This is a genomic window from Flavobacterium sp. 123, from assembly GCF_003634825.1.
Lineage (GTDB): Bacteria > Bacteroidota > Bacteroidia > Flavobacteriales > Flavobacteriaceae > Flavobacterium.
In genome coordinates, this window is sequence record NZ_RBXD01000001.1 from 2639360 (window position 1) to 2697030 (window position 57671).

The 57671-nt window shown below is 31.6% G+C and carries 55 protein-coding genes and 1 tRNA gene (2 of these 56 running past the window's edge); 32 read left to right on the plus strand and 24 right to left on the minus strand.

From position 1 onward, the window contains the following. On the minus strand, window positions 1-682 hold the 5' portion of the coding sequence (locus C8C88_RS11610; protein WP_121338282.1) for an adenosine deaminase. It extends 737 nt beyond the left edge of the window; the window shows 682 of its 1419 coding nt (coding positions 1-682); it begins with the start codon at window positions 680-682; its stop codon lies beyond the left edge, outside the window. A 306-nt stretch (window positions 683-988) separates the two neighbouring features. Here C8C88_RS11610 and C8C88_RS11615 point away from each other — a divergent pair, with 306 nt between their 5' ends. Further along, the gene (locus C8C88_RS11615) at window positions 989-2227 is read left to right on the plus strand and encodes an ammonium transporter (RefSeq protein ID WP_199711409.1); all 1239 of its coding nucleotides are present in this window, start codon (window positions 989-991) and stop codon (window positions 2225-2227) included. 102 nt (window positions 2228-2329) lie between these two features. Here C8C88_RS11615 and mgtA read toward each other — a convergent pair whose 3' ends face one another. Both mgtA and C8C88_RS11630 read right to left on the minus strand, forming a co-directional pair. Beyond that, a complete protein-coding gene (gene mgtA, locus C8C88_RS11625) occupies window positions 2330-4852 on the minus strand; it encodes a magnesium-translocating P-type ATPase (protein ID WP_121338284.1) in 2523 nt (840 codons plus the stop codon). Between the two features lie 263 nt (window positions 4853-5115). Then, complete coding sequence (locus C8C88_RS11630; RefSeq protein WP_121338285.1) at window positions 5116-6912, minus strand: glycoside hydrolase family 13 protein; 1797 nt, start codon at window positions 6910-6912, stop codon at window positions 5116-5118. Between the two features lie 229 nt (window positions 6913-7141). On the opposite strand from C8C88_RS11630, the gene nadC reads away from it, so the two are divergent. The 4 genes from nadC (at window position 7142) to priA (ending at window position 11942) form a co-directional block, all read left to right on the plus strand. Then, window positions 7142-7999: a carboxylating nicotinate-nucleotide diphosphorylase gene (gene nadC, locus C8C88_RS11635; protein WP_121338286.1), complete on the plus strand. Its 858-nt coding sequence runs from the start codon at window positions 7142-7144 to the stop codon at window positions 7997-7999. A gap of 2 nt (window positions 8000-8001) precedes the next feature. After that, window positions 8002-8931 (plus strand): YihY/virulence factor BrkB family protein, encoded by a 930-nt coding sequence (locus C8C88_RS11640; RefSeq protein ID WP_121338287.1) that lies wholly within the window; start codon window positions 8002-8004, stop codon window positions 8929-8931. Between the two features lie 89 nt (window positions 8932-9020). Further along, window positions 9021-9446 carry a DUF2147 domain-containing protein gene (locus C8C88_RS11645; protein ID WP_121338288.1) on the plus strand — a complete coding sequence of 142 codons (426 nt, stop codon included), beginning with the start codon at window positions 9021-9023 and terminating at the stop codon, window positions 9444-9446. Between the two features lie 45 nt (window positions 9447-9491). Continuing rightward, window positions 9492-11942 (plus strand): primosomal protein N', encoded by a 2451-nt coding sequence (gene priA / locus C8C88_RS11650; protein ID WP_121338289.1) that lies wholly within the window; start codon window positions 9492-9494, stop codon window positions 11940-11942. Window positions 11943-11960: 18 nt separating this feature from the next. Here priA and C8C88_RS11655 read toward each other — a convergent pair whose 3' ends face one another. Further along, window positions 11961-12656, minus strand: a complete 696-nt coding sequence (locus C8C88_RS11655; protein WP_121338290.1) for a LytTR family DNA-binding domain-containing protein — start codon at window positions 12654-12656, stop codon at window positions 11961-11963. Window positions 12657-12821: 165 nt separating this feature from the next. Here C8C88_RS11655 and rpsF point away from each other — a divergent pair, with 165 nt between their 5' ends. The 7 genes from rpsF (at window position 12822) to C8C88_RS11690 (ending at window position 20555) form a co-directional block, all read left to right on the plus strand. Then, the gene (rpsF, locus tag C8C88_RS11660) at window positions 12822-13163 is read left to right on the plus strand and encodes a 30S ribosomal protein S6 (protein ID WP_103806287.1); all 342 of its coding nucleotides are present in this window, start codon (window positions 12822-12824) and stop codon (window positions 13161-13163) included. 5 nt (window positions 13164-13168) lie between these two features. Next, complete coding sequence (gene rpsR, locus C8C88_RS11665) at window positions 13169-13465, plus strand: 30S ribosomal protein S18 (RefSeq protein WP_007138295.1); 297 nt, start codon at window positions 13169-13171, stop codon at window positions 13463-13465. Window positions 13466-13530: 65 nt separating this feature from the next. Continuing rightward, entirely contained in the window at window positions 13531-13971 is a 441-nt protein-coding gene (rplI, locus tag C8C88_RS11670) for a 50S ribosomal protein L9 (RefSeq protein ID WP_121338291.1), read from the plus strand. 96 nt (window positions 13972-14067) lie between these two features. Then, window positions 14068-17223: a carboxypeptidase regulatory-like domain-containing protein gene (locus C8C88_RS11675; RefSeq protein WP_121338292.1), complete on the plus strand. Its 3156-nt coding sequence runs from the start codon at window positions 14068-14070 to the stop codon at window positions 17221-17223. Window positions 17224-17330: 107 nt separating this feature from the next. Then, a complete protein-coding gene (locus tag C8C88_RS11680) occupies window positions 17331-17804 on the plus strand; it encodes a DUF6495 family protein (protein WP_121338293.1) in 474 nt (157 codons plus the stop codon). Window positions 17805-17878: 74 nt separating this feature from the next. Beyond that, a complete protein-coding gene (gene ligA / locus C8C88_RS11685) occupies window positions 17879-19882 on the plus strand; it encodes an NAD-dependent DNA ligase LigA (protein ID WP_121338294.1) in 2004 nt (667 codons plus the stop codon). Beyond that, on the plus strand, window positions 19872-20555 hold the full coding sequence (locus C8C88_RS11690) for a hypothetical protein (RefSeq protein ID WP_121338295.1): 684 nt from the start codon (window positions 19872-19874) through the stop codon (window positions 20553-20555). Before ligA ends, C8C88_RS11690 begins: the two co-directional genes overlap by 11 nt. On the opposite strand, the gene C8C88_RS11695 is transcribed toward C8C88_RS11690, so the two are convergent. Further along, complete coding sequence (locus C8C88_RS11695) at window positions 20548-21459, minus strand: bifunctional UDP-sugar hydrolase/5'-nucleotidase (RefSeq protein ID WP_121338296.1); 912 nt, start codon at window positions 21457-21459, stop codon at window positions 20548-20550. The two genes, C8C88_RS11690 and C8C88_RS11695, sit on opposite strands and share 8 nt — an antisense overlap. A 170-nt stretch (window positions 21460-21629) precedes the next feature. Next, window positions 21630-22424 (minus strand): 5'-nucleotidase C-terminal domain-containing protein, encoded by a 795-nt coding sequence (locus tag C8C88_RS11700; protein WP_121338297.1) that lies wholly within the window; start codon window positions 22422-22424, stop codon window positions 21630-21632. A gap of 101 nt (window positions 22425-22525) precedes the next feature. Here C8C88_RS11700 and C8C88_RS11705 point away from each other — a divergent pair, with 101 nt between their 5' ends. The 12 genes from C8C88_RS11705 (at window position 22526) to C8C88_RS11760 (ending at window position 34319) form a co-directional block, all read left to right on the plus strand. Further along, entirely contained in the window at window positions 22526-22990 is a 465-nt protein-coding gene (locus C8C88_RS11705; RefSeq protein ID WP_370453799.1) for a hypothetical protein, read from the plus strand. Window positions 22991-22998: 8 nt separating this feature from the next. After that, on the plus strand, window positions 22999-23880 hold the full coding sequence (gene dapA, locus C8C88_RS11710; protein ID WP_121338299.1) for a 4-hydroxy-tetrahydrodipicolinate synthase: 882 nt from the start codon (window positions 22999-23001) through the stop codon (window positions 23878-23880). A gap of 133 nt (window positions 23881-24013) precedes the next feature. Further along, window positions 24014-24808: an outer membrane protein assembly factor BamD gene (locus tag C8C88_RS11715; RefSeq protein WP_121338300.1), complete on the plus strand. Its 795-nt coding sequence runs from the start codon at window positions 24014-24016 to the stop codon at window positions 24806-24808. Window positions 24809-24816: 8 nt separating this feature from the next. Continuing rightward, window positions 24817-25134, plus strand: coding sequence for a DNA-directed RNA polymerase subunit omega (locus tag C8C88_RS11720; RefSeq protein WP_026709525.1), 318 nt, complete (start codon window positions 24817-24819; stop codon window positions 25132-25134). Between the two features lie 9 nt (window positions 25135-25143). Next, entirely contained in the window at window positions 25144-26355 is a 1212-nt protein-coding gene (gene coaBC, locus C8C88_RS11725) for a bifunctional phosphopantothenoylcysteine decarboxylase/phosphopantothenate--cysteine ligase CoaBC (RefSeq protein WP_121338301.1), read from the plus strand. Continuing rightward, the gene (locus C8C88_RS11730) at window positions 26348-27232 is read left to right on the plus strand and encodes a DUF4835 family protein (RefSeq protein ID WP_121338302.1); all 885 of its coding nucleotides are present in this window, start codon (window positions 26348-26350) and stop codon (window positions 27230-27232) included. Before coaBC ends, C8C88_RS11730 begins: the two co-directional genes overlap by 8 nt. Before the next feature lie 53 nt (window positions 27233-27285). Then, entirely contained in the window at window positions 27286-28938 is a 1653-nt protein-coding gene (recN, locus tag C8C88_RS11735) for a DNA repair protein RecN (RefSeq protein WP_121338303.1), read from the plus strand. A 110-nt stretch (window positions 28939-29048) separates the two neighbouring features. Next, entirely contained in the window at window positions 29049-30239 is a 1191-nt protein-coding gene (gene fabV / locus C8C88_RS11740; RefSeq protein ID WP_121338304.1) for an enoyl-ACP reductase FabV, read from the plus strand. A gap of 123 nt (window positions 30240-30362) precedes the next feature. Then, window positions 30363-31361, plus strand: coding sequence for a glycosyltransferase family 2 protein (locus tag C8C88_RS11745; protein ID WP_121338305.1), 999 nt, complete (start codon window positions 30363-30365; stop codon window positions 31359-31361). A gap of 1 nt (window position 31362) precedes the next feature. Next, window positions 31363-31959, plus strand: a complete 597-nt coding sequence (gene coaE, locus C8C88_RS11750; protein ID WP_121338306.1) for a dephospho-CoA kinase — start codon at window positions 31363-31365, stop codon at window positions 31957-31959. 59 nt (window positions 31960-32018) lie between these two features. Beyond that, on the plus strand, window positions 32019-33602 hold the full coding sequence (locus tag C8C88_RS11755) for a sensor histidine kinase KdpD (RefSeq protein WP_121338307.1): 1584 nt from the start codon (window positions 32019-32021) through the stop codon (window positions 33600-33602). Window positions 33603-33605: 3 nt separating this feature from the next. Further along, the gene (locus C8C88_RS11760) at window positions 33606-34319 is read left to right on the plus strand and encodes a response regulator transcription factor (protein WP_121338308.1); all 714 of its coding nucleotides are present in this window, start codon (window positions 33606-33608) and stop codon (window positions 34317-34319) included. 54 nt (window positions 34320-34373) lie between these two features. Here the strand turns inward: C8C88_RS11760 and argH are convergent, their stop codons facing one another. The 12 genes from argH to fahA all read right to left on the minus strand — a co-directional run bounded on the left by argH (window position 34374) and on the right by fahA (window position 47656). After that, window positions 34374-35654 carry an argininosuccinate lyase gene (argH, locus tag C8C88_RS11765; RefSeq protein ID WP_121338309.1) on the minus strand — a complete coding sequence of 427 codons (1281 nt, stop codon included), beginning with the start codon at window positions 35652-35654 and terminating at the stop codon, window positions 34374-34376. Between the two features lie 10 nt (window positions 35655-35664). After that, the gene (locus tag C8C88_RS11770) at window positions 35665-36735 is read right to left on the minus strand and encodes a M20 family metallo-hydrolase (RefSeq protein WP_121338310.1); all 1071 of its coding nucleotides are present in this window, start codon (window positions 36733-36735) and stop codon (window positions 35665-35667) included. Beyond that, window positions 36732-37517: an acetylglutamate kinase gene (gene argB, locus C8C88_RS11775; RefSeq protein ID WP_121338311.1), complete on the minus strand. Its 786-nt coding sequence runs from the start codon at window positions 37515-37517 to the stop codon at window positions 36732-36734. Before argB ends, C8C88_RS11770 begins: the two co-directional genes overlap by 4 nt. Then, the gene (locus C8C88_RS11780; RefSeq protein ID WP_121338312.1) at window positions 37507-38454 is read right to left on the minus strand and encodes an N-acetylornithine carbamoyltransferase; all 948 of its coding nucleotides are present in this window, start codon (window positions 38452-38454) and stop codon (window positions 37507-37509) included. The genes argB and C8C88_RS11780 overlap by 11 nt, the downstream gene beginning before the upstream one ends. A 68-nt stretch (window positions 38455-38522) precedes the next feature. Next, the gene (proB, locus tag C8C88_RS11785; RefSeq protein WP_121338313.1) at window positions 38523-39293 is read right to left on the minus strand and encodes a glutamate 5-kinase; all 771 of its coding nucleotides are present in this window, start codon (window positions 39291-39293) and stop codon (window positions 38523-38525) included. Next, the gene (locus C8C88_RS11790; protein ID WP_121338314.1) at window positions 39277-40473 is read right to left on the minus strand and encodes a glutamate-5-semialdehyde dehydrogenase; all 1197 of its coding nucleotides are present in this window, start codon (window positions 40471-40473) and stop codon (window positions 39277-39279) included. Before C8C88_RS11790 ends, proB begins: the two co-directional genes overlap by 17 nt. A 2-nt stretch (window positions 40474-40475) precedes the next feature. After that, window positions 40476-41615 (minus strand): aspartate aminotransferase family protein, encoded by a 1140-nt coding sequence (locus C8C88_RS11795; protein WP_121338315.1) that lies wholly within the window; start codon window positions 41613-41615, stop codon window positions 40476-40478. Window positions 41616-41695: 80 nt separating this feature from the next. Beyond that, window positions 41696-42673: an N-acetyl-gamma-glutamyl-phosphate reductase gene (argC, locus tag C8C88_RS11800; RefSeq protein ID WP_121338316.1), complete on the minus strand. Its 978-nt coding sequence runs from the start codon at window positions 42671-42673 to the stop codon at window positions 41696-41698. After that, window positions 42666-43859 (minus strand): argininosuccinate synthase, encoded by a 1194-nt coding sequence (locus C8C88_RS11805; RefSeq protein ID WP_121338317.1) that lies wholly within the window; start codon window positions 43857-43859, stop codon window positions 42666-42668. The genes argC and C8C88_RS11805 overlap by 8 nt, the downstream gene beginning before the upstream one ends. Before the next feature lie 141 nt (window positions 43860-44000). After that, window positions 44001-44618: a GNAT family N-acetyltransferase gene (locus tag C8C88_RS11810; protein WP_121338657.1), complete on the minus strand. Its 618-nt coding sequence runs from the start codon at window positions 44616-44618 to the stop codon at window positions 44001-44003. Window positions 44619-45084: 466 nt separating this feature from the next. After that, window positions 45085-46269 carry a hypothetical protein gene (locus C8C88_RS11815; protein WP_121338658.1) on the minus strand — a complete coding sequence of 395 codons (1185 nt, stop codon included), beginning with the start codon at window positions 46267-46269 and terminating at the stop codon, window positions 45085-45087. 103 nt (window positions 46270-46372) lie between these two features. Continuing rightward, window positions 46373-47656 (minus strand): fumarylacetoacetase, encoded by a 1284-nt coding sequence (gene fahA / locus C8C88_RS11820; RefSeq protein ID WP_121338318.1) that lies wholly within the window; start codon window positions 47654-47656, stop codon window positions 46373-46375. Window positions 47657-47765: 109 nt separating this feature from the next. On the opposite strand from fahA, the gene glyA reads away from it, so the two are divergent. The 3 genes from glyA to C8C88_RS11835 all read left to right on the plus strand — a co-directional run bounded on the left by glyA (window position 47766) and on the right by C8C88_RS11835 (window position 50278). Beyond that, window positions 47766-49040: a serine hydroxymethyltransferase gene (gene glyA, locus C8C88_RS11825; RefSeq protein ID WP_121338659.1), complete on the plus strand. Its 1275-nt coding sequence runs from the start codon at window positions 47766-47768 to the stop codon at window positions 49038-49040. A 124-nt stretch (window positions 49041-49164) separates the two neighbouring features. Beyond that, window positions 49165-49758, plus strand: coding sequence for a tRNA-(ms[2]io[6]A)-hydroxylase (locus C8C88_RS11830; RefSeq protein ID WP_121338319.1), 594 nt, complete (start codon window positions 49165-49167; stop codon window positions 49756-49758). Next, window positions 49730-50278, plus strand: a complete 549-nt coding sequence (locus C8C88_RS11835; protein WP_233549334.1) for a GNAT family N-acetyltransferase — start codon at window positions 49730-49732, stop codon at window positions 50276-50278. Before C8C88_RS11830 ends, C8C88_RS11835 begins: the two co-directional genes overlap by 29 nt. Here C8C88_RS11835 and C8C88_RS11840 read toward each other — a convergent pair. Both C8C88_RS11840 and C8C88_RS11845 read right to left on the minus strand, forming a co-directional pair. Continuing rightward, window positions 50275-50844: a pentapeptide repeat-containing protein gene (locus C8C88_RS11840; RefSeq protein ID WP_121338320.1), complete on the minus strand. Its 570-nt coding sequence runs from the start codon at window positions 50842-50844 to the stop codon at window positions 50275-50277. The genes C8C88_RS11835 and C8C88_RS11840 overlap by 4 nt on opposite strands. A gap of 177 nt (window positions 50845-51021) precedes the next feature. Continuing rightward, a tRNA-Arg gene (locus tag C8C88_RS11845) sits at window positions 51022-51098 on the minus strand. A gap of 70 nt (window positions 51099-51168) precedes the next feature. Between C8C88_RS11845 and C8C88_RS11850 the strand changes: the two genes are divergently transcribed. After that, the gene (locus C8C88_RS11850) at window positions 51169-51681 is read left to right on the plus strand and encodes an adenine phosphoribosyltransferase (protein WP_121338321.1); all 513 of its coding nucleotides are present in this window, start codon (window positions 51169-51171) and stop codon (window positions 51679-51681) included. On the opposite strand, the gene C8C88_RS12995 is transcribed toward C8C88_RS11850, so the two are convergent. The 4 genes from C8C88_RS12995 to C8C88_RS11870 all read right to left on the minus strand — a co-directional run bounded on the left by C8C88_RS12995 (window position 51675) and on the right by C8C88_RS11870 (window position 55500). Next, window positions 51675-51818, minus strand: a complete 144-nt coding sequence (locus C8C88_RS12995) for an SsrA-binding protein (RefSeq protein WP_121338322.1) — start codon at window positions 51816-51818, stop codon at window positions 51675-51677. The two genes, C8C88_RS11850 and C8C88_RS12995, sit on opposite strands and share 7 nt — an antisense overlap. 78 nt (window positions 51819-51896) lie before the next feature. Further along, a complete protein-coding gene (locus C8C88_RS11860; RefSeq protein WP_121338323.1) occupies window positions 51897-53756 on the minus strand; it encodes a M56 family metallopeptidase in 1860 nt (619 codons plus the stop codon). A gap of 43 nt (window positions 53757-53799) precedes the next feature. Further along, window positions 53800-54168, minus strand: coding sequence for a BlaI/MecI/CopY family transcriptional regulator (locus C8C88_RS11865; protein ID WP_121338324.1), 369 nt, complete (start codon window positions 54166-54168; stop codon window positions 53800-53802). A 105-nt stretch (window positions 54169-54273) separates the two neighbouring features. Then, a complete protein-coding gene (locus C8C88_RS11870; protein WP_121338661.1) occupies window positions 54274-55500 on the minus strand; it encodes an MFS transporter in 1227 nt (408 codons plus the stop codon). Between the two features lie 96 nt (window positions 55501-55596). Here C8C88_RS11870 and C8C88_RS11875 point away from each other — a divergent pair, with 96 nt between their 5' ends. The 4 genes in view from C8C88_RS11875 to C8C88_RS11890 are tightly spaced (at most 58 nt apart) and all read left to right on the plus strand, a layout consistent with a single transcriptional unit that may run on beyond the window. Further along, window positions 55597-56199, plus strand: a complete 603-nt coding sequence (locus tag C8C88_RS11875; protein WP_121338325.1) for a DUF1684 domain-containing protein — start codon at window positions 55597-55599, stop codon at window positions 56197-56199. Further along, window positions 56199-56852 (plus strand): TatD family hydrolase, encoded by a 654-nt coding sequence (locus C8C88_RS11880; protein ID WP_121338326.1) that lies wholly within the window; start codon window positions 56199-56201, stop codon window positions 56850-56852. Before C8C88_RS11875 ends, C8C88_RS11880 begins: the two co-directional genes overlap by 1 nt. Window positions 56853-56910: 58 nt before the next feature. Next, the gene (locus C8C88_RS11885) at window positions 56911-57627 is read left to right on the plus strand and encodes a ThiF family adenylyltransferase (protein WP_121338327.1); all 717 of its coding nucleotides are present in this window, start codon (window positions 56911-56913) and stop codon (window positions 57625-57627) included. Between the two features lie 42 nt (window positions 57628-57669). Beyond that, window positions 57670-57671, plus strand: partial view of an HAD family phosphatase gene (locus tag C8C88_RS11890; protein ID WP_121338328.1) — a 2-nt sliver only. Its footprint extends 673 nt past the window's final position; just 2 of its 675 coding nucleotides fall inside the window; the start codon is cut by the window's right edge — 2 of its three bases fall inside, at window positions 57670-57671; its stop codon lies beyond the right edge, outside the window.

A 57671-nucleotide genomic window follows, 5' to 3' on the forward strand; every position in this document is an offset into this window, starting at 1 on the left:
GTTTAGCAACAAAATTTGTATTGAAATCTTTAGCATAAGCAACAACATCTTTCTTTACTAAATCTTTATAGAAAGTGTCCAAAAGTTTTAAAATAGCTTTTTCGTCTTTTTTGGCTGCAAGCTCACGCAATTGAGAATTTAATTTTGCGAAATCAGTCATATTAATAGGAGCAGGGATGGTCGATAATTGTGTTTCAATATAACTCAAGTTCTCTTTTATGGCTCTGTTTTTTAATTCTAATAAACCAGATTTAAAATTTTCATTAGCCGCAGGCATGAATTTTTCAAACGACTCAAAAAACAATTTATCCGAAGGATAATCCACATTATTATAATCTTTTACAGACCATTTGTGCATGATTTTTTGCTTGTATTGTTCTAATTCGCCTTTACTTTTTATGGTGGAGAATTGTTCCCAATTTTTATTGGAAAGTTTTTCTCTAGAGGCCATCATAGTTTCTGTATTGAGATAGAAATTTTCGGCAATAGCATATTCTAAAATAGGTTCAGCATAAACGGAGCCGGAATAATGGTGGTGTAAATCTCCTCCTTTTGGCATTTGCGAAAAAAAAGCAGTTAAAGCCGCTTCATTAGTTCTGATTTTTTCAAAATAAGAATTTGCTGATTGAGCAAAACTTAGCTGTATGGTGATTGAAAAAATAAGAGTATAGATTATTTTCATAAAGTAGTTTTAGTTTTAAACACATTAGTCATAGGGAAATTAAGGATTTCACTATAAGACTAAATCGAGTGTAAATATAAAGGATTTAGAATACTTAAAAAAACACGATAGAATTAAGTGAAATTGAGTTATGGTCTGATTATTTTAATTGTGTACTGCTAAAATTTAGGGGGTAATAATCTTTAATACTGTAAAATAGCTATCTGTACCACCTCGTTTTATATAAAATTAACAATATTTATAAAAAATGAGAAAAAAATTTAAGCAGATTTATATAATTTTGCGCCGAACAAAAAAAATACTATTATGTTAGATGTAGGGTTAACTACTTTTATGATTCTTGCCACTAGTTTAGTGATGCTGATGACTCCGGGTCTTGCTTTTTTTTATGGAGGATTGGGATGTAATAAAAATATTTTGAGCATTATGATGCAGAGTTTTGTTTCTATGGGGATAGGAACGGTTCTTTGGTTTGCTTTTGGTTATTCGGTTTGCTTTAGTGGGAATTTGCACTCAGGGACTGATTTTTTTGGAATTATCGGTAATTTTGATAAAGCTTTTTATCACGGAATTACACCGTCAACATTGTATTCGCCGGATAAACGTTTCCCAGAATATATTTTTATTGCTTACCAAATGATGTTTGCAATCATTACACCAGCATTGATTACAGGAGCTTTTATTAATAGAGTTTCGTTTAAATCATATGTTGTTTTCCTTGTTTTGTGGCAAATATTCGTTTACTACCCATTTGTTCATATGGTTTGGGGAGGTGGATTATTGGCAGAATGGGGAGTGTTTGACTTTGCAGGAGGAATTACAGTACACGCAACAGCTGGATTTGCGGCTTTAGCATCTGTATATTTTGTGGGTAAAAGACAAAAAATGCACGAACCTAATAATATTCCTTTGGTTGCTATTGGAACAGCTTTACTATGGTTTGGTTGGTATGGTTTTAACGCAGGAAGTGAATTAGCAGTTAATTCTATTACAATTTCTTCATTCTTAAATACTGACACGGCGGCTTCTTTTGCAGCGGTTACTTGGTTGTTGATAGAATGGAATACGGGCAAAAAGAAACCTACTTTTATTGGTTTAATGACCGGTGCTGTTGCTGGATTAGCAACAATAACACCTGCAGCAGGATATGTTGATATTTATTCAGCAGCGATTATTGGAATTATTGCAGCTTTTGGATGTTTTGCAGCAGTTAAGTTCAAAGAACACAAAGGTTGGGATGATGCACTTGATGTATGGGGAGTTCACGGAATGGGTGGAATTATAGGAACTATTTGTATGGGTTTCTTTGCTAATAGTGCAATTAATTCAGCTATTCCAAATGGCTTGTTTTACGGTGGAGACGGCATGTTACTTTTTAAAGAGTGTGTTGCTATTTTGTTTGCAACTAGTTATGCCTTTTTCTTTACAGTATTATTATTTAAAATCATTAATAAGTTTATCCCAGTACGTGTAAACGACGAGGATCAAACAGTAGGATTAGATATTCTTCATCATGGTGAAGTAGCTAGACAAACACACAATTAACAACTTTAACTTCTTGAACTAGCAAGAGAAGTACATGAAAAAAGGCAACATTCTAAATGAATGTTGCCTTTTTTAGTTTTGGAATAAAACAACTTAATCCGTTTAGGAATTTGGAAATTTTTTAAAAAACCAAATTTTCAAAAGCTCAGCAGTAACGATATAAAAAAATACGATTACTAGCATAAAAATAAGATTTATAAAAGGTAATGGAGTTAGTCCAATATCTTTTGAAAAAGGCAAATAGGGTAATCCAATTGTAATTAGTAAAGCTATGATACTAAAAATGAAAAGATAATTACCTGGTTTGCTTTTAAAAAAGCTTTTGTGTGTTCTTATTATAAAAAGGATGAAAAGTTCTGATAAAACAGATTCTATGAACCAACCTGTTTGAAATTCTGATTCTTTAACTTTCAAAACAAATAGCAAAGTAAGGAAAGTGATAAGATCGAATAGTGCGCTATGAATACCGAAAATTAGCATATAATTCCGAATCAATATCAGATTCCATTTTCCCGGTCTTTCTAATTGTTCTGAATCTACATTATCTGAAGTCACGGTTAAAAAAGGGAAATCAGTCAGAAAATTGGTTAATAATATTTGTTTAGGAAGCATTGGTAAAAAGGGTAATATCAAGGAAGCGGCTGCTACACTAAACATATTACCAAAAGTTGAACCTGTATTTATATATAAGTATTTCAGTGTATTCGCAAATGTTTTTCGTCCTTCTTTAATACCGTCTACTAATACGGTTAAATTTTTTTCCATCAAAACAAAGTCTGCAGCTTCTCTAGCAACATCAACAGCATTTTCTACGGAAATTCCAACATCGGCTGCCGTTATAGCAGATACATCATTTATACCATCACCCATGTAAGCAACAGTGTAGTTTTTTCTTAAGGCTAGAATAATGCGTTCTTTTTGTTGTGGCTCTACTTCAGCAAAAATGTGGGTTTTCTTTACGAGTTGTTTTAAGGCTTCAGGACTGATAATAAAAAGTTCTTTGCCTGTCATTATCACAGGGTTTTTGATACCAATATTTTGTGCAATTGATTTTGCTATGTTTCTATTGTCTCCAGTAATAATTTTCAAATTAACATTCAGGTTGTGGAGTTCGCTAATTGTTTGAGAAATGTCAGATTTTATAGGATCATTCAAAAGAATAAAACCAGCAAAAATCATATCAGCTTCCATTTCTTTAGAGATACTATTTGAATCAATATTTTTATAACAAATACCAATTGCGCGTAAGCCATCAGTCCCAAATTTTTCGAATTTTTTTTCTAGCTCTTGTTTGTGCGCTGAAATTGATTCTTCATTCCCATCCGTTAATCTTATTTTTGTACAAATACTAAGTATTTGTATAAAAGCGCCTTTACTTATTAATAGGTTTTTTGTATCCGTATGTATAGCGATACTCAATCTTTTTCGGATAAAATCATAAGGAATTTCACCAATTTTTTCCGCAGTAAATTTAGAATCTAATGTTAATTGTCTTATGGAATCATCAATTGGATTAGAATAACCAGTTTCGAAATTAGCATTCCAATAAGCAAGTTGCTTTATAAATTCACTTTCAGTACCAAATCCGTCTATTAAACCTGATATTTTGATATTTCCTTCTGTTATTGTCCCAGTTTTGTCGGTGCATAATAAGTTTACTTCTCCAAGATTTTGAATAGACGATAATTTTTTTACTATCACTTTTTTATCTAACATTCGTCTTGCACCAGCACTCATTGCAATAGTTGAGATTGCAGGTAGTAATTCAGGAGCCATTCCTACTGCTAATGCTAAGGCAAATAATGCAGATTCAATGATGTTTTTGTGATTCAATAAGTTTACCATCAAAATGAAAGCAGCAAGAACTAATGTTATTTTTATAAGAAAAAAACCAAAATCTTTGATTCCTTTTTCAAAAGAGGTTTCAATTACATTTGAAGCACTTAGCGCAATAGTCCCAAAGATTGTGTTGTTTCCAGTTTGTATAACTAATGCTTTTGCATTGCCACTTACAATACTTGTTCCTTCCCAAAGACAATTTGTTCTTTGAGATAGTTCGGTAGATTCATTCAGAATACCTGTTTCTTTTCTGATGGGAAAAGATTCACCAGTCAAGCTAGATTCGTTCGCATGTAGTTCAGTAGCTTCAATGATTAAACAATCGGCGGGCAATAAATCACCTGCATTTAATATAATGATATCGCCTGGCACAATTTGTTTTGAAATAATTTCTTTAGGCAATCCATCTCTTAACACGGTACTTTTTAAAGAAATCATGGATTGTAATTTTTCAACAACTCTTCCAGCATTTCTTTCTTGAAAAAAGCTAAGCAATCCTGTTGATGTAACAATGAAAAGAATTATAAAAACATCTGAAGTGTCACCAAGAAATGCGGAAAGTAATACTGCTCCTATAAGTAAAAGCATAAGCGGGCTTTTGAATTGGCTTATAAAAAGCAAAGCGTCTTTTCTTAGTCTAGATTTATTTTTCGGGTAAAGTCCTGAAGATTGATGCAAGATTTTATCTGCATCTGCTTGAGATAATCCTTTATCGGAACTATTTAATTTTTTAAACAAATAGGCCGAATCAAATTGCCAAAAATTATCTGAAGCAGAAGATTGCATAATTTCATGCTTTTATAGTTAAACTTCTAAAGCTGTCTGCAAGGAAATAGAAATAGATTTAAAAGGTATTTTAATAAAAAAGAAAATTATTTAGCACTGTCAAATGTATTGATAATTTGTTAAAAATCAGGCATATGAATGCATAATTCTTAATACTGAAAAACGGAATTGTTTTCATTTTTTTTACGAAACAGAAAAGCACGTATAAACAAAAAAGGCAACATTTTTTTACAATGTTGCCTTTTTAATTTTGATTTATAGTTTTAATTACTAGCTAAAACTACAATATTCATAGGCGGAATAGAAAGTTTTTTCACGCTTTTTTTAGTAAAAACATCTTTATATTTTCCTTTCTTAAGTATTGGTAATGCAACTGTTTTAGCTGTAGCACCTCGGTTTATGAATACAAGTATTTCTTGGTTTTCATATTTACGACTGAAACCATATACTTTTTCTGTGTCATTTGTTAGAATCGTGGTGTAATTTCCCTTTTTTACAGCATCATATTGATTGCGTATCGCTAAGAATTTTTGGTACCAATGAAACAGTTCTGTATTAAAATTAACTGCGTCTGGTTCATGTTTGCTTTGATCAGGATTTGTGGTTTCTGCCTCATACTTGATGTCATCCCAAACCATAGGCTTGCGGCAATCAGGGTCGTTGCTTCCCCACATTCCAGCTTCATCTCCATAATAAATCATAGGAGAACCTAAATATAAAATTTGGAACGCAGCAATTAGTTTTTGTTTTTGAAGTTGAATCGCAGTAGGTTTTTGAGCATTATAAGTTGGGTTACCACTTTTTTGGCTCCAATTAAAATACGTGCCCCAATCACCAAATTTCTTTCCATCAGGATTTGCCACTGCACTGCCAATGCGTGTTGCATCATGGCTACCCACTAAATTTTGCATATTCTGCGCTACACCTTCACCAAAACCTTCACGTAATTCTTTTAGTTTTTGGTCAAATTCAGTTACTGAACTGCCCGTTGTATCTTGTACAAAAAAGTCATGAGTGATAAAAGCAAAGTTATAATTCATTGATGCATCAAATTCATCACCGCTCAAATAAGGTAGCGTTTTAGCAATGGGATCAACTAATTCTGCGGTTAGATAAGCTTCGCTATTGATGCTTTTTACCCATTTTCTCCAATCTTTCCAAAAAGGATGTGCTACACAATACGCTACATCTAATCTCCAACCATCAATTCCGTATTGAACTCCTTTGTTCATTGGATTCATCCATCGTTTTGTAGCATTGAAAATGTAGTTTTTAGGACCTTCAACAATTCCGTTAGTATCTTCTTTTAATTCGGGTAGTGTTTTTACACCAAACCAACCTTTGTATTCAAATTTGGTGTTTTTTGCAGCATTGTCCCAGCTGTCAATCATAAACCAATCTTTGTATGGGGAAGCTTTCTGATTTTTTATTACATCTTGAAAAGCAAAACTATTAATTCCCATATGGTTAAAAACCCCATCAAAAATAATGTGCATGTCACGTTTGTGAACTTCCTCGATTAGTTTCAACGCCAGAAGATCGGCTTTAGTCCAAACCCATTTTTCAGGATTTAATGGATCTTCTGCTGCAATTAGTTTTTTGTCTCCTTCTGGGTCAGGCCCAAAGGTAGGATCGATATGATGGTAAGTCAAAGCATCATATTTATGGGAAGAAGGGGACCAAAATACGGGACACAAGTAAAGAGAAGTGACACCTAATGATTTAAGATAATCTAATTTGTTGATGATTCCTTGAATATCACCACCATAACGACGACGTTGAATATTATGCCAAATATCCTTGCCGTTTTTTAGTTCATAGGGCTGTAATTTATACCAATCACTAGACCAAGGATGGACTTGAAAATCAGATTTGCTGTCAAACGGATAAGCGCCTTCTTGATCACTGCCTTTCGGGTCATTAGTAACATCGCCATTGCTGAAACGCTCTGGGAAAATTTGGTACCAAACCACGCCTTTGCTCCAATTGGGAGTAAAATCCTTTTGAGCAGAAGCAAATAAAGTTACCAAAAGCGGTACATAAAAAAGTATTTTTTTCATTTATTTAGGAATTAATTATTGTAGTACGTTAAATGTAGTCAAAACACTTTTAAATGTGGAGTCTCCTGTTTTTTTGTTTTTAGAATAACGTTGTAGTGTTGATAAATTAAATGATTTTAGTGTCAATAATATTTTGAGGATGGATTTTTGAATATAGAATTATCAAACCTTCAAATTTTCAATTCCGCAAAATAAATCTTACTTTAGCAGTTCATTAAAAAGCATCAAAATGATTAGCGAATCCCAGTTTCAAAATGAATTACAAATCTTAATTGCTAATGCTATCCGTGAAGACGTAGGACCTGGAGATTACAGCTCATTAGCCTGTATTCCTGACACTGCAACTGGAAAAGCCAAATTATTAGTTAAAGAAAACGGAATTATTGCAGGTGTGGCTTTGGCTAAAATGATTTTCGAATATGTGGATCCAAATTTGAAAATAGAAACCTTTATAGAAGATGGAGCTGTAGTGAAATATGGCGATGTTGTTTTTCATGTTTCAGGAAGTTCACAATCTATTCTGAAATCAGAACGCGTAGTCTTAAATTCTATGCAACGCATGTCCGCTATTGCTACCAAAACGCAAGAATATGTTCATTTGATAGCGGGAACAAATGCTAAAATCCTTGATACTCGAAAGACTACTCCAGGTTTTCGTGCTGCCGAAAAATGGGCGGTTAAAATAGGAGGGGGCGAAAACCACCGTTTTGCGCTTTATGATATGGTAATGCTCAAAGACAATCATATTGATTTTGCTGGAGGTATTACTTTGGCAATAGCCAAAACAAAAGCATATCTTCAAGAAAACAACCTAGATTTAAAAATAATTGTCGAAGCCAGAAATCTTGACGAAATAAAAGAAATTTTAGAAAGCGAGGGCATTCACCGAATTCTAATCGATAATTTCAATTACGATGACACTCGTACTGCTGTTGCTTTAATAGGGGATAAATGCCAAACAGAATCTTCTGGAAATATTAATGAAGATACTATTCGTTTGTATGCTGAATGTGGTGTAAATTACATATCATCAGGTGCCTTAACGCACTCTGTTTATAATATGGATTTAAGTCTAAAAGCGATTTAACAATGTCTAAAGAAATAGAAAATAAGCTTTATAAAGTTCCAATACTGAAACATCTTGTTCAAGTATTAAAAAAGATAAAACTTCCTTGGCTTCAAGGATTGTCTTTCTACGACTTGATGGAATTATATGTTTTAGGTATTGTTGAAGGTGCTTTTTCCTATCATGCAAGTGCTATTGCATTCAGTTTTTTTATGTCTTTATTTCCCTTTACACTTTTTATATTAAACCTTATTCCATACATTCCTATTGAAGGATTCCAGAACGATTTTCTTGAATTTGTCAAGGATGGGGTTCCTCCTAATACGTACGATGCTATTTATAAAATCATTAATGATATTTTGAATAACAGTCACTCAGGATTGCTTTCGTCAGGGTTTATATTGTCCATTTTTTTAATGGCAAATGGAATTTCTGGAATTCTAGGCGGATTTGAATCTTCAAAGCATGTTTTGATCAAAAGAGGATTTTTACATCAATATTTAGTAGCCTTAGGAATGTCGTTAGTGCTGTCTTTTTTATTATTAGTTACTGTGGCTATCATTGTTGTTTTTGAAGTATTTATTCAAAAAACGATGATTCAAAATGTTTTGAACGATACTACTTCGCTAATAATTATGGGTAGGTATGTGTTTGTTATTCTGATGATTTTAGTGACATCGTCTGTCCTATTACGTTTTGGGACAAAGCAAGCTCATAAACCTCCATTTATGAGTATTGGCTCTGTTTTTACAACAATTTTGATTGTAATATCTTCCTATTTCTTTGGGATTTGGGTTATAAAATTTTCTAAATACAACGAGTTATACGGTTCTATCGGGACCTTGTTAATTATGATGTTTTATATTTGGATTAACTGTATGATTTTATTGCTTGGATTTGAACTGAATGCGACAATAAATAAATTAAAACGAAAAAATCATGCTATTTCTTAGGAGCTATTTCCAGCTTTCCACTTTATCTTTCCTTGCTTAAACGCAAGTAAAGGATGCCGTTGCAATCTGGGCTAAAAACGATCTCAATTATGAAAAAAATCAGTTTACTTCTTGTTCTATTGTTCTCCTTGGGCGTTTATTCGCAATCGGTTGTTGGAAAATGGAAAACCATTGATGACGAAACTGGCAAAGCTAAATCCATTGTGGAAATCTATGAAAAATCAGGAAAGATATACGGAAAAGTATTGGACATTTTAGAGGTTGAAAATCGAAATAGAATATGTTCAAATTGTTCTGGAGAAGATAAAAACAAACCAATCTTAGGAATGGTAATCATCAAAGGACTTACTAAAGAAGCGAATCAATATACAAACGGAAAAATTCTAGATCCCAAAAATGGTAAGCGCTATCAATGTTACATCACTTTAGAATCGAAAGACAAGTTAAAAGTGCGTGGTTTCATAGGAATTGCATTATTTGGCAGAACCCAATATTGGTATAGGGTAAAAAATTAAAATAGATATAGTAAATTTACCATCCAAAAAACCTCAAACCAGCCCATGTATTTTGTTGAAGTTATTTTACCGCTTTCACTTGCTAAAACCTTTACCTATTGTATTTCGGAAGCTGAATTCCATTATATCAAAAAAGGAATGCGCGTGGTGGTGCCTTTTGGTAAAAACAAAATGTATACAGCTCTTGTTTTAGAGGTGCATCAAAACAAACCTACTTTATACGAAGCTAAAGAAATTCATCAGATTTTAGATGAAAAGAATATTGTTACTGAAATTCAACTTTCGCATTGGCAATGGATAGCTTCTTATTATATGTGTGCTATAGGCGATGTATATCGTGGTGCAATGCCTAGTGGATTATTGATGGAAAGTGAAACCCTAATTTCTCAAAAACAAGATGTGTTTGTGGTTGAAAGTCAGCTTTCGGATGATGAATTTTTAGTATTTGAAGCACTGCAGTATCAAAGCTCATTGAAAGTTCAGGATATTATTGCCATCTTAAATAAAAAAAATATTTTTCCAGTCATTCAAAAATTGATTGACAAGAATATATTAGTTCTTCAGGAAGAAATCCAAGAAAGCTACAAGCCTAAATTAGTTCGTTACGTTAGATTAAATGCTAAATATGAATCGAATAGCGGCTTAAGTGAGTTGATTGAAACCTTGAAAAGTGCCAACAAACAGCGTGAAATTGTAATGAGTTATTTTCAACTCAGTGCTTCTGAGAAAAAACCGATTACAGTAAAAAAACTAATTGAAACAGCAAATTCTTCTTCGGCAATTATAAAAGCATTAATCGAAAAAGAAATATTTGAAGATTATTTCATTCAGGAAGATCGGATGAATTTTGAAGGAATCGCACAGGAAGAGCATTTGCAATTGAGTGATGCGCAACAAAATGCTTTTGACGAAATAAAAGAAAGTTTCAATCAAAAAGAAGTTTGCTTATTACATGGCGTAACTTCTAGTGGTAAAACGGAAATCTATATTAAACTCATTGAAGAATATCTGGAAACAGGAAAACAAGTTTTGTATTTGCTGCCAGAAATTGCTTTAACTACACAATTAGTAGGGAGATTGCGCACTTATTTTGGAAATAAAATAGCCGTATTTCATTCTAAATATAATAATAATGAGCGTGTTGAAGTATGGAATCAAGTATTAGATAATTCATCTAAAGCTCAAGTTGTAATAGGAGCAAGGTCTGCTTTGTTTTTACCATTTGTAAATCTAGGGTTTATAGTTGTGGATGAAGAACATGAGCAAACTTTTAAACAAGTTGATCCAGCACCAAGATATCATGCACGTGACGCTGCAATTGTTTTAGCGCATTTGCATCAAGCAAAAGTTCTATTAGGTTCAGCAACTCCAAGTTTAGAAACGTATTTTAACGCACAAACGGAGAAATATGGATTGGTAGAAATTGCTAAGCGTTTTGGAAACGTACGCATGCCAGATATTGAATTAGTTGATTTGAAAGATAAATATTTCCGTAAAAAAATGACGGGACATTTTAGTGATACTTTGATTAATGAAATCACTACGGCTTTGTCTTTGAATGAACAAGTAATTTTATTTCAAAACAGACGAGGATATTCTCCTATAATAGAATGTATGACTTGTGGAAATGTTCCGCAATGTCAGCAATGTGATGTGAGCTTGACATATCATAAGCACAAAAACCAATTGCGATGCCATTATTGTGGTTATACGATGGCTAAACCTACGCATTGTCATTCGTGTTCAAGTGTTGATTTGACAACCAAAGGTTTTGGGACAGAACAAATAGAACAAGAATTAATTTCTGTTTTTCCTTCTGCAAAAACGGGACGAATGGATCAAGATACTACGCGCGGTAAATTTGGTTTCGAAAAAATAATTGATAGCTTCAAGAACCGAGAAATTGATATTTTAGTTGGAACGCAAATGCTTGCGAAGGGATTAGATTTTGACAATGTAAGTTTAGTAGGAATTATGAATGCTGATAATATGTTGTATCATCCTGATTTTAGAGCTTTCGAAAGGAGCTTCCAAATGATGACACAAGTATCAGGACGTTCGGGGCGTTCTGAAAAACAAGGTAAAGTTATTATTCAAACTTATAATCCTAATCATAATACAATACAACAAGTTACCGTAAACGATTATTTAGGAATGTATAACGAACAGTTGTATGATCGTAAAATTTACAAATATCCTCCATACTTCAGAATTATTAAGCTGACGTTGAAGCATCGTGATTTTGATAAATTAAAAGAAGGATCAATCTGGTTGTACCAAGTAATGAGTCAAAACTTGAATATGCCGGTATTGGGACCTGAAGAACCTGCAATAAGTAGAATTAGAAATGAATACATCAGAACTATACTGATTAAAATTCCTCAAAACACGCCAATAGCAGGCACAAAAAAAACTATCCAAAAGATTTTGAATAGTTTTGAGGCTGTTGCACAATTTAGAGCAATAAAGGTTACTATTAATGTAGACTTTTATTAAAGCTACAGAATAACTTTTTTAAGCTAAAGAAAGCGCTCTTACTAAGTCTTCTTTTTTGTTTCTGCTTAAAGGTATTTTTGTAATTCCAATTTCGGCGAATTTACTATTAAAACGTTCTACCTTATCTATATTAATAATGTAGGACTTATGTACTCTGATAAATTTATCTTTCGATAAATCATTTTCAAAAGATTTCATAGTAGACAGAACCAGATTACTATCTTCTTCTGTAACTACTCTAACGTAATCTCCAAAAGCTTCAATCCATTTTATTTTAGAAGTATATACTTTTAATTTTTTAAGGTTGCTTTTGATAAAGATATGTTCCCCTTCGTCTTCTTTATTTTCATTTCTAAGAAGATGTAAATCTATTGCTCTTTTAACAGAAGCGTTAAAACGATCTAAAGCAATTGGCTTTTGCAAGTAATCAGTTGCATCGTAATCAAAAGCTTTCATAGCATATTCTGCCTTAGAAGTGATAAAGATAATTTGGGGCTTAGTTTTCAAACCATCTAAAAAATCAAAACCGCTAATTACAGGCATTTCAATATCTAAAAATATCAAGTCTACTGTATGTATTGACATACAACTTCTAGCTTCAATTGCATTAGAAAAATCACCGATTAAATGCAAGTTAGGGTGATTATTCACTAACTTTGCAATAATCATTCTCTGAATAGAACTATCGTCTACAACTACACAATTTAGTTTCATAACATTCAAGTTTAACAGTTTGGGATAGTAAAAGTACTGCTAATTTTTAATAAAAACAAACTTTATCGGTTTTTTTTGCATTTCACCGAATAAATTTGCATTTCGCTTGTGGGTTAAAAATAAATAACTACTTTTGCAGCCAATTTAACAAATACATATATATTTATGAATCATTATGAAACTGTTTTCATTTTAAATCCCGTTTTATCTGAAGTTCAGGTAAAGGAAACAGTAAGCAAATTTGAAGATTTTCTTACTAGTAGAGGAGCTGAAATGGTATCGAAAGAAGATTGGGGTCTTAAAAAAATGGCTTACGAAATTCAAAACAAAAAATCTGGTTTTTACCATTTATTCGAATTCAAAGTAGCAGGAGAAGTTCTTATTGCTTTTGAAACTGAATTTAGACGTGACGAAAGAGTTATGCGTTTCTTAACTGTAAGTCTTGACAAACATGCTATTTCTTGGGCTGAAAGAAGAAGAGCAAAACTTAAATCTCAAAAAGCTTAATTATCATGGCAACATTACAACAATCTGCTTCAGGAAAAAAAGACGGAGATATCAGATATCTTACGCCTTTGAACATAGAAACTAACAAAACTAAAAAGTATTGTCGTTTCAAAAAATCAGGTATCAAATATATTGACTATAAAGATGCTGATTTCTTATTGAAATTCGTTAATGAGCAAGGAAAAATTCTTCCTCGTCGTTTAACAGGAACTTCATTGAAATACCAAAGAAAAGTGTCAGTAGCTGTTAAAAGAGCTCGTCATTTAGCTTTAATGCCATATGTGGCTGATTTACTAAAATAATATTTAACTCAGTTGTTGGTTTTCTGAAATATGAAACCTAACTTCTATAATATAAGGACAACAACATGGAACTTATTTTAAAAAAAGATGTTCAAAATTTAGGATTTAAAGATGATGTGGTAACGGTAAAAAATGGTTACGGTCGTAACTTTTTAATCCCACAAGGTCACGCACAATTAGCTACTCCTTCTGCAAAGAAAGTATTAGCTGAAAACCTAAAACAAAGAGCACACAAAGAAGCTAAAGTAGTTAACGATGCAAAAGCATTGGCTGAAGCTTTGAAAGCTATTGAAATTAAAATCTTTGCAAAAGCAGGTGGTGAAAAATTATTCGGTTCAATCACGAATATTGATATCGCTGAAGCTTTAGCTAAAGGAGGTCAAGAAATTGATAGAAAATTCATCACTAGCGGTATCGTTAAACGTACTGGTAAATACGCTGCTAGCGTTCGTTTACATAGAGATGTAATTGTAGAATTAGCTTACGAAATCGTAGCAGAAAAATAACATTTTGTTAACTATTTGTTAATAAAATATAAAAATCACTCTTAAGAGTGATTTTTTTTTGGTTAATTTTGACGAAAATAACTAAAAACCAAATAAATGAAAAAAATTATTACTTTATTGTTTTTTGTACTAGGTCTTCATATTATGATAGGCCAAACTACAACATCAGGTATTAAGGGAATAGTGAAAAGTTCTAATAGTGAATTGCTTCCAGGAGCAACAGTATTAGCTATTCATACGCCTTCAGGAACTAAATATTCTGCATTATCAAATGCTGATGGAAGATTCAACATGTTGAATATGAGAATTGGTGGGCCGTACAAAATTGTAGTTTCATTTGTGGGGTATAAAAATCAAGAATTCAATGATGTTTATCTTGAACTAGGAAAAGCGTTTGGGTTAGACATCGTTATGCAAGATGAAAGCCAAAAGCTAGAAGAAGTAAAAGTTGTAGGCGCTAAAAACAAAGTTTTCCAAAGTGGAAGAACAGGTGCTGAAACTACTGTAGGAAGAAGAGAATTGGCAGTATTGCCAACAATCTCAAGATCAGCTGAAGATTTTACGCGTTTGGAGCCTTCTGCTAGTGGAGGATCTTTTGCAGGTAGAAATAATAAATTCAATAACTATTCGTTGAATGGGTCTGTATTTAATAACCCTTTTGGATTAGATGCTGCAACTCCTGGAGGACAAACTGGTTCTCAGCCAATTTCATTAGATGCGATTGATCAAATTCAGGTTGCTACTGCTCCTTATGATGTGACTTTATCAGGTTTTACAGGTGCTTCTGTGAATGCTGTAACTAAATCAGGTACGAATGAATTTCATGGTACTGCTTATACTTTTTACAGAAATCAAGATTTAACAGGTAATAAAGTTCATGGTGAAAAAATATTTGTTCCTTCTTTAGAGCAAACGCAAGCAGGTTTAAGTATTGGAGGTCCTATAGTTAAAGACAAATTATTTTTCTTTGCTAATTATGAAATTGACAAAAGAAGTGACTTAGGTTCAAATGTTGTTGCTAATGATGGAAATGCTACAACAGGTGTAAATGAATCTAGAGTTTTAGCTAGTGATTTAATGCATGTTTCTACGGAGTTAGGAAAGTTAGGATATAACACAGGTGCTTACCAAGGATTTACACACAATTCAGATTCTAATAAAGGAATTATCAAATTAGATTGGAATATTAATGACAATCATAAATTAGCGTTTATTTATAATTTCTTGGATGCATCCAAAGACAAACCTGCACACCCAACAGCTATTCTTCGTAGAGGACCAGATGTTAATACAATGCAGTTTGAAAATTCTGGATACCAAATAAACAATAAACTTAGCTCTTTCTTAGTAGAGTTGAACTCTAAATTTAGCGAGATTGTTACTAATAAACTACAAGCTGGTTATACTCATTTTAATGATTTTAGAAACCCGTTTTCTGCTCCAGCACCAGTTATTAGTATAACTAAGGATGGTTCTCCTTATATTATCGCAGGACATGAGCCGTTCTCAATCAATAATAAATTAGATCAAAAAGTAATTCAAATTACAGATAATTTAAATATTGTAAAAGGAAATCATACTTATACAGCTGGTTTCTCTTTTGAAAAATTCATTTTCAAAAACTCATTCAATCTTAAAGGATATGGTTTTGATGTTTTTGGATCTACTGATATGGCTGGTTTTGATGCTAATATTGAAAGTGGCTATTATGCTTCTGCAATTGCAGCAGCTCAAGCAACATATAATGCAAAAAATGCAGTACAAGATGGTGCAAATGGTGGTTGGAACTTAGCTGAAACAACTGTTGGTCAATTGGCATTTTATGTTCAAGATGAATGGAATATCAATGATAATTTCAAATTGATATATGGTTTAAGAGCTGACAAACCATTGTATTTTAATACATCAAGCTTAATACAAAAATTTATAGATACAGATAATTCAGAAGGATATGTTCCAACTATTAATTATTATAATCCAAAAGACGGAAGTACTGTAAATTTTGATTCTACAAAACTTCCAGGAAACGGATTGTTATGGTCTCCTAGAGCAGGTTTCAATTGGGATGTAAATGGAAATAAAGTAACTCAATTGCGTGGAGGAACAGGTATTTTTACTGGAAAACTACCATTTGTATGGATTGGAAATCAAGTAGGTGGTGTAGATCCATTCTTCTATGAAGTTGTTAATAATGATTTTAAATTCCCTCAAGTTTGGAGAACTAGTTTAGGTATCGACCATAAATTTGAAAACGATTATATTTTAACTGTTGATATGTCTTATAATAAAGATATAAATGCAGTTCATGTTCAAGACTGGGGATTAAAAACCCCTACAAGTCAATTAAATGGTGTGGATAATAGACCAATTTATGGTTCTAATGATTACGGTACTTGGAGCGAATATGGTTTCCCTGCTAGAGCTCATGCTTATGTATTGACTAATTCAAAAAAAGGTAGTGCATTTAATGGTTCTGTTAAAGTGCAAAAAACTTTTGATAACGGATTATTTGCTAGTTTAGCTTATAACTATTTGAAATCAAAAGATGTGAATTCTATTGAAGCAGAAATTACAGGTGATGCCTTTAATTTTAACCCAGCATTAGGAAATGTTAATAATGATGTTCTTTCTAATTCTAAATATGGAGATACACACCGTTTTATTGGTGTAGCGTCAAAAAAATGGAAATATGCAAATGATAAGTGGTCAACTACAGTTTCTACTTTCTTTGAATATGCACAAGGAGGCCGTTTCAATTACACTTACGGAGGTGATATTAATAATGATGGAGCGTCAGGAAATGATTTAATTTATATTCCAACGACTGCTGAAATCAGTTCTATGAATTTTTCTGGTTCTGGTCAAGGTGCAGCTTTTGATAAATTCATTAGCCAAGATGATTATTTGAATGGAAGAAGAGGGCAATATGCAGAACGTTATGGTGCTTTATCTCCTTGGAGAGGTAAATGGGATCTTAAATTAATGCAAGATTATAACTTCAAAATTTCATCTGCTTCTGAAAAGAAAAATACTATCCAATTTAGTATTGATGTTTTGAACATAGGGAATTTATTGAACTCAGATTGGGGATTAATTCAACAACCAATCAGCGTACAACCAATAGGTGTATCAGTTGATTCAGGAAATGTTCCAACGTATACATTCAATGGTACACAAACTAAAACGTTCAGTTATGATGCTAGTTTAGCTTCAAGATGGCAAGCACAATTTGGTATCAGATATATTTTCTAGAAAACATAAAAATATATTAAATTTGCCCTCTCATTTGAGAGGGCTTTTTTATGCGCTATTAAATTTAGAAGAGAAAAAACACCAAAAGTTAAAATTAAAATACAATAATGAAATACTCAAGATTAACTAAAGAACAGTTTGAAGAATTAAATCAGGAGTTTAGTACTTTTTTAGCCACACAAACAATTGATAAAGCAGAATGGGATACAATTAAAGCAGAACAGCCAGAAGTTGCAGAACAGGAATTGGATGTGTTTTCTGATTTGATTTGGGAAGGAGTATTAACAAAAGCAGAGTATTTAGAGCATTTTTCTAAAAATCATATCTTTCTTTTTCAGTGTTTTGACAAACATGTTCAATCGATAGTTTTAAAATCATTGGTTCCAGAAACTGATTTTTTAACCCGCGAAGGTTTACAATGGCTGAGTGACAACATGTTTACGGAAACTATTGAAATGAAAATTGGTAAAAAAGAGTTTACTGAAGAACGAAATTCATCCATTTTTGCTTTGATTCAACAAGGAGCATTTTTAAGCGATGGACAATTATACCAGCAAATAAATTCAATTATTGAATCTTAATTGTATTGGTTTTTCTTTTAAATTGGTTATTTTAGTACACTTTTTCAAAAACTAAAATAGCCAATTTTTTTTCTATGGATATTCAAGATACAATTCAAACTTTAAGGAAGGAATTAAATCAGCATAATCATAATTATTATGTATTAGATAAACCTATCATTTCCGATTTTGAATTCGATTTAAAACTAAAACAACTTCAAGATTTAGAAAATCAACATCCAGAATATTACGATGAAAATTCTCCAACACAAAGAGTGGGAGGAGCGATTACGAAAAACTTTCAGACTGTTCCTCACGAGCACAGAATGTATTCTCTTGACAATTCTTATTCTAAAGACGAATTAATTGATTGGGAAAAACGCATTCAAAAAGTTTTGGGAGAGGTTTCTTTGGAATATACTTGTGAACTGAAATATGATGGCGCGTCAATCAGTATTACCTACGAAAACGGATTGCTTAAACGTGCTGTAACTCGAGGAGATGGTTTTCAAGGGGATGATGTAACTAATAATATAAAAACGATTAAGTCAATTCCTTTAAAATTAGAAGGAAATTTTCCAGAAACTTTTGACGTTCGTGGTGAAATCATTCTCCCTTTTGCTGGTTTTGAAAAAATGAATCAGGAATTAATAGAAATTGGAGAAACACCCTATTCTAATCCTCGAAATACAGCATCAGGAAGTTTAAAATTGCAAGACAGTGCCGAAGTAGCAAAACGACCTTTGGATTGCTTGTTGTATTTTATTATTGGAAATAAATTACCTTTTAATTCTCAATTTGAAGGATTAGAATCTGCAAGAAAATGGGGCTTTAAGGTTCCTAAAGAATCAAAATTAGCCAATAGTTTAATAGATGTTTTTGAATTTATCGACTATTGGGATATTCACAGACATACACTTCCTTATGAAACGGATGGAGTTGTTATCAAAGTAAATTCTTTTCAATATCAGGAAGAACTTGGTTTTACAGCAAAATCTCCACGCTGGGCTATTGCTTATAAATTCAAATCAGAACAAGTTTCTACTACTTTGAATTCTATCTCTTATCAAGTTGGAAGAACAGGTTCTATAACTCCGGTGGCTAATTTAGAGCCAGTACAGCTAGCCGGTACCATTGTAAAACGGGCATCTTTACACAATGCAGATCAAATTGAAAAATTAGATATTCGCGTGGGAGATACTGTTTTTGTTGAAAAAGGTGGAGAAATAATTCCTAAAATTATTGCGGTTGATTTTAGTAAGCGTCCAGAGAATACAGAACCTACAAAATATATTACGCATTGTCCAGAATGCAATACGGACTTAGTGCGAAGTGAAGGTGAGGCCAATCATTATTGCCCTAATTTTTATGGTTGCCCTCCACAAATTATAGGAAGAATTCAGCATTATATTTCTAGAAAAGCGATGGATATTGAAGGTTTAGGTGGCGAAACGGTTGCTTTACTTTTCAATAATGGATTGGTTCATAATTATGCTGATTTATACGAATTGAAGGTGGAACAAATTCTTCCATTAGAAAGGATGGCTCAAAAATCAGCAGAAAATTTAGTAAACGGGGTTGAAAATTCTAAAAACATTCCTTTTGAACGTGTTCTATTTGCACTTGGAATTCGGTATGTTGGTGAAACTGTAGCTAAAAAATTAGCAAAACATTACAAAAACATAGACGCATTAAGTCAAGCAAGTATAATGGATTTAGTACTTGTAGATGAAATTGGAGAAAGAATTGCTCAAAGTGTCGTTGAGTTTTTTGAGAATCATGAAAATAGAATTATAATTGAAAGGCTAAAAATACATGGTATTCAATTTGAAATTATTGAAAAAGAAAATCCAAATGCGACTGATAAACTATTAGGAAAAACCTTTGTTGTTTCTGGTGTTTTTGAGAAATTCTCTAGAGATGAATTGAAAAAAGCTATTGAAGATAACGGCGGTAAAGTTGGAAGTTCTATTTCTGCAAAAACGGATTATGTTGTTGCAGGAGATAATATGGGACCAGCCAAATTAGAAAAAGCTAATAAGCTTAATGTAGCTATAATTTCTGAAGACGATTTTATTAAAATTTTAAATGAAAGCTAATATTCCATCATTAATTATTTATGCATTGGCAGCTGCTTCCGCATTGATCTTCAGTTTAATGGGGGATAATTTGTTGTCATTATATTCAAAGGCAATAGTGGTTTCTTCGGCTTTTATTTATTATTTCATTACAAATAATTACAAAATTGAAATAACAAAAATTATAATTTTTATACTAAGTTTTATTGGGGAAATCATTGTTTTACTTGAAAGTAAAAACGCAATTGTTATAATGATTTTTTGTTTTTTATCGGTTTATAGTATCTTGTTGAAAAATATTATTAAGGATTTTTTTAAGCTAAAAATTGATAAAAAAGATTTTACAACTATTTTAGTTTCAACTATTTTAATAATACTATTAATTGTTATGGTATTGAGTCTAAAATTAGAAAAAGTAGATTTTAGTTTTTCAATTTTTGTAGTTTATGCAATTGTTATTGCGCTTCTAAGTGTTTTATCAATAATCAGTTACATTAAACAAAACACCCCCGTTTTCTTGAACTTAGTCTTGATGGCTGGTTGTTTTTTGATTTCGGATATTTTTTATGTTCTCAATTATTTTTACCTTTCTTTAAGTGCATTGCGTGCAACAGCGGTATTGACGCAAGTTTTATCGTATTATTTTATGGTTAGGTATTTTTTAGAAAGGGATAAACTAACTTCAATTAAATAATAATTGATTTTCCAACAGCGGTATTTTGTTTGTTAGTATCAAAATAAAAATCAATTCTGCCTAAATTAATTCCGTAGCACCCCACTTGATTTATAATAACATCTTGATTATTAATGTTTTTCACGACAGTAGGTTTATCAAGAAAAGTATGTGTGTGTCCTCCAATAATTAAGTCTATATCCTGAGTAAGTTTGGCTAATTTTAAATCACATATTTTAGCTTCATCCTCATTGTATTTGTATCCTAAATGAGATAAACAAACAATTAAATCACATTTGTGCTCTTTTTTCAAAATACGAACCATTTCTTGTGCCGTTTCAACCGGATCACTGTAAACAGTTTCTTTATACATTTTTTTATCAACTAATCCGTTTAGTTCGATTCCAAGTCCAAAAACACCGACTTTTATTCCGTTTTTATCAAAGATTTTAAATGGTTTTACAAATCCATCCATAACCGTATTTTTGAAATTATAATTAGAAGAAATGAATTCGAAAGTAGCATGAGGCATTTGCGAATGTAATCCTTCAACACCATTATCAAAATCATGATTACCAATGGTAGCGGCATCGTATTGCATCATACTCATCAATTTGAACTCTAATTCACCCCCGTAATAATTGAAATAAGGAGTTCCTTGAAAAATATCACCAGCATCAAGCAATAAAACATTTGGATTTTCTTTTCGAATTGTTTCAATCAAAGCAGCTCTTCTAACAACGCCTCCCTTGTTTGGATTTCTAGGATGATCAGCTGGAAAAGGATCTATATAGCTATGAACATCATTTGTATGTAAAATAGTTAATTGCTTTATATCCGTTGATTTAAAGCTACTTAATGACAATCCAAGTCCTACTAATGCAGAACTTGCAGCTGTTTTTTCTATAAAATCTCTTCTTTTCATCTTTTATTTATTTTAATCCAATTGCCATTCTTAAGCATTAAACAATTTGGAGCTATTTCCCGCTGTCCGCTATATCTTTATGTTTTTAAAGAAAAAACATAAAGGATGTCGCTTTCATCAGGGCTAGGGCTATATCTTTATAGAGTTAGTTTTTTTTAATGAATACTTTTTTATTCAACTGTAATTCTAATGTCATTTATAACAGGAATAGTATCTACTTCATTAAAATAATCAATCAAAATGTTTCTTAGTTTATAATCTAAATCAAACTTGTGAATTCCTTTTTTGAAAAAATTCATATTGTCACCGCCATTTGATAAATAATCATTGGTTCCTACATAGTATAAAGTTTCTTTTTCAACTGGTTTTCCTTGAATAAGAATATTTTTGGCTTGATTATTTTTATCAATTGTAAAGGTCATTCCGGCTAGTGGATGTGCTTTTTTTTCTGAAATGAAATAGTTTACCAATTCAAAAATTTGTTCTCCTTTTAATACAACAACAACAAGGCTGTTTTCAAAAGGCATAATTTCAAAAGCAGTTCTAGCAGTCACATTTCCTTTTGGAAGTATAGAACGAATACCACCATTGTTAAGCAAACAGATGTCGATGTTCTTTTTCTCTCTTAAATTAAATACTTTGTTTCCTCTTTCTAGCGTAACATCTGCCATCAGATTTCCTATGGTGGTTTGCCATTTTCCAGTACTTTTGTCTAATGTTTCAGGGCAATAAGCTAAAACGCTGTCTAAATCTTTATTAATATGTTCTCGGTACGGCTTAATGAAGTTTTCAATTTGTTTGGACTGCATGCTGGAATCATTGACTTGATTCTCAGTTATAGGGATTCGCTTTCCTTCAATCTTGGTAAGGGTGTAATTTTGTTTGCTGCAAGAGCTAACAAAAAAAACTGTTAAGAATATAACAAAAAGTTTGAAAACACCGTTATACTTTTTTAGATTTACCATTTCAAATGCGACTTAATTAATTAATTTTGTAAAAGAGTAAAAGTAGTATGTTTTTAAATCATATAAAGGATTTTTTTGTAAAAAAAACATTAAAAAATCGGTTGCATAATGTTAAAATTAGTGCAAATATAAAACGTATTGAAACGGTCGGCTTACTTGTAGATGAAAGTTATTTTTTACAAAAAAATGATTTAATAGAAGAGTTAGTTGCCAACGGAATTTTAGAAGAAAACATAAAAATCATAGTTTACAGAGATAAAGTAAAAAAAAACGAGAGCTATTTACAACCTACTTTTGGAGCTAAACAACTCAATTGGAAAGGTAATATTACAGATTTAGCAGTACAAAGTTTTACGAATGAAAAGTTTGATTTATTGATTAGTTATTATGACATTGAAAAAGCAATTTTGATGCTGATAACCCATAATTCAAAAGCGGAGTTTAAAGTAGGATTTTCATCAGTTGATAAGAGATTAAACCATTTGATGATTAATACTAACGCTGAAAATTATAAGGTTTTTGCACACGAATTATTCAGATATTTAAAAATATTAAACAAAATATAATCTAAAATATGCAATCATTAATAGGAACTGGTGTTGCCCTTGTAACTCCTTTTAAAGAAGATTTTTCAATTGATACAGAAGCATTAAAAAGAATTGTTAATTTTTCAATTGACGGTGGAATTGAATATCTTGTTGTATTGGGTACAACTGCAGAGAATGCTACATTGACTCAAGACGAGAAAGAATTAGTTATTGCTACTGTGATTGAAGCAAACAATGGTAGATTACCATTAGTGTTAGGAGTAGGAGGTAACAATACAGTAAAGGTTGTAGAGGAATTAAAAACCAGAGATTTTTCTGCGTTTGATGCTATTCTTTCCGTATCTCCATATTATAATAAACCAACTCAAGAAGGAATCTACCAGCACTTTAAAGCAATTGCTGAAGCATCTCCAATCCCTGTGATTTTATATAACGTGCCAGGAAGAACAGGAAGTAATATGTTACCAGCAACGGTGTTGCGTTTAGCTAATGATTTCAAAAATGTTGTGGCAATCAAAGAAGCTGCAGGAGACTTGGTTCAAGCAATGCAACTGTTAAAAAATAAACCTAAAGATTTTATGGTAATTTCTGGAGATGATATGATTGCTTTGCCAATGATTTTAGCAGGTGGATCAGGTGTTATTTCAGTAATTGGTCAAGGTTTTCCAAAAGAATTTTCAGAAATGATTCGATTAGGGTTAAACAGAAAAGTAGATGAAGCCTTCAAAACTCAATATCTTTTAGCGGATTGTATTGACATGATTTTTGAACAAGGAAATCCTGCCGGAATCAAACAAGTGTTTCATTCATTAGGAATAACAGACAATACAGTTCGTTTACCACTTGTAAATGTAGATGCATCATTGGCAAATCGAATTGATCAATTCGTTAAGAATATCAATAAATAGGGACGAAAAACAGCCCTTTTTTTTAAGCAAAAAAATATTTTGTAGTAGCTAAATTAATAACTAAATTTGCCACCGAAACTTCGGTATGATTTTTTGTTGAATTCTGTCAGAAAATCATGAAAAAAGTAAAAAAATGAAAAAAATAATATCTTTATTACTTATTGTTGCTCTTTTTTGTTCTTGTAACGAATATCAAAAAGCATTAAAATCCGAGGACGTTGCAGTTAAATTTGATATGGGAACAAAACTTTATGATGCTGGAAAGTATGCTAAAGCAATCCGTATTTTTGAACAAATTGCACCAGCTTACAGAGGAAAACCTCAAGCTGAAAAATTGTTTTATATGTTTGCTCAGGCATATTACAAAACAGGACAATATTATTTAGCTGGATACCAGTTTGATAGTTTTGTTTCAGGATATCCTAAGAGTGAAAAAATACAAGAAGCTTCCTTTTTAGGAGCTAAAAGTTATTCAAAATTATCTCCGTCATATAGCTTAGATCAAGCTGATACGGTTAAAGCAATTGATAAGTTGCAAGCATTTATAGATAATTATCCAAATTCAGAGTTTTTAGCTGAGGCAAATGCAGCAGTTAAAATGTTGAATGAAAAAATAGAAAAAAAAGTATTTGAAAACGCAAAAGGATATAATACTATTGCGGATTATAAATCAGCATTAATTGCTTTTGATAATTTTATCATAGATTATCCAGGAACAATTTTTACAGAAGACGCATTATATTATAAATTAGATTCAGCCTATCAACTAGCAGTTAATAGTATTCCTTCAAAAATGGAAGAACGATTAGGTATTGCCAAAGTAGCTTATGCAAATTTGATTAAATTTAATGCTAATACAAAATACAAACAAAAAGCAGACGACATGTCAGCTCGAATTGAAAAAGATTTACAAAAATTTACTAAATAAATAAAGTCATGGATTTAAAAAAGACGAATGCTCCAGTAAATACAATAACATACAACAAAACTGTTATTGAAGAACCTACTGGTAATGTGTATGAAGCAATAACCATTATGGCTAAAAGAGCAAATCAAATCAATTCTGAAATTAAAAAAGAATTGACTGAAAAATTAGAAGAATTTGCTACATATAATGACAGTCTTGAAGAAGTTTTTGAAAACAAAGAACAAATTGAAGTTTCAAAATTCTATGAAAAATTGCCTAAGCCTCATGCTTTAGCAGTTCAAGAGTGGTTAGATGGTAAAATCTATCACAGAGATTCAAACAAATAATACGTTACCATGTCAGTTTTAAACGGTAAGAAAATTTTACTAGGTATTTCTGGTGGAATTGCTGCCTATAAAACGGCTTCATTGGTAAGACTCTTCATAAAAGCAGGTGCACATGTCCAAGTGATAATGACACCTGCTTCTAAGGATTTTGTAACGCCACTTACGTTATCAACCTTATCAAAAAATCCTGTATTCTCTAGTTTCTACAATCAAGACGAGGAAAACGAAAAATGGAATAATCATGTTGATCTAGCACTTTGGGCAGATTTAATGGTTATAGCTCCTGCTACTGCAAATACCTTGTCAAAAATGGCAAATGGTACTTGCGACAATCTTTTGTTAGCGGTCTATTTGTCTGCTAAATGTCCTGTTTATTTTGCTCCAGCAATGGATTTAGACATGTACAAGCATCCTTCTTCATTAGCAAGTTTCAATTCATTACAACAATACGGGAATATTATAATCCCAGCTGAAAGTGGTGAACTAGCAAGTGGCTTATCTGGCGAAGGAAGAATGGCGGAACCTGAAAACATAGTTGCTTTTTTGGAAGCTGATTTAGAGAGTAAACTTCCTCTTAAAGGAAAAAAAATATTAATTACTGCTGGTCCAACATACGAAGCAATAGATCCTGTACGTTTTATAGGAAATCATTCTTCGGGTAAAATGGGATTTGATATCGCTTTAAGTGCCGCTAATTTAGGTGCTTCAGTAATTTTAGTTTCTGGCCCTACAAATTGTAAGGCTAATAATTCGTTGGTACAAGTGATTTCAGTTGTTTCAGCTCAAGAAATGTATGATGTCTGTCATCAGTATTATGCGGGTGTTGATGTTGCAATTGCTGCCGCAGCCGTTGCTGATTATAAACCAAAGATTGTTTCTGCTCAAAAAATAAAGAAAGCAGCGGATGAATTTACAATTGAACTCGAAAAAACAAAAGATATATTGGCTTCTTTAGGAGCGAATAAAAAAAATCAATTTTTGATTGGTTTTGCTTTAGAAACTGAAAATGAAATTGAAAATGCTAAGATTAAAATTCAGAAAAAAAACTTAGATTTGATAGTCTTAAATTCTTTGCAAGATGAAGGAGCAGGCTTTGGAATTGATACAAATAAAGTTACCTTTATCGATAAGGAGTTTCATGTTGAAGAAATGGAATTAAAATCGAAGAAAGCTGTTGCTGACGATATATTAAACAAAGTAATAACGCATTTTTATGAATAAAATAATTGCTTTTTTCTTGTTTTTTGTTTGCTCTTTTTCACAAGCGCAGCAGCTAAACTGTATTGTAACAGTAAATGCACAACGTCTTCCTAATGCAAACCAACAAGTGTTTAAGACTTTGCAAACGTCTTTGAATGAGTTTGTTAATAAGACAGACTGGACGGGACAAGCTCTAAAGCAAAATGAAAAAATTAATTGTTCGATGTATATTACACTTTCATCAAATAATTCGAATCAGTTTGTAGCGACTATTCAAGTACAGTCTTCAAGACCAATTTTTAATTCTTCTTATTCTTCGCCAGTCTTAAATTTTAATGATAAAGACTTTGTTTTTAATTATACAGAGTTTGAAAATCTAATTTATAATCCTTCCGTATTTGAATCAAATTTAGTTTCTGTTATTTCTTTTTATAGTTATATAATAATAGGGATGGATGCAGATACTTTTATGCCATTAGCAGGGAATCAGTATTTTGAAACCGCTCAAAATATTGCGAATGTTGCACAACAAGGCGGTTATAAAGGATGGAGTCAAACGGATGGTAATCAAAACAGATATTTTTTAATCAATGATTTGTTATCTCCAACTTTCAATGAAATAAGAAATACATCTTTGAATTATCATGCGGGATTGGATGTAATGAATCAAGATCTTAAATCAGCCAAAGAAAAAATAAAAGACGCGTTACTTAATCTTAATAAAGTAAATTCCTCTCGACCGAATGCTTTTTTAACCCGTGTTTTTTTTGATGCTAAATCAGACGAAATTGTATCTGTTTTTTCTGGAGGTCCAACAATTTCAATTACCGATTTAGTTGAAAGTATGAATAAAATTTCCCCTTTGAACTCCAGTAAATGGGGGTTAATTAAATATTAATTGATTTAAAAATCATCAAGTAATTCTAGTTGCTTATTTCAAAAAAGATATAAATGATAACATCACTATCGATAAAAAACTATGCTTTAATAGAAAAATTATCCATTGATTTTTCAAAAGGTTTTTCAATTATTACAGGAGAAACAGGAGCGGGTAAATCGATTATTTTAGGTGCATTAGGTTTAGTTTTAGGAAAAAGAGCCGATTTAACTTCTTTGAAAAATAAAGAAGAAAAATGTGTTATTGAAGCTTATTTTGAAATTTCAAAATACAATTTGCGTTCTTTTTTTGAAGCAAATGATTTAGATTATGAAGATGAAACCATAATTAGACGTGAAATTTTACCTTCTGGAAAATCAAGAGCTTTTGTAAACGATAGTCCCGTAAACCTTCAGGAATTGCAAGAATTAAGTTTGTTTTTGATTGATATTCATTCGCAACAACAAACTCAAGAGCTTTCTGATGAAAATGTTCAGTTTAAGATTATTGATGCTATTGCTGATAATCAAAAAGAAATTCTGGAATATCAAACACTTTTGAAAAGTTATAAAGCGGATAAAGCTACTTTAAGTTCATTGCTTAAACGTCAAGGTGAATCGACCAAAGAGCAAGAATACAATACTTTTTTATTGAATGAATTAGTAGCTGCAAATTTGAAATCTGGTGAACAAGAAGTCCTTGAAGCTGATTTTGAAAAGCTAAACAATGTTGAAATTATAAAAGAGTCTATTGATAAATCATTGGCTATAGCTAATGAGGAACAAATAGGGGTATTGGATAATTTGAAAGAAATAAAGATAGCGTTACAAAAAATAGCTCCTTTTTCAATAGAATATCACGCTTTATTAGAACGTATTACAAGCCTTATAATTGAGTTTGATGACATATCTGATGAATTAACTCGATGTTCAGAAAAATTATTTAATGACCCAGAGCAATTGGATTTAATCAGCCAAAAACTTCAGGTGATTTTTAATTTGCAGAAGAAACATCAAGTAAATACGGTTGATGAGTTACTAGAAATTCAAAATCAATTGGAGAATTCTATTTTTGAAATAGGAAATCTAGAAGCAGAAATTGCTGCATTAACACATTCAATTCAAGAAAAAATAGCCGTATTGGATACTTTGTCTGATGTAATTCATGATAAAAGAGAAGTTGCAGTTCCTGTTCTATCTCAAAAACTGATAGCTATTTTGGAAACTTTAGGAATGCCTAATGTTCGTTTTAATATTGATGTTAATTTGTCGCCTACGTATTTTCAGAATGGAAAAGATGAAATTCAGTTTTTGTTCTCAGCAAATAAAGGAACAGATTTTGGCTTGTTGAAAAAAGTAGCTTCAGGTGGGGAAATGTCTAGAATTATGTTAGCTGTAAAGGCAATTTTAGCACAATATTCTAAATTACCTACTTTAATTTTTGATGAAATTGATACAGGTGTCTCTGGCGAAATAGCAATTAGAATGGGAGAAATCATGAAAGAAATGAGTCTTACGATGCAAATTTTTGCAATTACCCATTTACCACAAATAGCAGCCAAAGGTACCGCACATTTCAAGGTATTCAAATCAACTGTTGATGATGATACACAATCAGAATTGAAGTTGTTGTCCAGTGAGGAAAGAGTAGTAGAAATAGCCCAAATGTTATCGGGAACTGTGGTTTCAGATTCCGCCTTAAATCACGCAAAAGCCTTGTTGAACTAAAAAAATGAGCTATATTTGCCATTCAAATTCAATAAAATTTAGTTAAAAAAATAATAAACATCAGATTTTTGACCAATCTGAATAGAAAATAAATTAACGAATAGCCTGATATGATTATAGAACCAAGAATGAGAGGATTTATTTGTTTGACATCTCACCCACAAGGATGCGAACAAAATGTTAAAAATCAAATTGCATATGTAAAATCTAAAGGACCTATTGAAGGTGCTAAAAAAGTATTAGTAATTGGAGCGTCTACCGGTTTTGGTTTAGCTTCTAGAATAACTAGTGCTTTTGGATCTGATGCCGCTACCATTGGCGTTTTTTTTGAAAAACCTCCTGTTGAAGGAAAACCAGGATCTCCAGGTTGGTATAATTCTGCTGCTTTTGAAAAAGAAGCTCATAAAGCAGGATTGTATGCAAAAAGTATCAATGGAGATGCTTTTTCTAATGAAATTAAAAAACAAACTTTAGACTTAATCAAAGCTGATTTAGGTCAAATAGATTTAATCATTTATAGTTTAGCTTCGCCAGTTCGTGTTCATCCAGTTACAGGTGTTTTGCACCGTTCTGTTTTGAAACCGATTGGATCTACTTTTACTAACAAAACAGTTGATTTTCATACTGGAATTGTTTCTGAAATTTCGATTGAGCCATGTAATGAAGAAGATATTGCAAACACTGTTGCTGTAATGGGTGGTGAAGATTGGGCAATGTGGATTGATGCTTTGAAAGCAGAAAACCTATTAGCTCCAGGAGCTACAACTGTTGCTTATTCTTATATTGGGCCATCATTAACGGAGGCGGTATATAGAAAAGGAACAATTGGTCGTGCAAAAGATCATCTTGAAGCTACTGCATTTTCTATTTCAGACAGTTTGAAAGACATTAAAGGAAAAGCATTTGTTTCTGTAAACAAAGCTTTGGTAACACAAGCAAGTTCTGCAATTCCGGTAATTCCATTGTATATTTCATTGTTATATAAAATAATGAAAGAAGAAGGAATTCATGAAGGATGTATTGAGCAAATTCAACGTTTGTACCAAGATAGATTGTATTCTGGAAATGAAGTTCCAGTTGATGAAAATGGAAGAATCCGTATTGACGATTGGGAAATGAGAGAAGATGTACAAGCTAAAGTAGCAAAATTATGGCTAGAAGCAACTACAGAGACTTTACCGCAATTAGGAGATTTAGCTGGATATAAACAAGATTTTCTTAATCTTTTCGGTTTTGGATTCGAAGGAGTTGATTATTTAGCAGATACTAATGAAGTTGTAGGAATTTCAAGTATAGCTTAATTAATTTATCCTCATATTATACTAAACCATCAATGAATAATTGATGGTTTTTTTATGGATAAAGAGTATATTTGTTAAAATTTTAAAATCACAAAACACACACTATAATACGTCTTAATAATTATGCTTTTTTCTCTAATTATACCTGTTTACAATCGTCCTGATGAAGTTGATGAATTATTAGAAAGTTTGTCGCAACAAGATTATACTGAAAATTTTGAAGTTGTAATAGTTGAAGACGGTTCGTCATTGCGGTGTGATGATGTGGTGCGCAAGTACGCTGGTAAACTGCATTTGTCATATTGTTATAAAGAAAATTCAGGACCAGGAGATTCAAGAAATTATGGAATGAAAAAAGCTAATGGAGACTATTTTATCATTTTTGATTCTGATTGTATTATTCCAAAGCAGTATTTATCAGAAGTTGATTTGGAATTAAAACGTAATTATGTAGATTGTTTTGGTGGGCCAGATAAAGCATTAGATAGTTTTTCGGATATTCAAAAAGCAATCAATTTTTCGATGACTTCTTTTTTAACCACAGGAGGTATTCGTGGTGGTTCTGAAAAAATAGATAAATTCCAACCTAGGAGTTTTAATATGGGCTTGTCTCGTAAAGCATTTGAAGCATCAAATGGTTTTGGAAATATTCACCCTGGAGAAGATCCTGATTTGTCAATTCGATTATGGAATTTAGGTTTTGAAACTAAACTTTTCCCAAAAGCATTCGTGTATCATAAACGAAGAATTGACTGGGATAAATTTTCTATACAGGTTAATAAATTTGGAAAGGCTAGGCCAATACTCAATAGTTGGTATCCTCAGTATAATAAACTTACGTTTTTCTTCCCAACGGTATTTATAATTGGATTTTTCTTTTCAATAGTGCTGTTACTGCTTAATCAGGATGTGCTACTTAAATTATATTTTATTTACTTTTTGGTATTATTTTTGGTGTCTACATTTCAAAACAAAAGTTTCAAAATTGGTTATTTATCATTGATAGCTGTTTGGAAACAGTTTTATGGTTACGGTATGGGTTTTTTAAAATCATACATTAAAGTAATTTTAATGAAACAAAAACCTCAAGAAGCATTCCCTGAATTATTTTTTAAAATCTAATATGACTAAAGTAATTGGTTTAACAGGCGGAATTGGAAGTGGCAAGACCACAATTGCTACTTATTTTTCATCATTAGGAATTCCAGTTTATATCGCAGATGTTGAAGCCAGAAAAATTACAGAGTCTTTAGAAGTCAAAGAATTAATTCGGAATGTGTTCGGTGATTCTGTTTTTGACAATAACACCTTGAATAGAGAAAAATTAGCGGAAATTGTTTTTAATAATCATGAAAAATTAGAACAGTTAAATGCTATTATCCACCCAAAAGTTAGAAAACATTTTGAAGAATGGATACTAAATCATAACGACTTACCGTTTGTTATCTATGAAGCAGCTATTTTATTCGAAAGTGGAAATTATAAGAACTGTGATTTTGTAATTACAATAACTGCTCCTTTGGAAGCTAGAATTCAAAGAGTTATGGAGCGAGATAAGACTACTCGCGAGCATGTTTTGAAACGAATAAATGCGCAATGGAATGATGAGCAAAGGATTTCAAAAAGCGATTTTGTTATAGAAAACATAAATTCTGAAAAAGCAAAGCAAGAAGTAGTTAAAATTCTTAAAATTTTAAAGATTCAACAAAATGAATGTTAGATGTTAATATTTGGTTAATGTATTATCTTCTATATTGTTAAAATACTAATTTTGTTTTGATGAATAAACTTTTTTTTAGATTACTAGTTTTGCTGATGAGTTTATCCTTGATAGGGATAATATTAGTCCAAGTATATTGGTTTAATACTTCATTTAAAAATAATGATGAACAGTTTAAATTTCATGTAAAACAAGTTATCGGCAATGTAGCGGATAAACTTCAAAAACAAGAAGCATATAGTTTTTATGATAAATACAATCATCTTAAAGACAGTATGGGTAAAGCTCCCAAAAAAGATGATTTATTAGAGTTTTATTATGTTCAAAAAAATCCAAGAACAAACAAAACTATAGTATATTCAAACAGCGTTATATCAGAAGATTACAATATAAATGGCTCGTTCTTTGATAAAAGATTTGACAGTGTAAAATTTAAAAGTTTTAGCTCCAAACGTGTTACAGAGGTTTACAACAATAATAAAATTGATAATTCCATTCTGAATCAGAGTTTAATTCCTGATATAAGAATCGAAAAATCAGGAAATTTAGATGTTTTAGATAATGCGCAGTTTGAAATATTCTATAAAGATATTACTTCTGCTATGCCTCTTCAAGAAAGAGTAACAAAGGAAACGCTTCGAAAGCTTATTAAAAAAGAGTTAGAAGAATATGGTGTTAACACTAAATTTGAGTTTGGAATATATAGTAATGGAATTGCGACCAAAGTAAAATCGGCGGACTTTAAGTTTGATAGAAATGCAACTTATTCTATTCCAATTTTAACAGATAATGAAGGAAATGAAAAATATAAATTATTAGTAACATTCCCTCATAAAAAGAAGTTTTTATTATCGGAATTAGTTAGTATTACAATACTATCAATCATTTTTACACTTATTATTATTATAGCTTATTCGAGTGCATTAAGTCAATTGATTCGTCAGCGTCAAATATCTGAGATAAAAAATGATTTCATAAATAATATGACGCATGAATTTAAAACACCAATTGCTACTATAAATTTAGCACTTGATGCGATAAAAAATCCTAAGATAATTGAAGATAAAGAAAAGGTTCTTCGGTATCTCCAAATGATTCGAGATGAGAATAAAAGAATGCATGCACAAGTTGAAAATGTATTGAGGATTTCAAAATTGGAGAAAAAAGAATTGGATATTGAAAAAGAGTCCAGTAATGTTGAGGATATTATTTATGATGCAATTGATCATGTTAATCTAATCTTAGAAGATAGAGAAGGTTCTATAACTACTCATTTTGATGCAGCTAGAACTTCAGTTTTAATAAATGATGTTCATTTCACAAACGTGATTGTAAATATTTTGGAAAATGCCATTAAGTATTCTCCAGAGGTTCCTAAAATAGATATTTATACAGAGAACATCAAAGATATGGTTCTTGTAAAAGTAAAAGATAATGGTGTGGGAATGAGTAAAGCTGCACAAAAAAGAATTTTTGAAAAGTTTTACCGAGAGCATACAGGTGACATACATAATGTTAAAGGACATGGGTTAGGTTTAGCTTATGTAAAAAGAATAGTTGAAGACCATAACGGTCAAGTTTATGTAGAAAGTGAAAAGGGAAAAGGAAGTACCTTCATAATAAAAATACCACTAATAAATTAGAATATGGAAAATGTAAATAAAAAAATCCTTTTAGTTGAAGATGATTTAAATTTTGGGGCTGTACTAAAAGACTACTTAATGCTGAATGATTTTGATGTTACTTTAGCTAAGAATGGTATGGAAGGTTTTGAGAAATTCAAAAAGGATTCCTACGATTTATGTATTCTAGATGTGATGATGCCTTATAAAGACGGATATACTTTAGCGAAAGAAATAAGAGAAAAAAATAATGAAGTTCCAATTATTTTTTTAACAGCAAAATCTATGAAAGAAGATGTTCTTAAAGGATACAAAGCTGGTGCTGATGATTATCTTAATAAACCTTTTGATTCAGAAGTTTTATTAATGAAAATTAAAGCAATTATTCAAAGAAAATCTTCGGATGTTAAAACGGAACAAGTACAGTTTGAATTTAATGTTGGAAAATTCCATTTGAATTCAAAACTTAGATTCTTAACTTTTGGTGATGAAGAACCGATTAAGTTATCTCCTAAAGAAAATGAATTGTTGAAAATGTTAATTCTTCATGAAAATGATTTAATGCCTAGAGAATTAGCTTTGACAAAAATATGGAGAGATGACAATTACTTTACATCAAGAAGTATGGATGTATATATTGCTAAATTAAGAAAGTATCTTAAACCAGATGAAGATGTTGAAATTCTAAACATTCACGGTGAAGGATTTAGATTAGTAGTAAAAAATAAAGTTGCATAAAAAAAGAGCTCCAATTGGAGCTCTTTTTTATTTAAAACTATTTTGGGTTTTGAATTAATAAGAACGTTTCATTTTTTCTTTTATCTCATTTAGGCAAAGGTTATTGATACTTCCTTCATGAGTATGTTTTGTTTCTTTTGGAGATTTAAACGTCCCGTTTTCTAGTTGCTCAGCTACCGCTTTATAAGCATCTCTAAAAGGAATTCCAGCAACTACCATTTCATTTAATGAATCAACAGTAAATAAATAATCGTATTTTTTATCGTCTAAAATATGCTCTTTTACTTTTATATCTTTAATAGAAAAAATAGCAATATCTAGACATGCTTTTAAATTCTGAATAGCAGGAAATAATCCTTCTTTCAATAATTGTAAATCTCTGTGGTAACCACTTGGTAAGTTGTTTGTGATTAATGTAATTTCGTATGGCAATGCTTGAATTTTATTGCATTTTCCACGAATTAATTCGAAAACATCTGGGTTTTTTTTGTGCGGCATTATACTTGAACCAGTTGTAAGATGAGAAGGTAAGCTAATAAAATCAAAATTCTGACTCATATACAAGCAAACATCCATAGAAAATTTTGCTAATGTTGCAGCTACGCTACTCATTGCAAAAGCTACTGTTTTTTCTGATTTTCCGCGACTCATTTGAGCAGCTACAGCATTGAATTTTAAGGTTTCAAAGCCAAGTTCTTGTGTTGTAAATGTTCTGTTGATAGGGAATGAACTTCCATATCCTGCTGCTGAACCTAATGGATTTTGATCTACAATTTTTAAAGCGGCATTCAACATGGTAATATCATCAATCAAACTTTCAGCATAAGCAGAAAACCACATTCCAAAAGAAGAAGGCATTGCAATTTGTAAATGTGTATATCCTGGCAATAAAACATTCTGATGTTTGTCAGCCGATTCCATGAATAAATCAAACAATGTTTTTACTTGTTCTTTTAGTTCTTTAACGACATCTTTTAAATATAGATTAACATCAACTAAAACTTGATCGTTACGGGAACGTGCAGTATGAATTTTTTTTCCAGCATCCCCTAATTTTATAGTTAGTAGGTATTCAATTTTTGAATGTACGTCTTCAAAACTATCTTCAATTTCGAATTTTCCGTTTTCAACATCTTTTATAATTTCCTCTAAAGCTAATACTAAAGAAACAGTTTCTTCATCTGTCAAAAGTCCAATTTGCCCTAACATTTTTGCATGAGCAATAGAGCCCAAAGCATCATATTTAGCTAGAACTAAGTCTAGTTCTCTGTCGTTTCCAACTGTAAAATGTTCGATTTGTTTGTCAGTTGGTATTCCTTTTTCCCAAAGTTTCATAGGTAGATTTTTATTGTTTGAAAAAATCAGTTAGTATTTTGATATACAATTGAATTCCTTCTTCTATTTCGTTTATAAATATAAATTCGTTTGCTGAGTGTGACCGCAATGTTTCTCCGGGTCCTAATTTTAAGGATTTACAACTCAAAACAGATTGATCTGAAAGAGTAGGAGAGCCATATGTTGTTCTGCCTAATGCAATTCCAGCTTGAACTAATCCGTGTGATACAGGAATTGAAGAAGCGTTTAAGTGCATAGATCTAGGATTGATTTCGGCATTTACATGTTGTCTTACAGTCTCTAGAATTTCTTTATTGTTGTAACAATCATTTACTCGAATATCTATTACCAAATGACATTCTGCAGGAACTACATTATGTTGTTTTCCAGCAGATAGTTGTGTGACCGTCATTTTTACAGGTCCAAGAACTTCAGATATTCTTTCGAATTGAAAGTTTTTAAACCATTCTATAACAGGTATAGCATTGTAAATTGGATTGTCAGGATTGTTGTGAGCCGCATGACTTGCAGTACCTTTTATAATTACATCTAAAACTAATAATCCTTTTTCGGCAACCGCTAATTGCATCAAAGTTGGTTCCCCTACAATGGCACATTCTAATTCTGGTAAATGTTTTAAGACACTATTTAATCCATTTTTCCCGCTACTTTCTTCTTCAGCAGAAGCAACCATTACTAGGTTATAAGGCAGGTTTTCATTTGAATAAAAATACACAAAAGTTGCTAGTAGTGATACTAAACAGCCACCTGCATCATTACTTCCTAATCCATATAATTTACCGTCATCTACGATGGCTTCAAATGGGTCATTAGTATATCCTTGATTTGGTTTTACGGTATCGTGATGTGAGTTAAGTAAAAGTGTTGGTTTGTTCTTATCAAAATAATTGTTGAAAGCCCAAACATTATTATTCTCTCTTTTGAAAGGGATGTTATTTTGTGTAAACCAATTTTCAATTAAAAGCGCTGTTTGATCTTCTTCACTCGAAAAGGAAGGAGTTTCAATTAATGCTTTTAAAAGAGCAATGGCTTCTTGAGTAAGGGTTTCTATACTTTTCATAATGTAATTGTGGTGTACAATGCTGTTGAATCTTGAAACATTCTATGATGGCCAATTTTTATTTTTTGAACTCCCTTTGACAAACTATTAAAACAGTTGTCTAATTTTGGAATCATACCGGAATGAATGGCTTTTTCTGCTTTTAATTTAGAATATAAAGCTTCATTTATTGATGTGATTACTGATGAATCGTCTTCTGAATCATATAATACGCCTGGTTTTTCGAAGCAATAACTCAAAGTTACATCAAAAATTTCAGATAAAGCAATAGCTAATTCGCTAGCAATTGTATCCGCATTTGTATTTAATAATTGTCCTTTCAAATCATGTGTAATAGCGCAAAATACGGGGGTAATTCCAGTATTAATAAGGGTTTCTAATAGTGGAATATTCACTTTTTGAACATCACCCACAAAACCGTAATCTATAGTAGGATGATTTCTTTTGCTAGACCTAATTAAATTTCCGTCAGCACCAGAGAATCCCATTGCATTAGTATTATTTGCTTGTAATTGCGCTACAATGTTTTTGTTGATTTGACCTGCATAAATCATTACCACTACATCTAACATGGCTGCATCTGTAATTCTACGTCCATCTATCATTTGAGGAACTAAACCAATGCTTTGCGCCATTTTAGTAGCTGATTTTCCGCCTCCATGAACCAATACTTTGTATCCTTCAATTTTTGAAAAATCAGATAGGAATTGTTTCAATTCAGATGGATTGTCAATGATGTTGCCACCAATTTTCAGTATGCTAATTGGTTGTTTATTTCCCATTTTTCAGTATTTTTTGCAAAACTAATTGTGCGGAATATGTTCTGTTATTGGCTTGTTCAATAACTATTGAATTTTCACTGTCAATCACTTCATCTGTTACGATTACATTACGTCTTACAGGTAAGCAATGCATAAATTTAGCATTATTGGTCAGTTTCATTTTGTCAGCATCTACAGTCCAACTTGGATCTGAATTTGTTACTTTTCCGTAGTCTTTATAATTACTCCAGTTTTTTGCATAGATAAAATCAGCATTTTCAAAAGCTTTATTTTGATCATACTCAATTTTAGAATCTTTAGTAATTTCAGGATTTAGTTCATATCCTTCTGGATGTGTGATTACAAAATCAGCATCTTGCAGTTGCATCATCTGTACAAATGAATTAGCTACTGCTTGAGGCAATGCTTTTGGATGTGGTGCCCAAGTTAAAACAACTTTAGGTCTATGAGCAGTTTTGTGCTCTGCCATAGTTATTGCATCTGCAAGCGATTGTAAAGGATGTCCGGTTGCACTTTCCATATTCACAACGGGAACAGTTGCATATTTTAAGAAACCAGTAAGGACAGTTTCGGCATTATCTTTTTCCTTGTCTGTCAATCCAGCAAAAGCTCTGATGGCAATAATATCACAATATTGTGAAACTACAGCTGCAGCTTCTTTAATATGTTCCGAAGTTCCTTGGTTCATAACCGCACCATCTCCATATTCAATTGTCCAACCTTCGCTAGTAAAATTCATTACCATCACATTCATACCTAAATTTAAAGCCGCTTTTTGTGTGCTCAAACGGGTTCTAAGGCTTGGATTAAAAAACAACATTCCAAGGGTTTTATTTTTTCCTAGTTTTTTGTTTTTTAGAGGATTTTTTTTGATTTTCAGTGCGTCTTTCACCCATTTTTGAAGTGAATCTATGTTTTGTATGGAAATGTAGTTCATTGTCTTATTTATTTAATCAGTTGTTTGTTTAATTGATTAACCGAATTGATGATTAACCGCATCAACAGTTACAGAATTTTAGTAAAAGGAATTTCGTTATTTAATGCTTTCAATATAAAGTTGTCTTCTAATCCGTTCACAATCCAAGTTTCAATATTTGCTGCTTTCGCAATAGCTGCCGAATCAATTTTAGATTGCATGCCTCCTGTTCCGTGAGAAGATTTTGAATCCCCAATTTCATTTTGTAAAGAATCTAAATCTGTAACCAATGAAATCGTATCAGGAATTTCATTGTGGATTGATGCTTTAGTATAAATTCCATTCGTGTTAGTGGCAATTATCAAAATATCAACATCCAATAAAACGGCAGTTAAGGCCGCTAATTTGTCATTATCACCAAACTGAATTTCGTCAGTTGCAACGGTATCATTTTCATTAATAATTGGAATGTAACTATTTTTGACAAGAACATTTATCGTGTTTACGATGTTTACTTTGGTTTGTTTTTTTTCAAAATCAGAATAGGAAAGTAAACATTGTGACGTGTGCAATCCTAAATCACTGAAGTTCTCATGAAAAATCCGCATCAAATGGGGTTGTCCAATAGAAGCTAGTGCTTGTTTTACAAAAATTTCGTTGTCTGGAGCTTCAAGTTTTACAAATTGTTTTGCAGCCGCAATAGCACCAGAGCTTACAATTACAAATTCGTAATCGTCTTTTAAGGCTGCTATTTGCATACCAATATCCTCAATCTTTCCTCTCGAAATGTGATTGGTTTCTTTGGTTAACGTATTGCTTCCAATTTTTAATAAGATTCTTTTTTTACCTGATTTGTCCATTTCCGTAAATATACCATTTATTAGTAACTAAATGTTGTAAGCCAATAGGTCCTCGTTGGTGTAGTTTGTCTGTGCTGATGGCCAATTCACCACCTAAACCAAATTGTCCTCCATCAGTAAATCGGGTAGAGGCGTTTTGATAAACCGCAGCTGTATCCACATTTTCCATGAATTCTTGCGCTACTGCATCATTTTGTGTTATTATCGAAGCCGAATGTCCACCACAATATTTGTTTATTTTATCAATTGCTTCTTGGTTTGAATTGGTTACTCCAATAACAATTTTATAATCTAAAAATTCTTCGTACCAAATTAAATCGGATGCTATTAAAGGAACATGGGTTGCTTTTGAAACACCTTCATCTCCTAAAACCATAACGTTTCTTTGTTGTAATTCTTGAATTATTTTTTGCGCAAAAGCTTCCCAATTGTCAAGATTAGTATCAATTAAAACTTTATCTAAAGCATTACAAACAGATATGTTAGAGGTCTTACCGTTAATAATAATTGCAAGTGCTTGGTCTAAATCAGCTTCAGCATTTACATACACAAAATTATTTCCTCGTCCACTTACTATAACTGGGCAAGTAGCATGTTTTTTAGTAAAAGCTATCAATTGTTCTCCACCGCGAGGAACAATTAAATCAACTCTTTGTGTTGGTTTTTCTAAAAAAGCTTGAGTTTCGGCTCTGTTGTAATTTAGATATTCAACCCATTCTGTTGCTACATTATTTGCTTTTAAAGCCTCATGCCAAAGACTTACAATCTTTAAATTTGACAACAAAGATTCTTTCCCTCCCTTTAATAGGATTTTATTTCCTGATTTGAAAGCAATTCCTCCAGCCTCAACAGTTACATCTGGTCTGGATTCATAAATAATCATAATCGTTCCAAAAGCAGCCGTTTTATTATAGATTTTCAAACCATTTTCATGAGTGAAATCAAAACGAATTTTACCGACAGGATCTTCTTGACTGAATAACTGTTGTAAAGAAAGAATCATTCCGTCAATCTTAGCATCATCAACTAAGAGTCTTTTTTCCATAGCTAAATCATCACCAGAATAATTATTTAAATCCTGTTGATTTACGTTTTTAAGGTCGGTTCTTTCTTGCTCAAGAAGTTCTGCCATACGTCTTAAAACGGCATTTCTTTTTTCTATGGGTAATAATTGACTCATAATTATGCTTTTATTTCTTCTAATGATTCTTTTAAAGCAATGATAAAGGTATCAATAGCTTCTTTATTGATTGTCAATGGAGGAAGAATTCTCAATAAGTTTTTATTGTTAGCATTTCCTGTAAAAATATGCTTCTCAATAATCATTTTTTTACGTAGTGCGCTAACATCAAAATCAAATTCGACTCCTAGCATTAATCCTTTTCCTTTTATCTTAATAATTTCAGGAACTTGTTTTATTGCTTCTAAAAAATAAGCATAAACTTCATTCACATTGTCCATTAATTTTTGGCTTTCAATCACATCTAGAACAGCAATTCCTGCAGCACAAGCTAAATGGCTTCCGCCAAAAGTAGTTCCCAATAATCCATAACTAGCAGTGAATTTTGGCGAAATCATGATTCCTCCAATTGGAAATCCATTTCCCATTCCTTTTGCTAAACAAATAATATCAGCTTTAATATTGTGATATTGGTGTGCAAAAAACTTTCCTGTTCTTCCGTAACCAGATTGCACTTCGTCTAAAATTAAAACAACATCGTATTGTTCGCATTTTTTTTCTAAAGCTTGAAAAAACGTAGTCGTTCCTTCGTCTAGTCCACCAACACCTTGAATTCCTTCAATAATTACACAGCAAACATCTCCTTTTTGTAATTCAGCTTCAACTAAATCAATGTTATTTAAGGGTAAAAACGTAACCACTTGTTGTGCGTTGATTGGCGCAACAATTTTTTTGTTATCCGTTACAGCAACAGCAGCAGATGTTCTTCCGTGAAAAGAATTGTCAAAAGCAATTACTCGAGATTTACCATTGTGAAACGAAGCTAATTTCAATGCATTTTCATTGGCTTCAGCCCCAGAGCTACACAAGAATAACGTATAATCTTCGTATCCAGATAACTTTCCTAATTTCTCTGCTAATTCTACTTGCAATGGATTTTGAATAGCATTTGAATAAAAACCAATATTATCCAATTGATTTTTTAATTTGGCAATATAATCTGGTTGCGTGTGACCAATGGAAATTACACCATGACCACTATATAAATCTAAATATTCAATACCATCTTTGTCTGTAATCGTGCAATCAATAGCTTTTACAGGCGTAATATTGTATAAGGGGTAAACGTCAAATAAGTTCATTTTTCTTTTTTGTTTAAAGTTTGAAGTTTAACGTTCAAGGTTTTGAGATTAACTTTAAACCTTAAACTTTAAACTGTTTTTTAAAACCCGCTCGGTTTCAAATGCAATCCTGTGGTTTCTTCTAATCCAAACATTAAATTCATATTTTGAATCGCTTGTCCAGAAGCACCTTTTGTTAAATTATCAATAATTGATGTTATCAATAACCGGTTGCCTTTTTTCATTAAACTGATAATACACTTGTTTGTTTGTACTACTTGTTTCATATTGATAGCAGTAGTAGTAACAGTTACAAAGGGTTGGTTCGCATAATACGCTTCGTATTTCGCTACAATATCTTCTAAACTTTCTTCGATAGTGGTGTATAATGTTGCAAAAATACCTCTGGCAAAATCACCTCTATTTGGAACAAAAATCAATTCGTTAGAATAGTCTGCTTGCAATTGATTCACACTTTGGTTTATTTCACCTAAATGTTGGTGGTCAAAAGCTTTGTAATGTGACATATTATTTGATCTCCAACTAAAATGTGTGGTTTCCGAAGGTGTAACTCCAGCTCCAGTACTTCCTGTTGTTGCATTTATATGAACATCATTAGTAAGTATTCCGTTTTTTGCTAATGGTAATAAAGCCAGTTGTATAGCTGTTGCAAAACAACCTGGATTAGCTATGAATTGAGCTTTTTTAATATTCGATTTGTTTAATTCTGGTAATCCGTAAACAAATGATTTTCCATCAAATTCTTTGTCTTTAGTCAATCTAAAATCATTTCCTAAGTCGATGATTTTAGTGGTGCTTGAAAATTGATTTTGCTCTAAAAAAGCTTTTGATTTTCCGTGACCTAAACACAAGAAAACAACATCTACATTTGGATTTACTTCCGCAGTAAAATTCATTTCAATATCACCTAACAAATCATGATGAGCAATTGAAAGTGGTTTTCCAGCATTAGTAGTGCTATAGACGAAATCAATAGTTGCATTTGGGTGAAACATTAATATTCTGATTAGTTCACCAGCAGTATAACCTGAACCTCCAATTATTCCAATGTTAATCATGAGTAAGTTTGTTTACAGATGAAAATATGTTTTGAGCATTTCCAAGAATTTTGATAAATCCTTTTGCATCGTCAGATGTCCAAGCATTGTTCATTTCACCATATTGACCAAAACCAGTATTCATCAAATCGTTTTCAGATTCAATTCCGTCAAGCGAAAAATGATAAGGTTTCAATGAAACAATTACAGTTCCGTTTACTGTTTTTTGAGTATCTTCAAGGAACGTTTCAATGTTACGCATTACAGGATCAAGAAACTGACCTTCATGAAATAACATTCCGTACCAGTTTCCTAGCTGTTCCTTCCAGTATTGTTGCCATTTACCTAATGTATGTTTCTCAAGTAAATGATGCGCTTTGATGATAATTAATGGCGCAGCAGCTTCAAAACCAACTCTACCTTTAATACCAATAATAGTATCACCTACGTGAATATCTCTTCCAATAGCATATGCATTTGCAAGTTTTTCAAGAATAACAATGTTATTTGAAGGTTTGTCTTTTTTACCATTTACAGCAACTAATTCTCCTTTTTCGAATTCTAAAGTTACTTTTTCTTCCCCTTCTTTTTGTAATTGCGAAGGATAAGCTTCACTTGGAAGAGCTTGGTTTGAAGTTAAAGTTTCTTTTCCTCCAACACTAGTTCCCCAAAGTCCTTTGTTGATAGAATATTGTGCTTTTTCCCAAGAATAGTGAACACCATTTTTAGATAAATAATCTACTTCTTCTTGACGAGATAATTTCAAATCTCTAATAGGAGTAATGATTTCTATTTCTGGGGCGATGGTTTGAAAAATTAAATCAAAACGAATTTGGTCATTTCCAGCACCCGTACTTCCGTGAGCAATAGCACTTGCTCCAACAGATTTAGCGTATTTGATAGCTTCAATAGCTTGAAAAACACGTTCAGCACTAACAGATAATGGATAGGTGTTGTTTTTTAATACGTTACCATAAATTAAATATTTTATTGCTTTGTCGTAATATTTATCTACGATAGTTAGGTTCGCATGTTTTGCACTACCTAATTCGTAAGCTCTTTCTTCGATAGCTGATAATTCTTCTTCATCAAATCCACCCGTATTAATTAATACAGTGTGAACTTCATATCCTTTTTCGTTTTTTAAATATTTTAGACAGTAAGAAGTGTCTAATCCTCCGCTATAGGCTAATACTACTTTTTTCATAATTATTGTTTTTTCCTCACCCCAACCCTCTCCAAAGGAGAGGGAGCTTTTATTGGCAAAGGGGAATTTTATTTGTTGTGACTTTTTTTTATTTTCTATCTCTTTGACTCCCTTCCCTTCGGGGAGTGCTGGGGAGGGGATTTATTTTTTTAGGAAAAGTGCTTCTTTAATTGATTTTAATCTGTTTAGCACTCTTACATTAAATGGATGTTTAGGCGGATCCTTCGGTTTTTCTTTTGGATCATAAAGCATTCCGGTGCATAAGCACATTTTGTTATCTTTACTTTTTAGGATTTCATAATTGGTACAAGTTTGACATCCTTTCCAAAAACTTGGATCCGATGTTAGTTCTGAGAACGGGACTGGTTTGTATCCTAGATCCGAATTTATTTTCATTACTGCCAATCCTGTTGTGATTCCAAATACTTTAGCTTTTGGGTATTTTTTTAAAGAATAATCAAAAACAAAAGACTTGATTTTTTTTGCTAGACCTAAATTTCTGTAATCAGGATGTACTATCAATCCTGAATGTGCTACATAGTTACTGTCTTGCCAACTTTCGATATAACAGAAACCTGCAAATTTACCATCGATTAAGGCGATAACGGCATCTTTTTGTTCCATCTTTTTTTGGATGTATTCAGGTGTTCTTTTGGCGATACCAGTTCCTCTCAATAAGGCAGAGGATTCTATGGTTTCGCATATTTCTTGCGAAAATTTATAGTGTTCTTCTTGTGTAACAACGATAGAAATATTCATTTCAAGAGTCGAATTATAGTTTATAAATTGAGATATTTTATTTTGAAAAGTAATTACCATGACAAAAATTTAAAAACAATGCAATTCATCACCTTTTACGGTATGCTGAATTGTAATTAGTTGTTGTGTAATTAAAATGTTTTTTTGGATTATTAATCCAATAAAATATGATTGTGATTTCAAAACGGTAAATTGAAAAGATGAATAAAAAAATAAAAACGCTTTGGAGACTATATAAATAGCATCCGTACTTCGGGAGAAGTCGTAAGTGTGTTTATCCGTGATAAAGAAGTTATATGTAAACTGGTTTTATTCATCGACTGCAAAAGTACAAATATTTTCGAAATAGAATAGATTTTTTTCTTTTTCTAACAAAATTTTAATAGCATGTTATATTTTGATTTAAATGCAAATATCCTTTAAAAGTATTCGTTTTAAAGGATATTTAATTGGGTATAAAAACAGACTAATTTCTAAATTTATTTCTATTTATTATGTCTTTCAGTTTTGCTTTTAAATCTTCTCCAGTATCATAAACCATTTGTTCATTGCTTGGAAAAGGAACTACTTTTTTATCAAAATAAGAAGTGTAATTATCATCAGAAGCTCTACGGTCACCTTTGAAAGTAGCATATATATTTTCAAAAATAAACTCACTACTTATTGGGAATGTCTGCATCAATTGATTTGTTTTAAAGTTTATGTAATCCACTTTTGCAGTGATTTGGCAGGATTTAAATTGTCTCGACTCAAAAATGCGTGCAGTTACGTTTCGGAGATTGTCAACTAAGACTACTTTCCCTTTTTCGTCCAATACTTCTTTTCCATTTGCGTCAATTAATTTCTTTTTCCCATCTTTTATCTGACGGTCTTTTACAAATTCTTTCTCTTTTATTTGTTCTGGCGAAATATAAATTTGTCTAAAATTAATTAGCATACTGTAATCATAATCAATTCCTCGTTCTTTAGTGCTATGGTAAACGGTCCATTTGTCGTTTAATCCATAGGTGTTAAAATCGAGTAAGTCATTTTGAAGACGTACTGGAATGATCATATTTGTTTCGTTCTTGGTATAAACAATAACAAAATCAGAGCCTTTAAATTTAGATTCATCCAAAAGCTGTAATACGTCTTTATAATTTGGATTTATCTGATTCAAATATGTTAAATCGTCAAAAGCTTTTCGGTAATTCATTTTATTTGAAGAAGCCATTAATGCTTTTGAATTTTTATATAAATAATTTGATAATGCTGATTTTGAGTTAATAATCGAGTCATTATAATCATCAAATGGAAAAATAGCGTTTCGCCCTTCTTTAATTAATCGCAGCGGAAGTAGCGGTTTTATTTTCTCCTGACGATCATTTAATTGTATATAAGTTGTATATATTTTTTCTAATTGCGAAGGATTTGCTTCTTTACTTAAAAGATTTAAGGTATTAAGATCTCTTTCTTTAGCTTTGGCAAAAGCCTCTTCGAGTAAATAGATATAATCTTGTTTGCTTTTTTTGTCTTTGTTTGAGCGTAAACTTGATAATGAAATGTTTATTGCTTCATCATAATTTCCAGAGCCAAGTAAGGTTTTAGTTTGCTTAACTCCACAAGATGAAATAAGTATAAAGAGACATAATAGCAGAATGTTTTTTTTCATAAAGTTATTCTTTGGGATTTTTATAATAATTTTTAAAAATGGAGGCCATAAAAAAAAACCTAACAAATCGATTTTTGTTAGGTTAAAAGTATTCAAAATAGATTTATTTTCTAGTAAAAGGAGGAAGTAATTTACTTGAAACCTCGCCAAAGCCAATTCGGACTTGTCCATTTTGGCAATATCCTTTCATGATTACAGTATCGAAATCATTAATAAATTTTCGTTCGCTTCCGTCTTTCAGTTTAATTGGATTTTTTCCTCCCCAAGTCAATTCAAGCATAGAACCAAGGCTATCTTGTGTTGGTCCAGAAATTGTTCCAGATCCCATCATATCGCCTGAATTTACTCGACAACCATTAGAAGTATGGTGCGCTAATTGCTGACACATAGTCCAATATTGATATTTGAAATTTGAATTTGAAACCACAGTTGGTTCGCTATTTTCGGGCTGTATGGCAACTTCTAAATTAATGTCAAAAGAATGTTTTCCTTTTTGTTGTAAATAGGGAAGTGGTATTGGGTCTTGTTTAGGTCCTTTTGTTCTAAAAGGTTCTAAAGCGTCCATTGTTACTATCCAAGGAGAAATTGATGTTGCAAAATTCTTAGAAAGAAAAGGTCCTAAAGGAACATTTTCCCATTTTTGAATATCACGAGCACTCCAGTCATTCAACAAAACCATTCCAAAAATATAATCTTCGGTTTCACTTATAGGGATGTTTTCTCCCATTATGTTAGCATCTGTTGTAATAAAAGCGGTTTCTAATTCGAAATCCACAGATCTTGAAGGGCCAAAAACAGGAGTAGTTTCGCCATTAGGCAAAGTTTGTCCCATTGGTCTGTTAACAGGTATTTTCGAAGGAACAATTGTTGAACTTCTTCCATGATAACCTACAGGTATGTGAAGCCAGTTCGGTAGTAATGCATTCTCAGTGCCACCAAGCATTTTACCAATATTAGTAGCGTGCTCTTTTCCAGAATAAAAATCAGTATAATCTCCAATTAAAACGGGCAATTGCATTTCAACATCATCCATATTAAATATGACGATGTTTTTATGGTTTTCATTGTCTCTTAATTTTGGATTTTTTTCATCAAAAATTTCAGCAATACGATTTCGAACTAATCGCCATGTTTTTTTTCCGTCAGATATAAAATCATTTAAAGTATCCTGCATGAACATATCATCTGTAAGTTCAATTCCTTCAAAATAATTCAGTTGCTGTAAAGCACCTAAATCTATAGCAAAATCACCTATTCTGGTTCCAACAGTTACTACGTTTTCTTTTGTAAGAAAAACACCAAAAGGAATATTTTGGATTGGGAAGTCACTGTGGTCTAAAACAGGTAACCATGATTTTCTTTTAGTATTGTTGGCGGTTATTGGCATGGAAATGTTGATTATTTTGTTAAAAAATACTCATCAAATATATTATAATCTAACAGTTTACCAAACGTTTTTTTGTATTTTTGCGTCAAAATTAACGAAAATCAAAGAAATGCAACGCGACGAACAAATTTTTGACCTTATTCTAGAAGAACAAGAAAGACAGATACACGGATTAGAGCTGATAGCTTCAGAAAACTTCGTGAGTGATGAAGTAATGGAAGCAGCTGGTTCTGTTTTAACGAACAAATATGCTGAAGGATATCCTGGCAAAAGATACTACGGAGGTTGTGAAGTAGTTGACGTTATTGAACAAATTGCTATTGATAGAGCTAAAGAATTATTTGGTGCTGAATATGCTAATGTTCAACCACACTCTGGTTCTCAGGCTAATACAGCGGTTTATCATGCTTGTATCAAACCTGGAGATAAAATTTTAGGTTTTGATTTATCACATGGTGGTCACTTAACTCATGGTTCTCCAGTAAACTTTTCAGGACGTTTATACAACCCAGCTTTTTACGGTGTTGATAAAGAAACTGGAAGATTAGATTATGATAAAATTCAAGAAATTGCTACAAAAGAGCAACCAAAATTAATTATCGCTGGAGCTTCGGCTTATTCACGTGATATGGATTTTGCACGTTTCAGACAAATTGCAGACAGTGTTGGTGCTATTTTATTAGCTGATATCTCTCATCCTGCAGGTCTTATTGCAAAAGGTTTAATGAATGATCCATTACCTCATTGTCATATTGTAACAACAACTACACATAAAACACTGCGTGGTCCTCGTGGTGGATTGATTATGATGGGTAAAGATTTCCCAAACCCTTTTGGCTTAACTACTCCAAAAGGTGAAGTAAGAATGATGTCTAATTTATTAGATTTAGCTGTTTTCCCTGGAAATCAAGGTGGTCCATTAATGCATATTATAGCTGCTAAAGCTGTTGCATTTGGTGAAGCTTTAAAAGATGAGTTCTTTACTTATGCTTTACAATTACAAAAAAATGCAAACGCTATGGCTGATGCTTTTGTAAAAAGAGGGTATGAAATTATCTCTGGTGGTACAGATAACCACATGATGTTAATTGACTTAAGAAACAAAAACATTTCTGGTAAAGACGCTGAAAACGCATTAGTTAGAGCTGAAATTACAGTTAACAAAAACATGGTTCCTTTTGATGATAAATCACCATTTGTAACTTCAGGTATTCGTGTTGGAACAGCTGCAATCACTACTCGTGGTCTAGTTGAAGAAGATATGGAAACTATAGTTGCGCTTATCGATAAAGTGTTGATGAATCACACAAACGAAGATGTAATCGAAGAAGTAGCTGCTGAAGTAAACGAAATGATGAGCGAAAGAGCTATTTTCGTATACTAAAAAGTTCAAAAAAGTTTAAAGTTTAAGGTTTAAGGTTTTGTGTTTACGGAAAGTGATCGCAATTTTTTAAACTTTAAACTTTTTTTATTTTAATGTAACTTTAAACTTTAAACAAATTGTATAAATGTCTGTACTAAGATTAAAATTACCAACGGATCCTCGATGGGTAAATATTGTAGAAAAAAATATTGAAGAAATCCTAACAGATCATGCTTGGTGTGAACAAAAAGCAGCTACAAATGCGATTACAATAATCACTAATAATTCAGAACATCAAGATTTAGTTCAGGATTTATTGGCTTTAGCCAAAGAAGAAATTGATCATTTTGAACAAGTGCATAACATTATTATCAAACGAGGTCTTAAATTAGGTCGCGAACGCAAAGATGATTATGTAAATGAATTGTATTTGTACATGAAAAAAAGTGGTGATGGAAGCAGAGTTTCTGGATTAGTAGAACGTTTATTGTTTTCTGCTATGATTGAAGCTAGAAGTTGTGAACGTTTCAAAGTGCTTTCAGAAAATATTCAAGATGAAGAATTATCTGTTTTTTATAGAGATTTAATGGAAAGCGAAGCAGGACATTACACTACTTTTATAACCTATGCTCGAAAATATGGCGTTGGAATCGATGTTGAAAAACGCTGGAGAGAGTGGTTAGAATTTGAAGAATCTGTTATTGCTAATTATGGCAAAAGTGAAACCATTCACGGCTAAACTAAATTTAGAAACTCAAATGATTACTATTAGAGAAGCTTCTCCCGCGGATATTAGTATTATTCAACAAATTGCATACGGTTCTTGGCCAAGTACATATGGCGAAATTCTTTCTAAAGAACAGCTGGATTATATGTTGGATAAATTTTATGATTCAGATGCCTTGCTTGATTTAATGGTTAATCAATGGCATTTTTTCATATTGATTTATGAAGATGATTTTTGTTTGGGATTTGCTTCTTTTGAACATCATTATTTAAATCAAAAAACGACACGTTTACACAAAATATATTTACTTCCTGAAGCGCAAGGTAAAGGAGCAGGAAAATTATTAATTGATGCTGTAGTTGATTTTGCTAAAAAAAATGATTCGGATGCGGTGTCTTTAAATGTAAATCGTTTTAATAAAGCCTGTTCTTTTTATCAAAAGATGGGTTTTGAAATTACAGGAGAAGAAGATATAGAATTAGATTACGGTTTTTTGATGGAAGACTATAAAATGAAAAAAAAGCTTAATTAACTTACTATAATATCGTGTTTAAAGAGCAAACCTTTTAGTCCATCTTGCGAGAAAATTGCTTTTTTAATTTTAGTTTTTGTTGGATCAATAGTATAGTTGTAGCTTGTTTTGAAATCTGCTTTATTAGCAATTGCTTTTGAAAATTCAGAACGATAAAGATCACAATTTTCAAAAATTACCTCTGTCAAATCCGTACTCATAAAATCTACCGCTACTAAACTACAATTCGTAAACTGAGTACCTTTTATTTTCAAAGTATAAAATTTAGAAAAATCTAAGTTGCAATCTTTGAAATTTACTTCAAAAATAAGTTTGTCACACATCGAAAAGTTGACCTCTTTTATTTCACAATGATTAAAAAAGACTGTTCTTAAAGCCACATGGTTAATTTTAGCATTACTAAAAGAGCAATTATTAAACACACAGTCAATGAAGGTTACGGCTATAAAGTTGCAATTAGAGAAATTGCAATTGGTAAAAGTACAACATTCAAATTCCTTCAAATTCATTTCATCTGAACCATAAGAGATGTTTTCGTATGCAATGTCTAAAAAATATTCGGGCATTTTTTTATTTGATGAAAATGAAATAAGTTAAAATTGACTTCTACAAAATATGGATTGTTTACTAATAAAAGTTGTAAATTTACTAGTGACTTTTTAAACTAATAAAATAGAAATAAAAACAAATCAATTAAAATAAAAAACGCAATTATCAAATTTTTAGATAATTGCGTTTTACTGTGGTGACCTCGACTGGATTCAAACCAGTAACCTCTTGAGCCGTAATCAAGTGCGCTATTCAGTTGCGCCACGAGGCCTTAATTCGGGTGCAAATATAAGGATAAATGTGTAACTTGCAAGTCATATTCTATATAAAAAATAAAAAAAATGGTATTAGAAAATTATATACGTGATATTCAAGGTTTTCCAAAAGAAGGAATTTTATTTAAAGATATAACTCCTTTACTAATCAATCCAGAAGCAAGAAATAAATGCCTTCAATTATTGGTTTCGACACTAAAAGATAAAAAAATTGACAAAGTAATAGGAGTGGAGAGCCGAGGTTTTTTCTTTGGGATGCTTATAGCACAAGAACTAAATGTGGGTTTTATTCCTGTTAGAAAGGCAAAAAAACTACCCTATAAAACCATTTCGGCAACCTATGATTTAGAATATGGAACAGATACTTTAGAAATTCACATTGATGCTATTCAAAAAGGAGACCGAATATTAATCCATGATGATGTTTTAGCAACGGGAGGAACAGTAAAAGCGGTTTGTGAATTAGTAGAACGATTGGGTGGTGAAATTGTACAATGCAATTTTTTGATGGAATTAGCTTTTTTAAAAGGTAGAGCTAAAATCAAAGGGAACGAAATCTTCTCGGCGATTACCTATTGATTTATGGCTCTAATGGTAATATAATACCGGTAACCTATAATAGCCATCTGCCATTTTTTAGCTTTAGAAATATCCAATCTTTGTTTAGTAAAACTGGGTAATATGATTTCGTTAACTTTGGCTAGAATTTTAAACATAGATATTTTTTTTTTCAAAGATATAAAAAAAGACGGTCTTGATGAGAGACCGTCTTTTTTGGTTTTATAAAATGGTATTTATTTTTGTTGCTTTAAATTGGATTGATATTCTTGCATTTGCTGTTCGTAAATTTTCATTTTTTTGTCAAAAGCTTCCATTTCTTTATTGAAAGGTTCCATCTGCTTGTCAAACTCCTCCATTTGTTTGTCGAACTCTTCCATTTGAGGTTCTAGTTTTTCCATTTTAGCATCAAATTCTTCCATTTTCTTTTCAAACTCTTTCCAAGCTTTTTTGTCACCATTTATTGGACTGCCTTTTGGTGCTTTCGGTGCTTTTGGAAAAGTAGGTGGTTTAGGACTTTTAAATTTAAAAGTTGGAGGTGTTGGTGGAATTGGAGGTGTTGGAGCATCAGAATTATTAAAAATTTCATTTGAATTTTTTGTAATTATTCGAATCGTTTTCTCATTTTTATTGACATCCATTTTATCAATAGTGTTTTGGTCAAGTAGCAATAATTCTTTTTTATCTACTTTTTTATCATTGATATAGATTTCATTTTCAAGAAGTGTTTTATTGAATTTTTTAGTTACAATTCTGATTTCTTGCTTGCTTGTATTTTTTATTACATCCATGCTTTCAATTTCATTTGGATCTAATTTGTCCATGTCATCTTTGCTAACTTTTGCACCGTCAATAAAAATTTCTTTAGTGATAGAAACTACATCATTTTCTGAATCAACATCTTTTTCTACATCTTCTATTTTATTGTTTTTTGCGACATTAACAATGCTTACTTTACCGGATAAATCACCTTTAATGTAAAATGGATTTATGGGATTATTGCTATGTTGTTGTTTGTAGGTCTCATTGCCATATATATTTTTGTTATGGTTTACAGTAATTCCTATAATTTCATTGTCAGAATTACGTTCTATTTCAGAAAAAATAAGATCGCAATTGTATTCTTTTTTGAATAACTCCACTTGTTTTTTTAATTCTTCATCCGAAAAATTTTTGTCAATAGTAATAATAATTTCACCTTTAGTTTGGGTTTCATTCGGACTCTTTTTTTCCTGTGCAATAGTTTTGATTTGGAATAAAAGAACAAAGCCTACTAATGCCGGAAGTATTAAAGTGTACTTCCAAGAGTTCCATTTTTTTGATTGATTTTTGTTTAACATAACGATTCGTTTTTTGATTAATGATTGATAAAAATGATTGGTAATGGCAACACAATTTTCTTGTGTTGTTATTTTTAAAAGTGTGATTTGATAGGCTTTTTTATCAGATATTTTTTTTAATGCTTCACTGTCAGCAATGAATTCAAGGTTTTGCAAAATGGATTTTTTATAGTACCAAACAAATGGGTTGAACCAAAAAACTACACAAAACAATCTTGAAATAAGGACATCAATGGTGTGAAACTGTTCGCTATGAACTTTTTCGTGTTCTAAAATGTTTTCTAATTCGGAAGCATTATATAATGTTGAATTGTAAACGATTGTATTGAAATAAGAAAAAGGAGCAAGATTCTCGGTAATGTCAACAAACTTATAGTCAGCTTGTTTTTGAATGGTTTTTCCTTTCAAAATGCTGTTTAAGCTAAAAAAATCAAAAGCAAATTTGGCAAGAAATAATACTGTTCCAACCGAATAAGTTATTATTAAAATAAGAGGCAAATAATCTTCAAATGTTTTTTCTTGGATATAATTTGTTGTTGGGATATTTGCCCAGTTAATGTTAGATGGAGTGGGTTCAATCCAAATTATTTTGGTAATAACAAGTAAAGGTAAAAGGATTGAAGTAAATAAACCAGCTAATAGAAACCAACGATTACTGTTGAAAAAGGTTTCTTTTCGAAGCATAAAAAAATAGGCTAAATAAAATAAACCAATTAACCCACTGGATTTGATTAGATAAATAAAAAGTGATTCCATACTATTGTGTTAGAAGGTTATTTTATGCTTTTAATTGATAAAATTATTTTTCTTCTTTCTGGCTTTCAATCATCGCTAAAATTTCACGCAACTCATCTGCCGAAATTTTTTCTTCTTTTGCAAAAAAGGAAACCATATTTTTATAAGAGCTGTTAAAATAAGTGTCAATAGCAGTATTTATGAAGCGTTTTCTGTAATCTTCGATACTCACTATTGGGTAGTATTGGTGTGTATTTCCAAAAGCATTATGTGACACAAATCCTTTTTCTTCTAGATTTCTAACTATAGTTGAAAGTGTATTGTAATGGGGTTGCTCATCTGTTATTGCCGCCATAATTTCTTTTACGAATGCTTTTTTAAGCTTCCATAAAATTTGCATGATTTCTTCTTCTTTATTTGTAAGTTTTTGCATGATTTTATTATTTGAATCAAACTTACAACTATATTTTTAGTTGACAAACTATAAATATAGTTATTTAACTATTTTTTAAGTTTTAAAGAAAAGTGTTTAGGAAAATTAATCGTTTTGTCTTTCTAATGCTAAAATTTTTTGTAACCAAAAACAGCAGCCAAAAGCAATAAAACCGCAAGTTCCCATGATGAACCAATTTATTTGATATCCGAAATGACCTATAATTTCTAATCCAATTTTTGAACTTACAATATGTGCTAAGCTAAAAGTCATCGTGTATAATGCCATATAGCGTCCTTCATGTCCTTTTGGGGCTCTGCTTAAGGCAAAAGCATTCGAAAAAGGGAAAACAAATATTTCTCCAAAAGTGATAAAGACAATACTTATAATTAAAATGATTACCCAATAATCCAGCAAAAGGATGTAAAAACTAACCGCAATTAATAGTGAACCCCAGAGGATAATTCGGATTCTATCAATTTGTTTTCGCTCCATAAAACTCACTAAAGGCATTTCGAATAAAAAAACTAAAAACCCATTTAAAGAGATTAAGAGACCTGTTTGTACTTCGGATAAACCAAAATGTTCATGATGGAATAAAGGTAAGGTTGTGAAAATTTGAAAAAACAACATGGCGCTTATAAAACTGATAAACTGGAATATCCAAAATGGTTTATCTTTAAAAACAGATTTAGATTTAATTATGACTGGAGTTTGTTCATGAGGCGCAAGCGACTCTTTTTTCTTTTCTTTTACAAAAAGGGCAAATATTAAAATTGCGATAATACAGGTACTTCCATCAATCCAAAATAATCCTTGATATCCAATGCCTAAAATGATAAGTCCACCAAGTGTAGGTCCTGCAGCAAATCCTAAATTTACAGATAAACGAACTAAAGACAAGGCTCTAACACGGTTTTCAGGTTTTGCATAAACGCTTAATGAAACAAACATTGCTGGTCTAAACATATCGGCAATGGTCATTATCAGGAACATTCCGAAACATAATCCCCAAAAAGAAGTTATATATTGTAATATGAAAAATAATAATCCACTGGTAAAAAGACTGAAAATCATAATTTTATAGAACCCGATTTTGTCTGATAATTTGCCTCCCAACCACGAACCAAGCATAGAACCAATACCAAACGAAACCATAATCCATCCCACTTCACTATAAGTAAAGTGCAAGTTTTCCTTTAGATATTTAGATAAAAAAGGCAAAACCATGGTGCCAGCACGGTTAATAAAAGTAATGAGTGCTAGAATCCAAACTTCACGCCTAAAACCTTTAAAATTATTTATGTAACGTTGAATTGCAGTTTTGAGCATGAATAAAGATATATTTTCACAAAGGTAAATAACTTTGTAGGTTTGCGTCATTGTGTCATTATAACTTTTAAACTATTTTTGCTTAAAATTTATAAGATGAGAACACTAGTAATTTTATTTTTTTTGGTTCAAGTATATTTTGGCTCAGCCCAAAATAAATTTAATAGTGCTTCAGTCAAAAAGTTTCAAAAAGAGTTGAATGCAGAATATGCAGATCCTAAAACAAGTCCATTGGATCCAGAAGATTTAGCAACTTTTAAAACCTTGGATTTTTATCCAATAAATAAAAAATTCTTTGTGAAAGCAAGGTTTGTTCGAACCGAAAATGAAAAATCATTTGAGATGCAAACCTCAACGGATAGAAAACCTATGTATGTTAAGTATGGTGAAGTTTACTTTACTATTGACGGCAAAAAATTAAAACTTAATATTTATAGAAATATTGAACTTTCGAAAAAAGAGGAATACAAAGACTATTTATTTTTACCTTTTTCTGATTTGTGTTCTGGAAAAGAAAGCTACATAGGAGGGAAATATATTGATATGAAAGTACCTAAAGGAAATACGATTACTATCGATTTTAACACATCATATAATCCGTATTGCGCTTATAGTCATAAATATTCATGCCCTAAAGTACCTTTAGAAAATGATTTAAATATAGCGATAAAAGCAGGAGTTAAAAAATTTCATGATTAATGGAATATTTCAATTTACATACCCACATATATACCAATCAACCTAATATATTAGAATTGGTTAATCAATATCCTTACGAATTTGATGGGTCAATTACGTTTTATTCTACTGGGATTCATCCTTGGTATATTGACGAAAACCGCTTGGAATCTGACTTGCAGATAATTGAAAGTAAGCTCAAAGAATCTAATTGTCTGGCCCTAGGCGAATGTGGTTTAGATAAACGCATCGATATTCCAATGGATTTGCAACAATCTGTTTTTGAAAAGCAATTATTTTTAGCTCAAAAATACCAAAAACCAGTTGTGATACATTGTGTCGCAGCTTTTCAAGAATTGATTGATATTATTAGAAAAGAGAATATTACAGTGCCAATTTTGATTCATGGGTTTTCCAAAAGTGAACAATTAGCTAAACAATTATTGGATAATGGTTTTTATATTTCGTTTGGAAAGTATTTATTACGAAATCCAGAAATAGAGTTGGTTTTTAAAAACATACCAAACGATCGATTTTTTTTAGAAACAGATACAATCGATGAAGGAATACAGGCTGTTTACGCATTAGCAGCAAAATATAAAGGAGTTTCGGTAGAAGAAATTCAGGAAATAATAAGAACTAATTTTAATAAAGTTTTTAAAATTCAATTTTAAACAGAAAAACAAATTTTGAAGTATTCAGCTTTAATATTAAACTTTAAACAAGAAAAAAATGGCAGAATGGACAGAAAGAGCCGAACTTTTATTTAAAAAAGAAGGATTAAATAAATTGCAAAATGCAAAAGTATTGGTTGTAGGATTGGGTGGTGTAGGATCATTTGCTGCCGAATTTTTAGCCAGAGCTGGAGTAGGAACAATGACTATTGTTGATGGGGATGTGGTTGATATTACAAACATTAATCGACAATTACCAGCCTTGCATTCTACTGTTGGACAGCCAAAAGTTACTATTGTTGGAGATCGATTAATGGATATTAATCCAGAATTGAAGTTAACACGTGTACAAGAATTTTTATCACCAGAACGCGCATTTGAAATTGTTTCAGATGAATTTGATTATGTTTTGGACTGTATTGATAGTGTAACGCCAAAACTAAATTTGATTATTGCAGCCAAAAGAAAAAGAGTTAAAATCATAAGCAGTATGGGTGCTGGAGGCAAAATGGAAGCAGCCAAAGTGAAGGTATCAGATATTTCGAATACGGTTAACTGTTTTTTTTCAAAGACAATTAGACGACGTTTAAAAGAAGTTAAAATTGATAAATTGAAAGTTGTTTTTTCTTCGGAAATCCAAGATGAAAGCAGCCTCAGAATGACTGATGGTTCTAATTTCAAAAAATCATTTTATGGGACCAATAGTTATATGCCAGGTTTATTTGGTTTATATGCTGCGGAAACTGTAATTCGTTATTTGCTTAAAAAAGAATAATTCTTTTTTTTAATTAAAAATCTTAAAATCTAAAACAATACAAT

Coding starts and splice junctions, on each gene's coding strand:
- coaBC (WP_121338301.1), top strand. CDS start 25,144: ATGTCAGTTTTAAACGGTAAGAAAATTTTACTAGGTATTTCTGGTGGA.
- glyA (WP_121338659.1), top strand. CDS start 47,766: ATGCAACGCGACGAACAAATTTTTGACCTTATTCTAGAAGAACAAGAA.
- ligA (WP_121338294.1), top strand. CDS start 17,879: ATGGATATTCAAGATACAATTCAAACTTTAAGGAAGGAATTAAATCAG.
- proB (WP_121338313.1), bottom strand. CDS start 39,293: ATGGACAAATCAGGTAAAAAAAGAATCTTATTAAAAATTGGAAGCAAT.
- rplI (WP_121338291.1), top strand. CDS start 13,531: ATGGAACTTATTTTAAAAAAAGATGTTCAAAATTTAGGATTTAAAGAT.
- C8C88_RS11715 (WP_121338300.1), top strand. CDS start 24,014: ATGAAAAAAATAATATCTTTATTACTTATTGTTGCTCTTTTTTGTTCT.
- rpsR (WP_007138295.1), top strand. CDS start 13,169: ATGGCAACATTACAACAATCTGCTTCAGGAAAAAAAGACGGAGATATC.
- rpsF (WP_103806287.1), top strand. CDS start 12,822: ATGAATCATTATGAAACTGTTTTCATTTTAAATCCCGTTTTATCTGAA.
- C8C88_RS11795 (WP_121338315.1), bottom strand. CDS start 41,615: ATGAACTTATTTGACGTTTACCCCTTATACAATATTACGCCTGTAAAA.
- C8C88_RS11790 (WP_121338314.1), bottom strand. CDS start 40,473: ATGAGTCAATTATTACCCATAGAAAAAAGAAATGCCGTTTTAAGACGT.
- C8C88_RS11745 (WP_121338305.1), top strand. CDS start 30,363: ATGCTTTTTTCTCTAATTATACCTGTTTACAATCGTCCTGATGAAGTT.
- C8C88_RS11645 (WP_121338288.1), top strand. CDS start 9,021: ATGAAAAAAATCAGTTTACTTCTTGTTCTATTGTTCTCCTTGGGCGTT.
- C8C88_RS11885 (WP_121338327.1), top strand. CDS start 56,911: ATGGCAGAATGGACAGAAAGAGCCGAACTTTTATTTAAAAAAGAAGGA.
- C8C88_RS11840 (WP_121338320.1), bottom strand. CDS start 50,844: ATGCCCGAATATTTTTTAGACATTGCATACGAAAACATCTCTTATGGT.
- argB (WP_121338311.1), bottom strand. CDS start 37,517: ATGGGAAATAAACAACCAATTAGCATACTGAAAATTGGTGGCAACATC.
- C8C88_RS11865 (WP_121338324.1), bottom strand. CDS start 54,168: ATGCAAAAACTTACAAATAAAGAAGAAGAAATCATGCAAATTTTATGG.
- C8C88_RS11760 (WP_121338308.1), top strand. CDS start 33,606: ATGGAAAATGTAAATAAAAAAATCCTTTTAGTTGAAGATGATTTAAAT.
- C8C88_RS11730 (WP_121338302.1), top strand. CDS start 26,348: ATGAATAAAATAATTGCTTTTTTCTTGTTTTTTGTTTGCTCTTTTTCA.
- C8C88_RS11755 (WP_121338307.1), top strand. CDS start 32,019: ATGAATAAACTTTTTTTTAGATTACTAGTTTTGCTGATGAGTTTATCC.
- argH (WP_121338309.1), bottom strand. CDS start 35,654: ATGAAACTTTGGGAAAAAGGAATACCAACTGACAAACAAATCGAACAT.
- C8C88_RS11700 (WP_121338297.1), bottom strand. CDS start 22,424: ATGGTAAATCTAAAAAAGTATAACGGTGTTTTCAAACTTTTTGTTATA.
- C8C88_RS11860 (WP_121338323.1), bottom strand. CDS start 53,756: ATGGAATCACTTTTTATTTATCTAATCAAATCCAGTGGGTTAATTGGT.
- fabV (WP_121338304.1), top strand. CDS start 29,049: ATGATTATAGAACCAAGAATGAGAGGATTTATTTGTTTGACATCTCAC.
- C8C88_RS11640 (WP_121338287.1), top strand. CDS start 8,002: ATGTCTAAAGAAATAGAAAATAAGCTTTATAAAGTTCCAATACTGAAA.
- C8C88_RS11770 (WP_121338310.1), bottom strand. CDS start 36,735: ATGAAAAGTATAGAAACCCTTACTCAAGAAGCCATTGCTCTTTTAAAA.
- C8C88_RS11810 (WP_121338657.1), bottom strand. CDS start 44,618: ATGAATATTTCTATCGTTGTTACACAAGAAGAACACTATAAATTTTCG.
- nadC (WP_121338286.1), top strand. CDS start 7,142: ATGATTAGCGAATCCCAGTTTCAAAATGAATTACAAATCTTAATTGCT.
- C8C88_RS11695 (WP_121338296.1), bottom strand. CDS start 21,459: ATGAAAAGAAGAGATTTTATAGAAAAAACAGCTGCAAGTTCTGCATTA.
- C8C88_RS12995 (WP_121338322.1), bottom strand. CDS start 51,818: ATGTTTAAAATTCTAGCCAAAGTTAACGAAATCATATTACCCAGTTTT.
- C8C88_RS11630 (WP_121338285.1), bottom strand. CDS start 6,912: ATGAAAAAAATACTTTTTTATGTACCGCTTTTGGTAACTTTATTTGCT.
- fahA (WP_121338318.1), bottom strand. CDS start 47,656: ATGCCAATAACCGCCAACAATACTAAAAGAAAATCATGGTTACCTGTT.
- priA (WP_121338289.1), top strand. CDS start 9,492: ATGTATTTTGTTGAAGTTATTTTACCGCTTTCACTTGCTAAAACCTTT.
- argC (WP_121338316.1), bottom strand. CDS start 42,673: ATGATTAACATTGGAATAATTGGAGGTTCAGGTTATACTGCTGGTGAA.
- C8C88_RS11720 (WP_026709525.1), top strand. CDS start 24,817: ATGGATTTAAAAAAGACGAATGCTCCAGTAAATACAATAACATACAAC.
- C8C88_RS11805 (WP_121338317.1), bottom strand. CDS start 43,859: ATGAAAAAAGTAGTATTAGCCTATAGCGGAGGATTAGACACTTCTTAC.
- C8C88_RS11850 (WP_121338321.1), top strand. CDS start 51,169: ATGGTATTAGAAAATTATATACGTGATATTCAAGGTTTTCCAAAAGAA.
- C8C88_RS11655 (WP_121338290.1), bottom strand. CDS start 12,656: ATGAAACTAAATTGTGTAGTTGTAGACGATAGTTCTATTCAGAGAATG.
- C8C88_RS11815 (WP_121338658.1), bottom strand. CDS start 46,269: ATGAAAAAAAACATTCTGCTATTATGTCTCTTTATACTTATTTCATCT.
- C8C88_RS11680 (WP_121338293.1), top strand. CDS start 17,331: ATGAAATACTCAAGATTAACTAAAGAACAGTTTGAAGAATTAAATCAG.
- C8C88_RS11875 (WP_121338325.1), top strand. CDS start 55,597: ATGAGAACACTAGTAATTTTATTTTTTTTGGTTCAAGTATATTTTGGC.
- C8C88_RS11880 (WP_121338326.1), top strand. CDS start 56,199: ATGGAATATTTCAATTTACATACCCACATATATACCAATCAACCTAAT.
- C8C88_RS11780 (WP_121338312.1), bottom strand. CDS start 38,454: ATGAACTACATTTCCATACAAAACATAGATTCACTTCAAAAATGGGTG.
- mgtA (WP_121338284.1), bottom strand. CDS start 4,852: ATGCAATCTTCTGCTTCAGATAATTTTTGGCAATTTGATTCGGCCTAT.
- recN (WP_121338303.1), top strand. CDS start 27,286: ATGATAACATCACTATCGATAAAAAACTATGCTTTAATAGAAAAATTA.
- C8C88_RS11870 (WP_121338661.1), bottom strand. CDS start 55,500: ATGCTCAAAACTGCAATTCAACGTTACATAAATAATTTTAAAGGTTTT.
- C8C88_RS11675 (WP_121338292.1), top strand. CDS start 14,068: ATGAAAAAAATTATTACTTTATTGTTTTTTGTACTAGGTCTTCATATT.
- C8C88_RS11690 (WP_121338295.1), top strand. CDS start 19,872: ATGAAAGCTAATATTCCATCATTAATTATTTATGCATTGGCAGCTGCT.
- coaE (WP_121338306.1), top strand. CDS start 31,363: ATGACTAAAGTAATTGGTTTAACAGGCGGAATTGGAAGTGGCAAGACC.
- C8C88_RS11835 (WP_233549334.1), top strand. CDS start 49,730: ATGGCAAAAGTGAAACCATTCACGGCTAAACTAAATTTAGAAACTCAA.
- C8C88_RS11615 (WP_199711409.1), top strand. CDS start 989: ATGTTAGATGTAGGGTTAACTACTTTTATGATTCTTGCCACTAGTTTA.
- dapA (WP_121338299.1), top strand. CDS start 22,999: ATGCAATCATTAATAGGAACTGGTGTTGCCCTTGTAACTCCTTTTAAA.
- C8C88_RS11830 (WP_121338319.1), top strand. CDS start 49,165: ATGTCTGTACTAAGATTAAAATTACCAACGGATCCTCGATGGGTAAAT.